Raw genomic sequence first — 55,859 nt, 5'->3', positions numbered from 1 at the left:
GAGCATCATCGCGGCGGAAAGGCCGAAAAAGCCGGCCACTGTCCAGAGGATGAGTGCATTAACAGACATGTCTTTCTGCTTGCATCGAAATGCGGCAGGAATCGGGCTGAATTGTTCAGCCTGCCCGAACAGTCTTTGCAAAGGTTTCGAAGATCGTTGCGTTCGCAGCGATCAGGTTGCGGGATTCGAGCGGGCTCCGGTCCGACTCGATCGCCTCGACGAAGCCCCCCGCCTCTTTGACGATCAGCACACCGGCGGCGATGTCCCAGATGTTCAGGCCACGCTCCCAGTACCCCTCGTAGCGGCCCGCGGCCACATAGGCGAGGTCAAGCGCAGCTGCACCCCAGCGGCGCACTCCGGCGGTAGCGGGCAGAAGCCGCGCGAGATCCTTCAGCGTCTCGGGGAGTTCCGCTCGGCCGCCGAACGGAAGGCCCGTTGCAAAGACCGACTCGATCATCCGGCCCCGGTCGCTGACGCGCATGCGGGTGTCGTTCAGCCAGGCGCCCTGCCCCTTTTCGGCGACGAACATCTCGTCCTTCGCCGGATCGAATATCACCGCGGACACGATCTCGCCCTTGTGTTCCAGCGCGATCGATACGCACCAGTGCGGCATGCCGTGGAGGAAGTTTGTTGTGCCGTCCAGCGGGTCGACGATCCAGCGTCGCGTCGGGTCCTTGCCTTCCTGCGCCTCCGACTCCTCGCCAACCCAGCCATAGTTGGGCCGCGCCTCCATCAGCATGTCGCGAACGATCTGTTCCGCGGCGATGTCGGCCCGGCTGACGAAATCGCCTGCGCCTTTGGATGAAACCTGAAGGTTCTCGACCTCGCGGAAATCCTTCACAAGGCTGCGGCCCGCCTTTCGCGCTGCCATGATCATCACGTTGAGGTTGGCGCTGCCCTGCATGGTGGTCTCCGTTTGCTCAGGCGGCGCGTATAGGACAGGCCCCGCGCCTTGCCAAGGCCGAAGCGCGAAGGAGCTTGACAGAAGGCGGTCTCGCCGACGAGGTTTGGCGCACTCAGAATGAGACGGTGGGGTAGCACCGCGCAACTTGGAACCAGGGTGGACCCACATGGAACAGATCATTGCACAACTCGTCGGCGGCGCTATCGGCGGCATGGGCGGAGGCAAAGCCGTCAAGGGCGCCGATATGGGGAGCATTGGCAACCTGATCGCAGGCGCCATCGGCGGTGTCGGCGGCGGGCAACTGCTGGGCGGGCTGATATCCGGCGGCGCAGACGCGGCAGCCGCCGCTGGCGGCATTGATATTGCCTCGATGGCCGGAAACCTTGTCGGTGGCGGGGTTGGCGGCCTTGTCGTTCAGGTCATCGTCGGCATGATCCTGAAAAAAATGCGCGGTTGACGCAAAAGCGGGCGATCTCAGGCCTTGAGATCGCCCCGTTGCAACTGCACGGGAATCTTTCGCGCCAGGCGCAAGAGATGCGACATAAAAGGCTTTGTCGTATCGTCTGAACGCGTTGCCGCATAGAGACGTTTCGTGACGCCCTTTTCGGTCAGCGGTCGCGTCACATAGTCAGAATGATAGCGCACTTCGCGCACGACCCAGTCGGGCAGGACCGCGACGCCGCGGTTCGAGGCGACGAGCAGAAGGATCACGGCGGTCAGTTCGACCTGTCGGATCGACCGAGGTTCGACCTTGGCTGGTGTCAGAAGCTCCGTGAAAACATCGAGGCGGGCGCGGTCTACGGGGTAGGTGATCAGAAGTTCATCCCGGAAATCCTCGGCGACAACATAGTCCTTCTGCGCCAACGGATGCTGAGCCGACGCGACGAACACCGGTTCGTAATCGAAGAGCGCGGTGAAATCGACGCAGGGCAAATCCTCGGGGTCTGACGAAACCACAAGATCAACTTCCTCGCGATCAAGCGCGGACATCGCACCGAAAGCCAGACCCGGACGAATATCGACATCGACCTCGGGCCAGGCCTTGCGGAATTCCTCCAGCACCGGAAACAGCCATTCGAAGCAGGCATGGCATTCTATCGCGATGTGTAGCCGGCCCGACTTGCCCGAACGAAGTGCCGCGAAATCGTCCTCCAGCGCCTCGATTTCCGGAAGGACTTTTTCCGCCAATTTCAGTAGCTTGTGCCCAGCAGCCGACAGTTTCAATGGCTTCGAGCGGCGCACGAACAGCTCGACCCCGGCCTGGTCTTCCAGTCCCTTCACTTGGTGGCTGAGCGCGGATTGCGTGATGTTCAGGATATCGGCCGCACGCGCCAGGCCACCGGCCTCATGGATGGCGCGGATCGTGCGAAGGTGGCGGAATTCGATATGCATTATGCGGTCAGACTCATTATGGTGATGAGAATTATGAATTTGTCTCACATATACCGATATGGGACAAGGGCTGAACGAAACGGAGTTCCGACATGCCCGCCCCAACGATTTCATTTGAGTTCTTTCCGCCCAAATCACTTGATGCCTCTTTCCAGCTTTGGGACACGATCAAGTCCCTGCAGCATCTGGACCCGTCGTTCGTGTCGGTCACCTATGGTGCGGGCGGAACGACGCGGCAACTGACTCACGAGGCGGTTGAGACTATCCGGGGGCGCACCGGAATCGAGGTGGCGGCCCATCTGACCTGCGTCGACGCCAGCCGCGAAGAAACGTTGGAAATCGCCGAGCGCTATGCCGCGGCGGGCGTGTCGAAGATCGTGGCACTTCGCGGTGACCCGCCGGCGGGTGCTGACGGGTTCCGGGCGCGCGAGGACGGGTTTGCCAACTCTGCCGAGCTGGTTGAGGCGCTGGCCGAAACCGGGAAGTTCGAAATCGCCGTCGGCGCCTATCCGGACCCGCATCCTGAAGCAGGCTATGACGGCGCGGATGTCGATTGGCTGAAGCGCAAGATCGACGCAGGCGCTACCAGCGCGATCACCCAGTTTTTCTTCGAGGCCGAGACTTTTTTCCGCTTCCGCGACCGCTGTGCGAAAGCCGGTATCGACGCTCAGATCCTGCCCGGAATTCTGCCGATCCAGTCGTGGAACGGCGTCAAGAAATTCGCCGCACGCTGTGGCGCGCGCATTCCCTCTGCCCTTGAGCGCGGGTTCGAGACCGCCGAGCGCGATGGGCGCAGCGATCTTCTGGCGCTGACCCATTGCACGACGCTGTGCACGCGACTTCTGGACGAGGGTGTGGAGCACCTGCATTTCTACACTTTGAACCGGCCGGACATGACGCGCGAAGTCGTCCATGCGCTTGGCCTCGTGCCGCCTGCGGTCCTCGAAAACGTCGCCTGACCCGGTCTTGCCGTTGCCCGGCGCGCGACGCATGGTGTCGCCGGATCAGCGGAGGAACACATGGAACGAAAATACGGCGTTGCCGGGCGCGCGACGATCGCCGCGATGCCGGGGGTGGAATTTTTGAATGGCATTCTCCGGGGCGAACTGCCCGCCGCGCCGATGGCGCGGCATATGGGAATCGTGATGACGGAGGTCGAGGAAGGCCGTGTGGTCTTCGAGGGTGAACCGACCGAAGACCACCTGAACCCCCTGGGAACAACCCACGGCGGCTGGTTCGGGACGATCCTGGACAGTGCCCTTGGGTGCGCCATAATGAGCCGCCTTCCCGCAGGGGCCGGCTATACGACGCTGGAATACAAGGTGAACCTGATAAGGGGCATTCCCGCCGGGATCCGGGTGCGCGCCATTGCGACAGCCGATCATGTGGGACGGTCCACCGGGGTCGCCAGGGCCGATCTGGTGGGTGTCGAGGACGGCAGACTCTATGGGCAGGCCTCGACAACCTGCCTCGTGATCAAGATCGCCCCTTAAGCCGGGCTGTTCACCGCCTGTTTTTCGAATTCGCGCGCCCGGGGCGAACGACCTGATGCCGTCGGATGCAGGCTTTCGGACGGGTCCCTGCCCATCACGCGGCGTCGGCGGGCCAGAAAATACTTGCCCCAACCTCGCGTTGTGCCGACGGATTTCGCGTCAGGATCAGTCGGAAATCGCTGCCGCCAGCCAGACGGCAAACGCAAGTCGCAACGCTCCATCCGGTCCAGCATCCAAACGAGGGGTATGTTCGAGAGAGGACGCGCGACGTTGTACCCGGACAGTTGCCCGCCAACATCTCCATGGCTGCCGCGGAACCAGACCTGTTCCATGCGGCCCGGATGATCGGGCGGGCAGTCCCAGAAGACGGGGGTAAAGGCCTCGCGGTTCTCGTCGAGCGCGAGAGCATGGAAGGCGTGACGGACGCTGGGTCCGATCTCGTGGTTATGGAACGCGTGCTTGACCTCTTCCCATTTCCAGACGAAGGGCGCGCGGAACCCGAGCGACTTCACGGTGTCGAAGACTCCGATCATCTCGATCGGGACATGCGGGTGACAATAGCTGGCAGCGAATTTCGCGGCCGTCGCGGGGGCGGTTTCGAAACGGTAGTGGCGGTAAGCCTCACGCACCATGCGTTCGGTGGCAAAGTCGGATTTGACCAGCCCGACCCTGTCGATCACGCCGGCCAGCGAACGGACCGCATAGGCGCCCCGTGAATATCCAATCAGGAAGATGCGGTCTCCGGGGCGGTAACGGCTGGCCAGCCAGCCGTAGGTGCGCTGGATCTGACGGTTGATGCCCCGGCCCTCGATGATGTCGAGGGTTTTGGACCAGTCTGACCATTGCGTCCCGGCTTCGTAGAGGATGCCGATATTCTGGGACGTCGAGGCCTCGGCCAGAAGCTTGTAGATCAGGCCGACGTTGGTTTCATCCCCCTCGTCGAGAGTGGACATGGTGCCGTCGAGCAGGATGACGTGATCCACACGGTCGCGCGTGTGCTGCTGGACGTGGCGTTCCGTCCGGCGGAAGAAGCCCATAAGGCCCTTGATGCGGTCTCCGATTCCCATGGCTCAGACTGCTACCAAACCCTAATCACCACACAGATAATGTGCGCATCGGCCGTCTGCGACGGTTGCGACAAAGGCTCGCGAAAAAGTCAGGCGCCAATGAGGCGGCAGAGGGGTTTTACTCTGCCGCCATTTTTGCTGTGTTGAGCGCCCGCCAGACCCGTTCCGCCGTGAACGGCATCTGGACATCGCCACCGCCAGCGGTGCTGACGGCATCTGTCACGGCGTTGGCAATCGCGGCAAGGGCTCCGACGGTTCCCGCCTCGCCACATCCCTTCATTCCCATGGGGTTGTAGAGCGACGGCACGGGCTCGGTCGTGAAGCGGATCATCGGCAAATCCACGGCGCGCGGCATCCCGTAATCCATGAAGGACGCGGTCAGAAGCTGGCCGTCCTGGTCGTAGACAGTGTGCTCGGTGATGGCCTGACCAATACCCTGCGCCACACCGCCATGAACCTGACCTTCGGCGAGCATTGGATTGATCAGATTACCGAAATCGTCCGTGACGGTATAGCGGTCGACGACCAGTTGGCCGGTCTCGGGATCGATCTCGACTTCTGCCACATGGCACCCGTTGGGGAAGGATCGCGCATCCAGCTTGATCCGTTCCTGCACGTCCAGCAGGTCGGTCCTGCCATCGTTCCGCGCCATCCCGGCCACTTCGAGCATGCTCGGCGTCTCGTTCGAGCCCGGAATCCGGAAACGCTCGTCGTCGAAATCGACGCTGTCAGCACCGGCCTTCTCGGCGAGGTACTCTGCGAACTGTCTGCGGATTGTTGTGACAGTCGCCAGCGTCGCAGTCGACTGCACGGTGACCGAACGCGAACCGCCCGTACCGCCGCCTTGCGGGATCAGGTCGGTGTCGCCTTGTATGACGCGGATCTTTTCGACCGGAATGCCAGTGTGATCGGCAAGGAAGGTTGCATAGACGGTCTCGTGACCCTGCCCGTTCGACTGCGTGCCGACATAGAGGCTGACAGAGCCGTCTTCTTCGAACACGACGCGAGCGTTTTCAGACGGATCGCCCAGGATCGACTCGATGTAGTAGCAGATGCCTTGTCCTCGGAGCCTGCCCCTGGCTTCGGACTCGCTCCGCCTTGCGGCAAAGCCCGCTACATCGGCTTCGGCCATGACGCGGTCCATCACGCGGTTGAAATCGCCGACGTCATAGGTGTCGGCGATCGCAGTCTTGTAGGGAAATTTCGACGTTGGGATGAAGCTCTTGCGGCGCAGTTCCCACGGATCGACGCCAAGCTGGCGGGCCGCATTGTCCATCGAGCGTTCCAGCACGAAAATCGCCTCGGGCCGGCCGGCACCGCGATAGGCATCGACCTGCGTGGTGTTGGTGAAGATGCCCCGGCACTGAAGATAGACGTTCTGCACGTCATACACGCCCATCGCGACCTTTGAGAAAAGGTCGGTCTGGATCGGTTGGGCGAATTGCGAATTGTAGGCACCGATGTTGCAGGTTGTGTTGGTGCGGTAGCCAATCAGCCGGTAATCGGCGTCAAACGCAAGTTCGGTTTCGGTGATCAGGTCGCGCCCTGCGTTGTCGGTCAGCATCGCCTCGGTCCGTTCGGACATCCAGCGCACCGGACGGCCAAGCGCCTTGGCGGCGGCGCACACGACGAAATACTCGGGGTAATCCATGCCCTTCATGCCGAAACCGCCACCGACATCGGGGTTGGTGACGCGCACCGCCTCTGCATCAAGCCCGAAACACTTGGCAAGTTTCGGCCTGATGCCCCAGACACCCTGACCGCCGAACGCGAGATGAAGGCGCGTTCCGTCCCATTCCGCGAAGCAACCGCGCGGCTCCATAGAGTTGACGATCACCCGGTTGTCGACGACCCGTGTCCTGACAACGTGAGTTGCCTGATCGAAGGCAGCCCTGGCGCCCTCTTCATCGCCCATGCCCCAGTCGAACGCCACGTTGTCCGGCGCAGTGTCGTGAAGGGTCTCGCCGCCCGGAGCAATATCAACCTTTGCAGGCAGATGATCGACCTCGACGAACACGGCCTCGGCGGCGTCCTTTGCCTGCTCGCGCGTCTCGGCCACGACCACCGCAATCGGCTCGCCTACGAAGCGCACCTTGCCTCTCGCAAGGACGTGCCGAGCCGTTTCGGCGCCCTTGGAGCCATCTCGGTTCGTTACGAGCGTGCCGCGCATGAGATAGTCGGCGCCCATCGCCTCCAGGTCCTCGGCCGCAAGTGCCAAGGCCACCCCCGGCATGCCGCGCACCTCGGACAAATCGAGAGGATGCAAAATGCCGTGGGCGACCTCGCTTCGCACGAACACGGCGTGCAGCGCGCCATTTGGCGCGATGTCGTCGACATACCCGCCATGACCGGTAATGAAACGCTGATCCTCGAACCGGCGAACCGGCTGAGACTTGCCGAACTTGTCCATGAGCGACTCCGTTGCCTGTTGCGCGGGAGCCTAGCGGGCGAGCGGCCAGTGTCCAGTCTCAGGCAAATTTTTCAACGGTCACGATACGTTCGGAACCATAACCATTGAAACGGGTTACGGTTGCGCGGGAATAGGCGCCCATGCCGTGGAACAGGATCCAGTCGCCTTCGGCAAGGTCGTGCGGCAAGAGCACCTGCCCCGGGAGACGATCCAGGCTGTCGCAGGTCGGCCCGAAGACCGTCCTCGGCACCTGTCGGGTGCCGGGCCGCCGACCGGATTGCGGGATCACCTCGATCCGGTCGACATTGCCGAGGATCGGAGCCTCGGCGAAACTGCCATAGATCCCGTCATTGAGGAAAACCGCACCGTCCTCGCGGATGGCCTTGATGCGGGTGGCGGCGGTGAAGGCCTCGGCAACCATCGCACGGCCAGGCTCGCAAACAAGTTCGGGTCTGGTGCGGCCAAAGGCGCGCGCAACGGCGGCATCTATCCCTGCGAAGATCGTATCCAGGTCCGGTGCAACGCCGGTGCGATGAGCGGCAAACCCACCGCCGACGTTCAGCCGGACCAGATGAACCCCCGCGCGTTGCGCGACACGGGCGCATTCGGCGATGTACGCCGCCCAGGCGGCCGGATCGGCACACTGAGTTCCGGGATGGAACGTCATTGACGGCACAAGCCCTCTCTCCGCGACCCGGCGCAACAGGATAGCCGCCGTCTCGGGCGAAGCGCCGAACTTGGCGCCGAAATCATAGGCGGCACCCGCCACCGGAAGATGCAGCCGAACAGAGATCTCGGTCGCCGCAGGCAACCCTGCGGCGATGAGTTTGTCCAGTTCGCCGGCGCAGTCGACGGAATAGGAAGATACGCCAAGCCCTACGGCCTCGGCTATTTCGGCGCGCGAGCGCACCGGATTATTGTAATGGAGCGCCGCAAGGGGAGCGAGCCGTCGGACGAGCCTCATCTCGGCAGGAGAGGCCACGTCGAAGGCCTGAAGCCCCGAGGCCGACAGGTTCTCCAGAACCTCGACCGCATCATTGGCCTTGACGGCATAGGTCACCAGTCCCGGAAAGCCGCGCTGGAACCGCTCTGCCGTCGCCCTCAGCTGATCCGGCGCGAAAAACAGGACCGCATCGTCGGGACGCTGGGTCAGGAGATGGGTGCGTGGATCGGACCAGATTGCCGGGACAAGACGCATGCGGAACTCCATTGATGCCGTACTCCAATGATCCGCGCCGGCTTGATCATTTTGAACGGAAAAGTTGTCGATTAGGGTTGTTTATTCGATCATAATGACGGACTTTTCGTCATATGGACGAAATCGATCACGCACTCATCTCTCTGCTGACGCAGGACGCCCGCCAACCTGTAGCCTCTCTTGCCCAAGCCTTGGGACTGGCGCGGTCGACGGTGCAATCGAGACTGGAACGACTGGAGCGCCGGGGGGTCATTGCGGGCTACACCATCCGGCTTGGAGAAAGTGCCGAGAGAACGACGATCCGCGCCACCGCACTGTTACAGATCGAACCACGCACCCTGCCAGCCGTTCTTGCGCGGCTGAAAGCGGTGAGGGAAGTCTCCAGCGCGCACACCACAAGCGGGCGGTTCGACCTGATCGTCGGTCTGGCCGCACCGTCGACCGAAGCGCTGGACCGCGCGCTTGACGCCATCGGAGCGGTGCCGGGCGTGCGTTCATCGGAGTCGCTGGTGCACCTTTCCACCCGGATTGACCGTGCCGTCTGATCCCTAGGGGTTTCACTCGCCTCGAAGGGCCGCTAAATGGTCCGCGACCGCAAGGGAAAGACCCATGGAAAAGACATTCGACGCATCCGAAGCCGAAGCGCGCATCTACCGCACCTGGGAAGAGGCCGGAGCCTTCAAGGCCGGCGCCAACGCTTCTTCGGACGAAACCTTCTCGATCATGATCCCGCCGCCGAACGTCACGGGCGTTCTGCACATGGGGCATGCATTCAACAACACCCTGCAGGACATCCTGATACGCTGGCACCGGATGCGGGGCCACGACACGCTCTGGCAGCCGGGCCAGGACCATGCCGGGATAGCCACGCAGATGGTCGTCGAGCGCGAACTCGCAAAGGCAGGTCTGCCCGGCCGCCGGGACATGGGACGCGACTCCTTCACCGCCAAGGTCTGGGAATGGAAAAAACAGTCGGGCGGCACGATCATTGAGCAGCTGAAGCGTCTGGGCGCGTCCTGCGACTGGTCCCGCAACGCCTTCACCATGTCGGGCGCCCCCGGCGCGCCCGAGGGCGAAGAAGGCAACTTCCACGACGCCGTGATCCGCGTCTTCGTGAAAATGTACGAGGATGGGCTGATCTATCGCGGCAAGCGGCTGGTCAACTGGGACCCGCATTTCGAGACTGCGATCTCGGACCTCGAAGTCGAGAACATCGAAATCGACGGCCATATGTGGCACTTCAAGTACCCGCTCGCGGACGGCGCCACCTATGAGTACGTCGAGAAGGACGCGGAAGGAAACGTCACGCTGCGCGAGACGCGCGACTACATCTCGATCGCCACGACCCGGCCCGAGACCATGCTGGGCGACGGCGCGGTCGCCGTTCACCCCTCGGACGAACGCTACGCTCCCATTGTCGGGAAACTCTGTGAAATTCCCGTCGGGCCCAAGGAGCATCGCCGCCTGATCCCTATCATAACCGACGAATATCCCGATCCCGACTTCGGTTCGGGCGCGGTCAAGATCACCGGCGCGCATGACTTCAACGACTACCAGGTGGCCAGGCGCGGCGGCATCCCGATGTACCGCCTGATGGATACCAAGGCGCATATGCGCGACGACGGCCTGCCCTATGCCGAAGCCGCGCAGGTCGCGATGGAGGTTGCCCGCGGCGAACGCGTTCTGAGCGAGAACGAGGCGGATGCGCTGAACCTTGTGCCGGACGACCTTCGCGGGCTCGACCGGTTCGTCGCGCGTGCCGCGGTGATCGAGCAGATCACGGAAGAAGACCTTGCGGTCATGACCCGTGCCGATGACCCGGTTCTGGGTGGCGCAGCGCTGAAGCCAGACGCCGAGGGCGCGGACGCGCTGGTGCCTCTGGTCGAAGCGAAGAAGATCATGGCGCCCTATGGCGACCGTTCGAAAGTGGTCATCGAGCCGATGCTGACGGACCAGTGGTTCGTCGACACCGCCAAGATCGTCGGCCCCGCGCTGGAGGCCGTCCGCGACGGCACCACCGAGATCCTGCCCGAGCAGCACAAGAAGGTGTACTTCAACTGGCTCGAAAACATCGAGCCATGGTGCATCTCGCGTCAGCTTTGGTGGGGGCATCAGATCCCGGTCTGGTACGGCTTTGACCTCAGTGGCGAGGGCTTCCACGACGATGAAGGTGACGGCGCGCTGGATCAGCCGGAGCTGATGCGGCTCCTGATCGAGCAATCCCTGTTGCGCGGCGATGAGCACCATCACTGCGCCGCAGCGTTCGACGAAGTGGCCTCGCAGTTCGAAGACGTTCTCGCCGATCTGCCGACGCCTCTGAACCATGCCAGGGTCGTCGAAGTCGGCAGCCGCGCCGAGGCGATGGACCTCATCTCGGCCAGCCTTGCCGACTATACCATCAGCCAGGACCCGACCCATCTGGTCTATCCGATCTGGCAGGATCCGGACGTCCTCGACACCTGGTTCTCCTCCGGCCTCTGGCCGATCGGCACTCTCGGCTGGCCCGATGAGACGCCGGAACTGGCGAAGTATTTTCCGACATCCGTCCTCGTCACCGGCTTCGATATCATCTTCTTCTGGGTCGCCCGGATGATGATGATGCAGTACGCCACCGTGGGCGACCGCCCGTTTGACACCGTCTACGTGCACGCCCTCGTTCGCGACGAGAAGGGCAAGAAGATGTCGAAGTCGCTGGGCAACGTCCTCGACCCGCTGGAGCTGGTCGACGAATACGGCGCGGATGCCGTCCGCTTCACCCTGACCTCGATGGCCGCGATGGGCCGTGACCTGAAGCTCTCGACCCAGCGGATCGCAGGATATCGGAATTTCACGACCAAGATCTGGAACGCCGCGCGGTTTGCCGAGATGAACGGCGTCTTCGGCCATGCCCGCTGGCAGCCGGGACAGCCGCTGAAAGAGACAGCGAACAAGTGGATCGTTGGTGAAGTGGCACGCGCACGGATCGAGACCGACGCCGCGCTCAATGCCTTCCGCTTCAACGACGCGGCAAACGGGCTTTACGCCTTCGCCTACACCTTCTTCGACTGGTACGTCGAATTCTCGAAGCCTCTGCTCGATGGCGACGCCGCCGAGGAAACGCGGGCGGTCTATGGATGGGCGCTCGATCAGCTGTTGATCATGCTACACCCGATCATGCCCTTCCTCACCGAAGAACTGTGGGGGCTATCGGCGGCGCGCGAGAAAATGCTGATCCACGCCGACTGGCCGTCCTATGGAGAGGAACTGATCGACGAAGCCGCAGTCGCGGAAATGCGCTGGGTCCGCGACCTGATCGAGAAGGTGCGCAGTGTTCGTGGCGAAATGAACGTGCCGAAATCGCTGAAAGCCCCGCTTCTGAAGCTGTCGCTGGACGCGGCAGGCGAAACCGCCTGGGCGCGGAACGAAGCGATCATCCTGCGGGATCGGGAGGCCGGCATCGAAGGACTGACGGCGGCAGACGCAGCGCCCAAGGGTGCGGCCACCATCGCGGTCGAGGGCGGCACGTTCGCCCTGCCTCTTGAAGGGCTGATCGACGTGGGTGCCGAAAAAGCGCGGCTGGAAAAAACGGTTGGCAAGCTGGAAAAAGAACTGGGCGGGCTTCAAGGCCGGCTGAACAACCCGAAGTTCCGCGAAAACGCGGCACCCGAGGTCATCGAGGAGACCGAGGACATGGCCGCGCAGAAGTCCGAGGAACTGGCACGTATCAGAACCGCCGTAGAGCGTCTGGCCGAACTGGGCTGATTATCGGCCGCCAAATATCCCAGGGGGTGTAGGGGACAGCGTCCCCCACCCGTCGCTACAGCGACGCGGACGCAACTTCCGGTCAGCGAACGACGCGGTCAATCGCCCGCATCATGCCCAGCGACTTGTCATAAACCAGTGTCAGAACGCGTTTTCCGCCTGCCGTCGTCGCGATCTTCGGCATCGCTTTCACTGCGCCAGAAGAGGCGACTGCGACGAGAAAAGTGCGCCTGGTGAGCTGTGTCATCCCGCGGGTCTCCTTTCGGCTCTTTCAGGTGGGTTCTAAAGAGAGCACGATCAAGATGACCGCCATCCAGGGCTTTGAAAATGCTGCCCATCTTCAGCCTCAACCCGGTCCGACAGGGCGGCAGGTGACATTCTGGGCCTCAAGCCGCCGGCACGCCAGATCGGCCTGTTCCTGGCTCATGCCGACGAAGTTCGCCTCCCAGCCGCGCGGGCTGCGCACGACCTTCCGCAAGGCATCGTCCAGCGTGGAGATTTCGACCAGTGCGGTCTGCAGTAGAACCTTCTCGGCTTCGTGCCGCGTCGTGAACCGGCCCACGTTAATTCCCCAATGGCGACCGCCCGAGGTGGAGAGCCGCATCACAACGGTGGGTTCGTCCGAGCCGATCTCCGGCGCCGACCCTTCTGCGATGACCGGGCGCGGCGCGGGGCGCAGGAGCGCGCCGGCAAGGCTGGCTGCCAGAATCTCCGGAGGAGCAGCCGGAGCCGTCTCGACCGAAATTTCCGGCGCGACGTCTGCCACGGAGGCATCGGCCACAGCGACTTCCGCAAGGGCGTCCGCGATCCCATCGGCCAGCGCGACCAGCACCTCCTCGGGAGGCTGAGGCGCCGGGCGCAGAAGCGGGCGCGGCGAGCGGGCGATCAGCCCGGTGGTCTGTACGGCCTGACCGGTTGCAGCACCGGATGGAGCCTCGGCGATGAGAACCGGGCGTGCCGGCTTCTTGACGGCCACGCGCGAGGGGGCACGCTTGAAGCCCAAATCGAGAAGTTCGGCCACCTCGGCATTCCGGGTCGCCACCGAGCGCCCGCCGAAGACCGTCGCGATGATCCGTTCGCTGCCACGCTCGGCCGAAGCCACGAGGTTGTAGCCGGCGGCGCGCGTGTAGCCGGTCTTGATCCCATCGGCGCCGCGATAGCTGCCGAGCAGGCGGCGATTGGTGTTGTAGATCGTCTTGCCACCCGCATCTGTCCGCTGGCGCGAGAACAAGTTGTAGTACTCGGGGAAATCGTAGAACAGGTGCCGCCCCAAAACCGTCATGTCCCGTGCGGTCGAGAGATGACCTGTTTCGGTCAGGCCGTGGGCGTTGCGGAACGTGGTCCGGGTCATACCCATGGCCTTGGCCATCCGGTTCATCCGGCGCGCAAACGCGGCTTCGCTTCCCGATACCGCCTCACCAAGCGCCGTGGCGGCGTCGTTGGCGGATTTCACGGCAGCAGCGCGGATCAGGTGCCGAATGGCGATCGACTGACCCGTTCGAAGTCCAAGTTTTGACGGCGGCTCTGCCGCGGCTTTCTGAGAGATCTTGACCTTGGTATCCAGCGATATTTCGCCACGCTCGATGGCGTCGAAAACCACATAGAGCGTCATCATCTTGGTCAGAGAGGCCGGATGTAGGCGCGTGTCGGCATTTCGAGAATGGAGAACCTCTCCGCTTCGCGCGTCCATCACCATTGCCGCGTAGGGCGCAGCAACCACTGCGACCGGCGCGAACAACATGAGGAACGCGAAAACGATTGCCTGAAAGACGCGAACGGCGGCCCGTAACGTCAAGATTCTGCCCCTTCTGCCTCTGAGGTCCGGTCTTTGATCGCCGGATCCTTCAATTTTCGGGTATGTTTCCCTGAACCGTAACACGTTCGAATCCATCGGAAAATGGTGAATTTTCCATGTTCGAATCATGGCAATTTTCCGCCACAAGATGGAGTGCTCCTATCCGCAGTATCCGCTAGATGTTGTGGCAAATTTCCCGCACAAGCTCTGGTAATTCCGAGAGATTCTCAATCTGGCGGAAGCGGGGGTGCCCTTCCGGTGGCTCGGCAGCCTCGAGCTCCCATGTCAGGCCGTGCGGAACATAGACCCCCCAACCTCCTGCCTCGATCACTGGATTGACGTCGGATTTCAGCGAATTTCCAGCCATCAGCGCCTGCGTCGGAGTGGTTCCGTGCCGCGAGAAAATCGAGCGATAAACCGTTGGCGATTTCTCAGAGACGATCTCCACCCCGTCGAACAGCTCTCCCAGACCGGATTGTGCAAGCTTGCGTTCCTGGTCCAGAAGATCGCCCTTGGTCACCAAGAGAAGAGTAAACTCGCCGGCCAGGGCGGTGACCGTCTCCTGAACGCCGGGCAATAGTTCGATCGGATGGCCCAACATGTCCTGCCCCGCCGCAATGATCTCGGCGATGACGGACCCCGGCACCCGGTTCTCGGTCACCTCGAGCGCGGTCTCGATCATCGACAGCATGAAACCCTTGATGCCGAATCCGTAGTGCCCGATGTTGCGCTTCTCCGCCTCGAGAAGTCGCTCGGCCAAATGATCCGATGAAGCGTGGTCACGCAGCAGGCTGGCGAAATGCTCCTGGGTCAGGCGGAAGAACCGTTCGTTGTGCCACAGGGTATCGTCGGCATCGAAACAGATGGTCGTCAGCATTCTTTGTGCGCTCTCCTGCGTGTCGGGCCTTTTCTCGGAGACCAGAACGCTTATATTGTGCGCCCGACCCAGTCGAACGGCGAAGGTGGTTTTGATCGCTGACAACCTGCATATGATGGCCGACAAGGACAAGCCGGAGGATGAGACCGGCGTCCTGACCGATACCAAGCCCAAAACCCAGCGTCCGCCGATGTACAAGGTGATGCTGCTGAACGACGATTATACTCCGATGGAATTCGTGGTTCATGTGCTGGAGCGGTTTTTCGGCATGAGCCACGCGCAGGCGTTCGAGTTGATGCTGACAGTTCACAAGAAGGGATTGGCCGTCGTCGGAGTATTCTCGTTCGAAGTCGCCGAGACGAAGGTCGCTCAGGTGATGGATTTCGCACGGCGTCATCAGCATCCCCTTCAATGCACCATGGAAAAGGAATAGGGCCGCGGCCCGCCTCCCATGTTTTCGGAGAGACTGAACCTCGCGCTTGAGACCGGTGCGCTGACATTGCCCGCTTCGGGCACGATCGCCGTCATCGGTGCGAGGGCCGGCGACGACCTCGGTCCCTTGCCTGCCGATCGGGTGCAGGTCATTGCGCGGCTCTACCCGGACAACGCAGCCTTCCGCAACGGGGGCTACGCGGTCTCGACCAAGGTCGAAGGCCCCTATTCCGCAGCCATCGTCTGCCTTCCGCGCTCAAAAGCGGAGGCCCGGCTTCTGATCCGGGACGCGCGTGCCGCCACGAGCGGGCCGGTCGCGATCGACGGGCAGAAGACCGACGGTGTGGATTCGATCCTCAAGGAGGTTCGGCAAAGGGCCGACATCGGCGAGGTTCTTTCAAAGGCGCATGGCAAGTTCTTCAGCTTTGACGGCGGAGATTTCGCGGACTGGGAGGTTGGATCGCCCTCCCTGGTCGAGGGCAGGTTTCGGACGTCACCCGGCGTGTTCTCGGCGGACCGGGTCGATCCCGGTTCCAGGGAACTCGCGGCTGCGCTGCCGAAGGTCATGAAAGGTCACGCCGTCGATCTGGGTGCGGGCTGGGGCTATCTGGCGGACGCGATCCTGACCCGTGACGGTGTGACCTCGCTGGATCTCGTCGAGGCCGATCACGTCGCGCTGGAGGATGCGCGGCATAACATCACCGATCCGCGCGCCCGGTTTCACTGGGCCGATGCGCGGACCTTCCGGCCCGACACCTCCGCGAACCATGTCGTGATGAACCCGCCGTTTCACGAAAGCAGGGCGGCCGATCCCGAGCTGGGACGCGCTTTCATTCGCGCCGCCGCGGCGATGCTGACCCTGAAAGGCCAGCTGTGGCTTGTCGCGAACCGGCATTTGCCGTATGAGACAACGCTGCAAGACGCGTTCAGAGACGTCAAAATCCTCGGCCAGACGCCCTCGTTCAAACTCTACGCGGCCTCGCATCCCCGCCCCCCCCGAAAAGGATAGATCACATGTCGTTCTCCATCGCTGGAAAGACCGCAGTCGTGACCGGTGCGGCCAATGGCGTGGGCCTGGCCGTGGCCCGGCATTTCGTCGAGAAAGGCGCCAATGTCATGTTCGCCGACATGGACGAAGCGAAACTTGCCGAGGAAGTGGGACAGGTTAGCGAGGACGAGAGCGGCACCATCGCCTATTTCGCTGGCGATTTGCGTGAAAAGCTGACGGTCGCGAATCTTCTCTCGGCCACGATCGACCGGTTCGATCGCGCCGACATCCTGGTCAACGCGTCGCGCCAGATGCTGTCCTCCGATCCGCTCAATCCGGATGATGACGCTGTCATCGACCTTCTGAACCAGAACCTCATGACCTCGCTGCGCGTAACGCAGGTTTTCGCGAAACGGATGATCAAGCAGGCGAAGGACATAGACAACGACGAGGCGCCGACGGGTTCGATCATCAATCTTTCGTCGATCGCCGCACGGCGCACACAGCCCGAACTGCTGGCCTATTCGGTCAGTTCCGCGGCACTGGACCAGATGACGCGCTCAATGGCCGTGGCGCTGGCACCGCACCGCATCCGCGTCAACGGGATTGCGCTGGGGTCGGTCATGAGCGCCTCGCTTCAGGGCGCGTTGAAGGAAAACGAGGATTTCCGCGACGCGATCATCGAATCGACACCCCTCCACCGGATCGCAAGTCCGACGGAACTGGCGGAAGTCGCGCAGTTTCTGGCCTCCGATGGCTCCGGCTTCATGACCGGTCAGATCCTGACGGTCGATGGCGGGCGCACGCTTGTCGATGCGGCCGAGGCACCCGCGCATTAGGCTGCGGCAACCGGTCGGCTGGCCACGCTGCCGGCGTCGGGCAGAGTGGCCACATGACGACTCTTGAGATCGCAATTGCAGGCGCCGGGATCGGCGGTCTGACTGCCGCAGCGCTGCTGTCGCGGCAGGGCCATCGCGTGCGGGTCTTCGACCGGTTCGAAGCGCCCCGGCCCGTGGGCTCGGGTCTGGTGATCCAGCCCGTCGGGCAGGCGGTTCTGGACGCCATCGGCGCAGGTGCCGAAGCCATGGCGCGTGGCGCGAGAATCTGGCGCATGCACGGCATCGAAGCCGATAGCGGGAGGACGGTTCTGAAGGTCGACTACGGCGCGCAGGGCGGCGCAAGGTTCGGGCTGGCGATCCAGCGTCCGGCGCTGTTCGACGCGGTTCTGGGCGCGGCAAGATCGGGCGGTGCGGAACTGGTGGCCGGGCACGAGGTGCTTGCGCGCGATGAACGGTTCCTGGTCTTCTCCGATGGAACCCGCGCTGGCCCGTTCGAACTGGTGATCGATGCGTCCGGCACGAATTCCCGCCTGTCCCCGCTTGTCTCGACACCGCTGCCCTTTGGCGCGATCTGGGCGACGGTGCCCCGGCCTGCAGGGCTGGAGCTGCCCGAGGGTCAGCTGTGCCAGCGATACCGCAGGGCGGACCGGATGGTCGGTGTTATGCCGTCGGGAACGCGAAATGGCGCGGACTGGGAGGCCACGACGATTTTCTGGTCGCTGCCTGCGCGGGGATATGACTCCTGGCGCCGCGCGGGCCTGTCGGCTTGGCGAGACGAGGTCGCATCGCTCTGGCCCGAGGCGCTGCCCGCCTTCGAGGAGGTGAATGACCCGGACCAGATGACCTTCGCGACCTATACCCACGGCACGCTGCGCGCCGTCGCTTCCCCCGGATTCGCGATCATCGGGGACGCAGCGCACCGGGCGTCACCGCAACTGGGACAGGGCGCGAACATGGCCATGCTGGACGCGATGGCCCTGGGACTGGCGCTGGAGCGGTTTCCGGTCGAGGAGGCGTTGAGACACTACCGGATGGCGCGGCGGTGGCATGTCTGGCTCTACCAGGCCATGAGCCGCGCCTTCACGCCCCAATACCAGTCCGACAGCCGGGTTCTTCCGGTGTTGCGGGACCGGGCTCTCTATCCCCTATCCGCCGTGCCGCCGATCCCGGCGATCCTGACCCGGCTGGTCTGCGGCGACCTCATCCCGCCGATGGCGAGCCTGACGGGCCGCTAGAGGGGGCTCTGCCCCCTTGCCCCCGAAGTATTTCCGCCAAGAGGAAGGACGTTCTCAGTCGAATTTTGCAGGTTGAGCGGCGCTGTCGGCCTTGTCGAAAAGGCCCGTCAGCGCGCGGCGGACGAGGCTGGTTACCCGGGGACGTTTGCCGGGAGCAAATGGCAGGGGGCGGCAGACCTCCATGGCGGCAACGCCGACGCGGGCGGTGAGAGCTCCGTTGACCAGGCCCTCGCCGAAGCGGCGGGAGAGTTTCGACAGGACATGGCCGCCGCCGATTGAGCCGATCAGGTCGTCGCCCACGGCGACCGCGCCGGTGGCGACGAGATGGGTCATCACAGCGCGCACCAACCGCCACGACCCCAGCGTGCCGGAACGGCCGCCATAGATCTCGGCGATGCGTCGGATCATGCGGATGTTTGCCGTGAGCGCGGCCACGACATCGGCGAAAGCGAGTGGCACAAGTGCTGTCACGGCTGCGACCTGGCGTGCCGCCGCCTCGACCTCGCGGCGCGCCTCGGCGTCGAGCGGGACAAGGAGCATATCCTCGGCAGTGGCCAGAAGCGTGTCCGCGTCGAAGGCCTCGGACCTGCGTTCGGCCAGTCGCTCCCGTCCCCAGCGGGTGTCCTCGCGCCCCGAGTACAGCGCCGCGAGCCGGTCGGTCAGCTTGCGAGCGCCGTCCAGATCGCCGGATGCGATTACGCGGTCCGCCTCGGCATGCAGGTGCTCGATCCGGGCAAGGCGCGCAAGCGCAGCCCATTCCCGCAGAACGATGGCAAGGCAGACGAGAAGAAAGAGGCCCAGAAGTCCGATCGCGGCCCAACCGAGATAGCTGTTCCGGGCGACCAGGGCGGTCACGAAATCCCAGGCCGCGACCGAGGCGAAGAAGACCACGACCGCGCCGAGAAGCCGCCAGAACCACGCCGCGAGCCGGGACGGCCGGCGCGCGGCAAGCGTCGCCATGGTCTGCATCGCCTGTCCGGTCGGCGGCTGGCCGGCATCGGCCACGGGCGGAGCGTCGGCGGGACTGGGGCCGGTATCGTCCAGTTCGATCAGGACGGGGCCGTTGCGGGTATCGCTCATCTCAGGCGGTCTCCGATCAGGAATTCGGCGGCGCGGTCGAGCCGGATATGCGGCGGGCCATCACCGGGTTTGAGCGTCACCGGCTGAGGCGCGAAGCTCATCACCTCGTAATCCGCGTCAAGCCATTTGTCGGCGCCCTGCCGGGCCGGGTTCAGAAGGCGGGACGGGTCCTCGGGCAGACGCCCCGGGTAGAAGGCGGCGCGCTTGCCGTCCATGAGCGTGCCACGCACCACGTCGAGCGTGCGGCCGCCCTGCTCCACCCGGTCCTCGGTCGTTGCGCGGAGCGCGGCGATGGACATGGCGGCGGTCTGGGCGCCGGCGAAATCGGCGCGCGTCTTCGCTTCGGCCAGCAGCGCTTCGGTGATCGCGGTCAGCTGGGCATGCTGTGCATTGTGGAGATGATCGGCCTTGGTCGCGGCGAAGAGGATCTTCTCGACGCGCTTGCCGAGGAGAAGCTGCGTCAGAAAGGCGTTCCGGCCCGGTCGGAAAGCACCGAGGATATCGGCCATGGCCTGGCGCAGATCCTCGACCGCCTTCGGCCCCGAATGTATGGCGCCAAGCACGTCGACCAGGACGATCTGACGGTCGATACGGGCAAAGTGGTCGCGGAAGAACGGTCTGACGATCTCGCGCTTGTAGGCCTCGAAGCGCCGGGCGAATTCACGCCCCAGCGAGCCGCGCGGATGGCTGGCGGGGGGAAGCGGCGCGAAGGTCAGGACGGGCGATCCGGCCATGTCGCCGGGCAGGAGAAAGCGCCCCGGCGTGCAGTCGGAGTAGCCCGACACGCGGGCCGCCTGGAGATAGCCGGTGAAGGCCTGGGCGAGCGCCTTGGCATCAGGTTCATCGAGTCGAGCCGCCGGGTCGGTTGCGGCCAGCGTTTCTCGGAACGCGGCAGCCTCGGGCCGCGGTTCGATGCGCTTGAGGACCTCTGCCGACCAGTCATCGTAGCCTTTGTCGAGAAGCCCGAGATCCAGAAGCCATTCGCCGGGATAGTCCACGATGTCGAGGTGGAGGGTCTTTGGCCCCGTGACCCCGGCGAGAAGGCCCGTCGGCTGGACCCGGAAGGACAGCCGCAATTCGCTGATGCCGCGCGTGCTTTCCGGCCAGACCGGTTCCGCCCCTGTCATGGCCGCGAGATGGGTCTCGTAGTCGAAGCGCGGGACGGTGTCATCGGGTTGCGGCTGAAGCCAGGCGGTGCGGATGCGGCCCTCGGCGGCGGCGCGCAGCGCGGGCATCCGGCCCCGGTTGATGAGGTTCGCCACGAGCGAAGTGATGAAGACCGTCTTGCCGGCGCGGCTGAGACCCGTCACACCGAGACGCAACACGGGTTCGAAGAACGCTTCGCTGACCGTATTGATCGTGGTCTCGACGCCGCGCGTCAGCCCGTCCGCTATGTCGCCGATAATCACCGCACACCCTCTTGTTCCGGTCCCATAGATAGGTAACCCGTCGCGCGCGCACCAGATTGCAGACGCACAACAACGCAGCGTCGTGGTGAAATGTCCTCTTTCCGCGCACCCTGCCCCTGCCTATAAGCCCCTTGCAACACGAGGAGATCGGCCCATGCGGCAGGCCAGGATCACGCGGACGACCGCGGAAACCGACATCACCGTCGAGATCGATCTCGACGGGACGGGCAGGTATGACAACCAGACCGGTGTGGGGTTCTTCGACCACATGCTGGATCAGCTTGCGCGACATTCGCTGATCGACATGACCGTTCGGGCCAAGGGTGATCTGCATATCGACGATCACCACACCGTCGAGGACACCGGCATCGCGCTGGGACAGGCTCTGAGCCAGGCCCTGGGCGACAAGAGGGGCATCCGGCGCTATGGCGCGTGCCTTCTGCCGATGGACGATGCGCTGGTGCGCGCGGCTCTGGATCTCTCGGGCCGGCCTTTCCTTGTCTGGAACGTGGACATGCCGACGGCCAAGATCGGAACGTTCGACACCGAACTGGTGCGCGAGTTCTTCCAGGCGTTCTCGACCCACGGCGGGATCACGCTGCATGTGGACACGCTGCACGGAATCAACAGCCACCACATCGCGGAAGCGGGGTTCAAGGCCGTCGCGCGCGCCTTGCGGGAGGCGGTCGAGACGGATCCGCGGAAGGCCGACGCCATTCCCTCGACCAAGGGCGCGCTTTGAGGTATCGGCGGGTGCGAGGGGCGCTGCCCCTCGCGCTCCCCGCCGTTTTTGAGCCAGGAAGAAAATGCTGACAGTTCTGATCGACTATGCGGCCGGCAACCTGCATTCGGCGGAAAAGGCCTTTCAGCGCATGGCTGCCGAGACGGGCGCCGGCGAGGTGCTGGTCTCGGACCGGGCCGAGGACGTCGCCCGGGCGGACCGGATCGTTCTGCCAGGCGACGGGGCGTTTCCGGCCTGCATGGCGGAACTGAAGGGCGAGAAGGCCGTGTTCGAGGCGCTTTGCGAGGCCGTGGAGGTCAAGGGACGGCCGTTCCTGGGGATCTGTGTCGGGATGCAGTTGATGGCGCGTCTCGGCCATGAATACGAGACCGTCGAGGGACTGGGATGGATCGATGGCGAGGTGCGCCGGATCGCGCCCTCGGACCCGTCGATGAAGGTGCCCCACATGGGCTGGAACGACCTTGTCATCGACCGGCCGCATCCCGTTCTGAATGGGATCGCCACCGGGGAGCATGCCTATTTCGTGCACTCCTATCAGATGGTTGTCGACGATCCGTCTCAGTTGATCGCGCATTGCGATTATGGCGGACCCGTTACTGCCATCGTCGGACGAGATACGATGGTTGGCACCCAGTTCCATCCCGAAAAGAGCCAGGCGACGGGTTTGAAGCTGATCGCCAACTGGCTGAAATGGCATCCGTGACACCGGCCTGCCTGTCCTGGTCCTCGGGCAAGGATTGCGCGTTTGCGCTCTATCGGGCGCGTCAGGCAGAAGAGATCGAGGTCACGCGGTTGCTGACGACGGTGAACGCCGAATTCCGGCGCGTGGCGATGCATGGGGTACGGGTGGAGATCCTGCGGCGACAAGCGGATGCAGTGGGGTTGCCACTTGTGGAAGTGCCCCTGCCCTGGCCTTGTTCCAACGAAGATTACGAACGGCTCATGGCGGAGGCGACCGAAGCGCTGAAGGCCGAGGGAATCAAGCATATGGTGTTCGGGGATCTGTTCCTGGAGGATATCCGGAACTATCGCGACACCCGGCTTGCCAGCGTCGGGATGGAGACGGCCTATCCGCTGTGGAAGGAACCCACGGACCGACTGGCTCGGGAGATGATGGAGGCCGGTGTCGAGGCCCGCGTGGCGACGGTGGACCTCTCGAAGCTGGATGCGTCCTTCGCAGGTCGGCCGTGGGATGCGTCTTTCCTCGCTGATCTGCCCGAATCCGTCGATCCCTGCGGCGAGAACGGGGAGTTTCATACCTGCGTTCTGGATGGTCCGGCCTTCCGGGAGAAGATCGAAGTCGAGACGGGCGAAACCGTCATCCGCGACGGTTTCGCCTATGCCGATCTGATCCCTATTTGACCCGGTTCCAGGTCTGCGATCGGCAGATGACCGCGACGCAACCGGAGACACTGAGCGTATCGCCGGAGAGTTGCATTTTCGACTTGTAGACCTTGTCGCGGTCGGGCGCCCAGATGCGTCCGCCCGAGTACGTGCCGTCACCTTTGGCGATCATGTCCCAGATCATGCGTTTGCCGAGATGTTCGGAGGCGGTTTCCGTCCCGGAGGCATCGAAGGTCTTGCGGATCACTCCGCAGATATTCGCGTCACATTCGTAGATCTCGACATGGGCGAAACTCCCCTCGTCGCCCGGCTGGGTCTTGAAGGTTCCCGTGACCGGGTCGGCGGCGAAGGCCGGGGTTGCAATGAGACCTGCGAACATCGCGGCCCTGAACATGCGGATCATGCTGTCCTCCCTGAAAGTCGGCACCGGATACCCGGATTGCCCTTGCGTCAGGCAAGCGTGACGTTGGGTCGGAACCAGCCAGCAAATGCCGTTTCATCCGCCATGAGCGGGAAACGGGGGCTTGTACCTCGGGGCCTCCGGGGGCATGAGAGCGCTGTTCGAAAAGGAGAACGGTCATGATCCTCTATCCAGCGATCGACCTGAAAGACGGGCAATGCGTGCGCCTTGTAAAGGGTGAAATGGGGCAAGCCACGGTGTTCAACGACGACCCGGCAGCGCAAGCGAAGGCGTTCGAGGACGCCGGTGCCGAATGGGTGCATCTTGTCGATCTGAACGGCGCTTTCGCGGGCCGGCCCGTGAATGCCGGTGCTGTCGAGGCGATCCTGGGCGCACTGAGCGTTCCTGCGCAGCTGGGCGGCGGGATTCGGGACATGGGCACGATCGAAGGATGGCTGGACAAGGGCCTGAGCCGGGTGATCCTGGGAACCGTCGCGGTCGAGAACCCTGAGCTTGTGCGGGAAGCGGCGAAGGCCTTTCCGGGCAAGGTGGCGGTGGGACTGGACGCGCGGAACGGGCGCGTGGCGACACGGGGCTGGGCGGAAGAGACCGACATGCAGGTCGTCGACCTTGCGAAGGCGTTCGAGGACGCCGGAATTGCCGCGATCATCTACACCGATATCGACCGGGACGGTGCGATGGGCGGGCCGAACGTGGCGGCGACCGAGGCGCTGGCTCGGGCGGTGAGCGTGCCGGTCATCGCGTCGGGTGGTGTCTCGTCGATGGCCGACCTGATCCGACTGCGAGACACCGGCGTGATTTCAGGGGCGATTTCAGGCCGCGCGCTTTATGACGGCGCAATCGATCTCGCCGAGGCGCTGGAAGCGTTAAGGGAAGGTTAATTCCCGGGGACATCAGGCGGATTTCGCGCTCTTGCCCGCCGGGAGCCTACCGTAAACACCTGTTTCGAATTGATTTTCGACGCCCACACATGTGTATGCAAAGCGTCGGCGCGAGGTCGGCAAAGCGTATGGCATCCGATGCGTTAAGGGACTCTTCAACCCCAGCATCTTGAGGTTGGCCTCCAAAGGTTAAGAAAGGGTTTTTCCCCCGACCTCCCACCCCGATCATTCTCCGCCTCAGCCTAAGATTCGGTAAATGGCAACGGGATCACGACTATCCTGAAGAAATCAGGACTGGGTTCACGGGATCAGGACTATCCTGAAGAAATCAGGACCGGGTTCACGAGATCGGAGCTGGATTAACGAGATCGGGACTGGATTTAATTTTCGGGACCGGGACCGGGACCGGGACAAACCTCTTGGGATCGACGCATCGTGGCAAGACCGAAAAACCCTTGCAAGATCGGCAAATCGCCGGCAACCCGCGCAACGCTTGCGGGTTCGAGATAGCCCAAGGTTTCACAGACCGGACCCAGCACCTCCGGGCCGTTCTGACAGGCTCCCTTTCCGGCGAGGCGGACACGAAAGTCCCACACAAACCAAGGATTGGCGATGCAGTCCGAGGGCCATCGGCAGGCGCCTGGAAACCGGACATGCGATCGATGCACGCGAACTCGAACACGCCGGAAGCCGCTCACCCCCCTCAGATCTGCCCTTTCTGCCATCCCGAAGCCAGATCGGCGCGTCTTCGGTTGCCGGCGGCACGCCGTCGGCGGCGGGTCGGATGCCGCAGCGCCTGAGAAGTCCCTTTCCGGCTCCGCCCTTCCCGGCCTCAGGCCCGCATCCGCTCGTGGCCCGGGTCGTACATCGGCTTCAACGAGGCTTTGGCGGAAACGCGTGTTCCCGCAACCTCGATTTCCCAGCCGTGATCGTCCGCGGCCATCGCGGCGGGCACATAGCCCATACCGACCGCACCGCCCAGCGCGTGGCCATAGGCCCCGGACGACGTGTAGCCCACGAATTCACCGTCCTTCAGGATCGGCTCGTTATGGTAAAGAAGCGGCTCGGAGTCGTTCAGCAGGAACTGCACCATGCGCAGACTCGGCCCCTCGTCCTTGCGCCTGAGAACCGCATCCCGGCCGATGAAGCGAGGCTTGGAGGTCTTGACCGCAAAGCCCAGCCCTGCGTCGATGACATGATCCTCGGGCGTTATGTCATGGCCGAAATGCCGGAAACCCTTTTCGATGCGCAGGCTGTCCATGGCGTGCATGCCCACTAGCGCCGGCCCGAAGATCGCGCATTCCTCCTGAATGACCTCGAAGACATGGCCGCACATGTCGGCGGAAATGTAGAGTTCCCAGCCAAGTTCGCCCACGTAGGACACGCGATGGGCACGGACCAATCCGAAGCCCACTTCGATGTCGCGGGCCGTGCCGAAGGGGTGGGTTTCGTTTGAAAAATCGTCAGGGCTGATGCAACGCATCAGGTCACGCGCCTTTGGGCCCATGACCGCCAAAACGCCTTCTGCCGCGGTCACGTCGGTGACCGTGACGCGCAGGTCGCCCGCGTGGCGCTGAAGCCGGGTCTGATCGGCCAGCCGCGTGGCGGCCGGTGTCACAACCAAATAGGCGGTCTCGGACAGGCGCGTCACGGTAACATCTGCCTCTATACCACCGTTTTCATTCAAAAATTGGGTATAAACGATGCGACCCACCGGGACCGACATGTCGTTGCCGCAGACATGGTTCAGAAGCGCCTCGGAATCCGGCCCTTCGACCCGGATCTTTCCAAAGGACGACATATCGTAGACGCCGAGAGTCTCGCGGATCGCAAGGTGCTCGCGCGCGGCGTTGGGAAACCAGTTCTGCCGGCCCCAGGAATAGACGTAATCCGGTTCCTGCCCAGGCGCGACGTACCAGTTGGCCCTTTCCCAGCCCGCGATTTCACCCATCACCGCGCCAAGCTCAAGAAGCTGCGCATGGAACGGCGTGCGGCGAACCCCCCGCGCGGTGGCCTTTTGCCGGTACGGGAAATGGTCGGCATAGAGAAGGCCCAGGGTTTCCTTTGATCTTTCATAGAGATAGCGGGCGTTGTTCTGGAACGGCTGCATGCGGGCGATATCCACCGAACCGACGTCGAACGGCTTTACGCCGTTCGTCATCCACTCGCTCAGCGCCATGCCCGCGCCGCCCGCGGACTGGATGCCGATGGAGTTGAACCCGGCGGCGACCCAGATGTTCTCGGCGCCCGGAGCGAGGCCGAGGTGGTAGGCGTCGTCGGGGGTGAAGCTTTCTGGGCCGTTGAAGAAGGTATGGATGCCGGTTTCGGCCAGGATCGGCATGCGGTTGATGGCCGCTTCGAGGATCGGCTCGAAGTGGTCCACGTCCTCGGGCAGCTGGTCGAATTCGAAGCTGTCGGGAATTCCGTTCATACCCCAGGGCTTGGCGACCGGTTCGAACGCGCCGAGAAGGAGCTTGCCCGCGTCCTCCTTGTAGTAGGCGCATTCATCGGGAACGCGAAGAACCGGCATATCCCGATATCCCTCAATGGGTTCGGTAACGATATAGAAGTGCTCGCAGGCCTGAAGCGGGATGTTGACACCCGCCATCTTGCCCACCTCGCGCGACCACATTCCCGCGGCGATGACAAGATGCTCGCAGGTAGTGGAACCGCTGTTTCCCGCCTCGTCCGTCCAGTCGACACGGGTCGCCTTTTCCCCGTCGCGGTGGATGGCGGTGACTTTGACTCCCTCGAGTGTGAGCGCACCGTTCTGCCGAGCGCCCTTGGCGAGCGCGAGTGCGATATTGGCCGGATCGCCCTGACCGTCTGTCGGGAGATAGACGCCGTGGGTGACGTCAGAGGTTTCCAGCAGCGGGTAGCGTGCCTTGACCTCGGCAGGAGAGATATCTTCGACCGGCACGCCGAAGGCGCGCGCCATCGAGGCGGAGCGCATGAGCTCCTCGCGTCTCTCGCCCGTCAGGGCGACCGAGATCGAACCGCACTGGCGAAGCCCGGTGGCGATCCCCGTCTCAGCTTCAAGGTTGCGGTACAAGTCCGCGGTATACTTGGCCAATTTCGTCATGGTCGACGAGGCCCGCAACTGGCCGATGAGGCCGGCCGCATGCCAGGTGGTGCCGGATGTCAGTCGTTTGCGTTCCAGAAGGACAACGTCGGTCCAGCCTTTCTTCGCCAGGTGATAGGCGATGGAGCAGCCGACGACGCCGCCTCCGATGATCAGTGCGCGGGCAGATGTGGGAACGGTCATGGTCGGGCCTCAGACAATGGTGTGGCCGTCTGCCCGAAGGCGGTCGGCAATGGCGCGGATATGGGCGGGGCCGGTTTCGCAGCAGCCACCGATGATGGTGGCGCCCTGGGCGACCCAGGACATGGCGAAATCGGCGTAACGGTCGGGTGTCATGTCGGGACGTGCTTCGAGCGCATCCACGGTGGGCTTGTCCTTGAGGAAGTCCTTGGTGATCTGCGTGAAGCCATTGGCGTAGGCTCCGAAGGGCTTGCCGAAGGTGGCGAGTGTCGCCAGCGCCGCTTCCATCGCTTCGGGGGCCGAGCAATTGGCGAGCCAGGCGTCGGGCTCGAGATGCGCAAGATTTGTCAGGGGTTCGCGCGAGCGCAGGCGCGCGCCGTCTTCGTCATCGACGGTGACCGAGAGCCAGACGGGTTTGCCCGCGGTCCGTGCACCTTCGAGAGCGGCGGCGGCATGGGCGACGGAGGCGACGCTTTCGGCGAGGATGAGATCGACGCCGGGGCCGAGAAGACGGGCCAGTCCGGCGTAGAGCGGAACGGCGATAGCGTGGGGCGGGTGCGTCTCGGGGCGGTAGCTGGCGACCAGCGGCCCGATCGATCCGGCGATACGGGTGCCCGGACGGCCCTGCCGGGCGGCGGCGGCCTCGGCCAGCGCCTGCGCGACAAGGTCGGCCTGCCTGCCGTCGAGCGGCGTGCCGTCAAGGCGGTCCTTGTGGAGCGCATAGGTATTCGTGGTGGCGATGGTTGCGCCCGCGTCGAAGTAGTCGCTGTGGATGGATTCGACCATCCCGGGATGGTCGACCATGACTTGCGTGCCCCAGAGGGGCGTCGGCGTGTCGCCGGAGCGGTTGACCAGTTCCTGGCCCATGCCGCCGTCGAGAAGGGTGATATCGGTCATGGGATCAGCACCAGTTTTCCGGGGTAGCGTTTGGACATGTAATCCTCTTGTGCAATGGCGATGTCCCTGAGGGGATAGGTTTTCGACACCAGCGGCCGGACGAGGCCCGCAACGATCAGCTCGACGAGGCGGGCGAAGACCTTTCGGGGCTGATAGGTGCAGCCGTAGAGCGTGATGTCGCGGAGATAGATCTCTCGGAGGTCGGCGGTGACGACAGGCCCCGCGATGGCGCCGGAGACGGCGTAGTGGCCGCCCGGCTTCACCGAGCGTATGAGTTCCGGCCAGGCGGGGCCGCCGACCACGTCGATCACGGCGTCGAAGCTGTCTTTCGGGGGCGTGTCCGAGCGGCCGAGCGTGGCGGTAGCCCCGGCTGCGCGCACGGCGTGGGCCTTGTCCGGGGCAGTCTGGCCAGTGACTTCTGCACCGAGGTGGGAGGCGAGCATGACGGCGGCGAGGCCGACGCCACCGGACGCGCCGGTCACCAGGACTTTCTGGCCGGCCTCAACGCCTGCGCGGTCAAGCAGGTTCCAGGCGGTGCCGCAGGCGCAGGGCATGGCGGCAATCTCGATGTCCGAGAGCGGTGAGGCGGTGACGTCGAAGAGGTCATCCGCCTGGCAGAGGCAGTATTCGGCGAAGGCCCCGTCGACTTCCGAGCCGAGCGCGATGAAGGCGGTCGGAGCCTCGGTCGTGGGGCGCGGCAGGTTGACCTGGCAGGTGACGCGGGCGCCTTCGGTCAGCGTTGTGCCCGGACCGGTGGCCGCCACGTGGCCGCAGAGGTCGCCGCCCTGGATGCGCGGGAAACTCAGAGCACCGGCCCAGCCGCCCGCCTCGGCCGGTTCGCTCACCGCGTCCGTGGCGGTGGTGACGGCGGAGGAGTACCAGCCGATGCGGGTGTTGATGTCTGTGTTGTTGATACCCGCGGCCGCCACGCGGACCAGCACCTGGCCCGGTCCCGGTTGCGGAACAGGGATCGTGTCGGACCAGACGAGCTTTTCCGGGCCGCCATGACCGGTCAGGAGCACGCCGGACATGGTGGCGGGAAGGCTCATGGGGTGGTCAGGGGGCTCTGCCCCCGTCCCGGACTCTGTCCGGTACTCCCCCGGAGTATTTCGGAAAAGAAGAAGCGCAGGTGCGGCACTGGGTTCAGGGTCATGCGCGGAGCCGTTCGTTGCCTGGATCCCAGAGCGGTTGGTCGGGCTGGACGGTCGCAGGGAACCTCTCTCCGTAGATCTCGACCTCGATCCTCGTGCCGGGCTCGGTCAGGTCCGCGCGGAGCATGCCGAGCGCGATGGATTTGCCGACTCGGTAGCCCCAGGCGCCCGAGGTGGTCTCGCCCACCACCTGGCCGTTGTGCCAGAGGGTCGACATGTAGGGCGCGTCGGCCTCGCCCGCCTCGACGGTGAGCGTGACGAAGCGTTTCTTCACGCCCTGCTGTTTCTCGGCGAGGAGCGCCGGTTTGCCGGGGAAATCCTGGGGCTTGTCGAAGCGGATGAATCGGTCAAGACCGCCCTCCAACAAGCTGTAATCCGTGGACAAATCGCCCTTCCAGGCGCGGTAGCCCTTTTCGATGCGCAAGCTGTTCAGCGCCCACATGCCGAAGGGTTTCGCGCCGGAGGCGAGGATGGCGTCGTAGATCGCGGGCATGTCGGCGTTCTCGGCATGCACCTCCCAGCCGAGCTCGCCGGCAAAGGAGACGCGCAGAAGCGCGCACCAGCCGCCCGCGATCTCGCTTTCCTGGAAACTGAGCCACGGCAGCGTGAGGTCGGCCGTGCACAGCCCGCCGAGGATGTCGCGCGAGGCGGGCCCCGTGACGATGAGCGTGGACATGCGCGTCGTCCAGTCTTCGAGCTTGAAGGCCGCGTCTGCGGGCATATGGCGTTCCAGCCATTCGCGGTCGTGCCACTGTGCGGCAGCGGCGGTGACGAGGACGAAGAGATCCTCGGCTTCGCGGGTGACGGACATCTCGGTGACGATGCGGCCCCGGTCGTCGGCGAAGTAGACGAGGCCGACGCGGCCGATCCTCGGAAGCGCTCCCGTGACGAGGCCACGGAGCCAGTCGTCGGCGCCCGGTCCCTTGACCTTGAACCGCGAGAAGCCCGGCAGGTCGAGCACGCCGCAGAGGTCGCGGACGGCCTCGCATTCGGCGCGGATGCGCGGCTCCCACGGGCCGGCGCGGTTCCAGGTCTCGGTCGCCTCGATCGAGGTGTCGTCGCCGGGTTGCGCGAACCAGTTGGCGCGCTCCCAGCCGCCATAAGCACCCATCTGGCCGCCCAGCGCCTTCACCTTGTCATGGACCGGCGAGAGCTTGCGGTCGCGGCCTGCGGGCCAGGATTTCCACGGGAAATGCATCCCGTATTCGTGGCCGTAGATCTCCATGCCCTTGGCGACGCAGTGGTCGTGATCAGTGTAATCGGTGAAGCGGCGCGGATCGCAGGACCACATGTCCCATTCGGTCTGGCCTTCGGTCACCCATTCGGCCAGAACCTTGCCCGCGCCACCGCCCTGGGCGATGCCGAAGGTGAAGACGCAGGCCTCGAAGGCGTTGGGAACGCCCGGCATGGGGCCGATCAGCGGGTTGCCGTCGGGCGCATAGGGGATCGGCCCGTTAATGACCTTGGAGATGCCGGCGGTGCCCAGAAGCGGCACGCGGGCCATCGCGTCCTCGATGTAGAATTCCAGCCGGTCGAGATCGTCGGGATAGAGCTGGAACGAGAAATCCTCGGGCATCGGGTCGTCGGGGCTGACCCAGTGCGCCTTGCAGTTCCGCTCGTAGGGGCCGAGGTTGAAGCCGTGCTTCTCCTGCCGGAGATAGTAGGAGATGTCGACGTCGCGGAGAAGCGGCAGCTTGTGGCCCTGCTCTTTCGTCCAGGCCTCGATCTCGGGGATTTCCTCGGAGAGGAGGTACTGGTGGCTCATCACCATCATCGGCACGGTGCGCCCGCCATAGGGTTTGAACCATTCGCCGACCCGCTGGGCATAATAGCCGGCGGCGTTCACGACGATCTCGCAGCGGATGTCACCCTTGTCGGTGTGGACGATCCATTCGCCGTTTTCGCGGCTGATGCCGGTGGCGGGCGTGAAGCGGAGTATCTTGGCTCCGAGATCGCGCGCGCCCTTGGCCAGCGCCTGGGTCAGCTGGGCGGGGTCGATGTCGCCGTCGTTGGGATCGTAGAGACTGCCTCTGAGATCGTGGGTTTCGAGGAAAGGATAGCGGTTCTTCGTCTCGGCGGGATCGAGAATCTCGATCGGCATGCCCTGGTAGCGGCCCATCCCGGCGGCGCGTTCGAATTCCTGCATCCGCTCCTTCGAATGCGCCAGACGGATCGAGCCGGTGACATGGTAGTTCATCGGATAGTCGACCGCGGCGCCGAGGCCCCGGTAAAGCTCGGTCGAATAGCGCTGCATGTTCATGATCGACCAGGAGGTCGAGAAGGTCGGCACGTTGCCGGCGGCGTGCCATGTGGAGCCCGCGGTCAACTCGTTCTTTTCCAGAAGCACGCAGTCCGTCCAGCCCGCCTTGGCCAGGTGATAGAGCGACGAAGCGCCCACGGCGCCGCCGCCGATGATGACGACACGGGCGGTGGTGGGGAAATCAGCCATTGTGGGCCTCCTCAGTAGACGGGCGGCGCGATCACCCAGATCGCGACGCAGGGTTCAGAGCCGGGGTTGGCCCAGCGGAAGGGCTCGCCGCGCAGGCGGAAGCTGTCGCCCTCGGTGAGCCGGTGCGTGGTGCCGGCGACGGTGATGTCGAGCGTGCCGGAGACGATATACCCGACTTCCTGCGTCGGACGGGTCACGGGCGTCTTGCGCGCGGCACCGGGCTGGAAGGTGGAGTGGACGACCTCGAACTCGTCGGTCAGATCGGGGGAGAGCAGCTCTTCCACGAGGCCTGCGGCCCGGTGACCGATGGCGCGGCGGGCACCCTTACGGACGATCACACCTTCTTCGTCCGCGGTGACGGGCCCGGCCTGCCGGAGCGTCGCCAGCGCGACCCCCAGTTCGGATGCGAGGGACTTCAGTTCGGCTTGCGAGGGGACCGAGATGTCGCGTTCGACCTGGCTCATCCAGCCGACGGACCGATCCAGACGCGCGGCCAGGTCGGCCAGCGTCAGGCCCCGCGCCTTCCTGAGCGCGCGCAGATCGCGACCAAAGGTCTTTCCGTCGAGCATGACGCCTCGTGCGTGAAAAATTTGTACGGAATTTCACGGTCCGCGCATGAAAAAGTCAATGAAAATTTCATGCAGCTTCTTCTTTTCCGAAATACTCCGGGGTCCGGGGCGGAGCCCCGGCTTGCAAACAATGTCCAAGGCAAAAGGCCGCGAGCGGGCTCGCTCAGTTTTCGGCGTCGGGATCGGCCTTGCCGACACCCCGGAAAATCGCGCGGAAGGGCAAGGCCCAGACGATGCCCAGGACGACGTAAACCAGGAACTCAAGCCAGATAGGCGGACGATCCAACATGTTCACGACTGTCACGGCCGCCACGATGTAAAGCGGCAGTCCGATAAGAAGGATCACGAGGGACCAGCGGCGGCGGGCTTTGTACGAGAGGGCCATGCGGGCAGTTATGGGACGACGCGCGGGCGGGTCAAGGGTCATGGCCGAAAGTGCCGCAGTCGCTTGAGACCGGGCCGCGGGAATTGTATGCCGGACTTGTCGGAAGGAGATCGCGGTGTCGGAAACGCTGAAGCTGGCTGCGGGCAGCCTACTGGTCGGCATCGCGGTGCTGGGCCTGAAGGTCCTGGCATGGTGGATGACCGGCTCGGTCGCGCTGTTGTCGGACGCGCTGGAAAGCACGGTGAACCTCGCCACCGCATTCGCGGCGCTGGTCGCGATCCGCGTTGCGGCGCGGCCTGCGGATTCGACGCATAACTTCGGCCACCATAAGGCAGAGTACTTCAGCGCTGTCCTCGAAGGTGTGATGATCATCGTGGCAGCCCTGTTCATCATGCGCGAGGCCTACGAGGGGTTCCTTGCCCCCAGGGCCCTCGATGCACCGGTGGAGGGGCTACTCGTGAACCTCGTCGCGACCGCGGTGAACGCGGGATGGGCCTGGATGCTGGTGCGGCGCGGTACGGCGCTGAAATCCCCTGCCCTCGTGGCGGATGGCAAGCATCTCTGGACCGATGTCCTGACTTCGGCCGGCGTGGCGATTGGCGTGCTTCTGGCGCTGGTCACCGGCTGGTGGATATTGGACCCGCTGATGGCCGCTATGGTGGCCGTGAACATCCTCTGGTCCGGTTCGCGGGTGGTCAAGGCCTCGCTGAGCGGTCTGATGGATGAATCCGTGCCAGAAGAGACGCTTCAGAAGATCCGCGACATCATCGCGTCAGAGGCCGATGGCGCCGTCGAGGCCCACGACCTGAAGACGCGTCACGCGGGCAGAGCGACCTTCGTGGAGTTTCACCTGGTCGTGCCTGCTGAGATGACCGTCTTCGACGCGCACGAGATCTGCGACCGGGTTGAAGCGGCCGTCGCAAGGGCGGTGCCGAACACGCGCGTCACCATCCATGTGGAGCCCGAGCACAAGTCCAAGCACACGGGCATCATCGTTCTGGACTGAGGGCCGATCAGTCGGCGAATGGGTCGGTCACGAGGATCGTGTCGTCGCGTTCCGGTGAGGTGGAAAGCAGTGCGACGGGGCACTGGATCAGTTCCTCAATGCGGCGGACGTACTTGATCGCCTCACCCGGCAGATCGGCCCAGGAGCGCGCGCCGGCGGTGGACTCGGACCAGCCGGGCATGGTCTCGTAGACCGGGGTGCAGCGGGCCTGCTGGTCGGCAGCGGTTGGGAGATAGTCGAGCACCTCGCCATCAAGTTCGTAACCGGTGCAGATCTTGAGTTCGGCGAACCCGTCCAGCACGTCGAGCTTCGTCAGCGCGATCCCGTTGACGCCCGACGTGGCGCAGGTCTGGCGGACAAGCACGGCGTCGAACCAGCCGCAACGGCGTTTCCGGCCGGTGGTGGTGCCGAACTCGTGGCCGCGCTCGCCCAGACGGTCGCCGTCGGCGTCGAAGAGTTCCGTCGGGAACGGGCCTTCACCGACGCGGGTGGTGTAGGCCTTGACGATGCCGAGAACGAAATCCACGGACCCCGGGCCGATGCCGGTGCCGGTCGCCGCCTGCCCGGCGATGACGTTCGACGAGGTGACGAAGGGATAGGTGCCGAAATCGATGTCGAGAAGCGCCCCCTGCGCGCCTTCGAACAGAATGCGCTGACCCATCCGCTTGCGTTCGTTGAGGACTTTCCAGACCGGGGCGGCATACTTGAGGATTTCCGGCGCGATTTCGCGGAGTTGCGCGACGAGGCTGTCACGATCCACCTTCTCCATCCCAAGGCCGCGGCGCAAGGGATCGTGGTGCTGGAGCGCACGGTCGACGCGGGCTTCGAGCGTGGCGGCGTCGGCGAGATCGGCGACACGGATCGCCCGGCGACCGACCTTGTCCTCGTAGGCGGGGCCGATGCCCCTGCCCGTGGTCCCGATCTTGGTGCCCTTGGAGGCGGCTTCTTCGCGCGCACGGTCCAGTTCGCCGTGCAAGGGCAGGATCAGGGGCGTGTTCTCGGCAATCATCAGCGTTTCGGGCGTGATCTCGACACCCTGGCCGCGTACGGTTTCGATCTCCTTGACCAGATGCCAGGGGTCGAGCACGACGCCGTTGCCGATCACCGAAAGCTTGCCGCCGCGGACGACGCCTGAGGGCAGCGCGTGGAGTTTGAAGACGGTGTTACCGATAACCAGCGTGTGGCCCGCGTTATGACCACCCTGAAAGCGGCAGATCACGTCCGCACGCTCCGAAAGCCAGTCGACGATCTTGCCCTTGCCCTCGTCGCCCCACTGGGCGCCGACAACCACCACGTTGGCCATGTCCGGTGTTCTCCGATTGAGTTTCCGCGGGCCCGTATAGCCTCTGGCCCGAACGGGTTAAACCGGAAATCGAACAACAGGGGCGCGACACGAAGCGCGCGCCGCCGACCTTGTCCTGACGGGATTCCCATGCATAGGAATGGCTCGTGACGAGAAGCCGGGCCGCGCCGGGTGGTTTCGATATCGATGGGAGGATACATGGCGGACTTTATCGCACTTCTCGGGGTGAAGGGCGGACCGGCGATCCGGCCGGGCTCCAACCGGCCGACCTCGACGCTCTTGTCGCTGGGCGGCAGGACGATCCTGGTCGATGCGGGTCTTGGGGCGGCTCTTGGCGTGTGCGGCCAGTCTGTCGCTCTGACCGATCTGGACGCGATCTTCGTCACGCATCTTCATTCGGACCACTACCTGGAGCTCGGCCCCCTGATCCATACCGCGTGGACTGCCGGGCTTCGGCGAAAGCTGCCCGTCTTCGGTCCGCCCGGTCTCGATCGATATTGGACGGCGTTCCTGGCGTCGATGGAGTACGACATCCGGCTGCGAATTGCCGATGAAGGCCGGATCGATCTGGCTTCCCTTGTCGAGATTCACGTCCTGGACGAGGACGAGGCAACTGATATCCATGGGATTACCGTCAGCGCAATGCTGAACGTCCACCCTCCCATCGAACAGAGTTTCGCGTTGCGTTTCGAGACGGACGAGACAGTGATCGTGCTGTCAGGAGACACGGCCTACATGCCGGAGATGGCGGTCTTCGCGCAGGGCGCCGACGTTCTGGTTCACGAGGCGATGCTGATCGAGGGCGTCGAGAGAGTCGTCGAGATGACGAGGAATGGCGACGATCGGTTGAGACAGCACATTCTGCGCAGCCATACCGCCGCGCACGATGTCGGGCGCGTGGCGAAAGATGCGGCCGTGAGACGGCTGGTCCTGAACCATTTCGTGCCGGACGGCCTGCCCGAATTCACCGAGGCCGACTGGCGGGAGGCCACGCGGGAGACCTATGGCGGCGATCTTGTGATCGGGCGCGACGGCATGCGGCTGGAGCTTGGGTAAACCCGGCGTGATGAACCGGGACGGCATGGCAAAGCGCTGATTTGGTGTTTCGTTTTGGGTGTTTGATGCCCTAGGCTGACTTACATCCAGTTCATGAGCCAGGAAAAGCCGACATGAAATTTCGGGGGATGGAACGACTTTTCGGCCTCGATCGCGGACCGGCCCTGACTGTCACCGCTCTTGTATCGGCGACGGTGCTGGCCGCGAGCCCTCTTTCAGCCCAAGCGTTGACAGCCTGCGCGGGCGAATTGGGAACGCCCGCTGCGGTCGAGGATGCTCTGGACGAGGTACTTCGGCTGGTGCTGAACGCCGATGGCATGGGTGCACCGGGGGCGGTTCTTTCGGTGCGCGGGCCCGGCTGGCATTATGCAAAGGCCGCGGGGACAGCCGATCCTGACAGCGGCGCGCTGCTGGCCTGCGACATGCCGTTTCAGATCGGCAGCAACACGAAGATGATCACGGCGGCCGTACTCCTTCAATTGCAGGAAGAAGGGAAGCTTTCAGTCGATGATCTGCTGGCAGCGCACCTGCCCGAGCTTGCCGCCGGCCTGCCCAACGGAGATGCCATGACGCTGCGGCACCTGGCCCAGCACACGTCCGGCGTCTTCAGCTATACCGACAACGCCCCGGACGGGACGGCCGGACTGATGGAAGGGGATATCAACGACCCTGAAGCGCTGCGGCGACACCTGGAGCCTGACGAGATGATGGCGTTCACGCTGGAGCACGGCCAGCCGAATTTCGCCCCCGGCGCGGAGGGTGCCTGGAGCTACAGCAATACCGGTTTTGCCATTCTCGGGATGGTGATCGAGAAGATCGAAGGCCTGCCGATAGACAAGTCGTTCGAAACGCGCATCTTCGGCCCCCTGGAAATGAAGCGGACCTACATGTGGAATGGTGTCCCGAGGCCCGCTTTCGGGTTGCCGCGTTCGTATCTGGCGGCACCCTTCGATTATGAAACGACCGACTGGAACATGTCGCAGGGTTGGGCGGCGGGCGCCGTGGTCTCGACCGTGGAGGACATGCATGTCTTCATAGAAGCCCTCGTCGGGGGCCGGCTTTTTCAATCCGAAGACACGCTCTCGGAGATGATGACCACGGTGAAGACGACGCATCCGGCGCTTTTCGGCTACGGTCTGGGGCTGGCGCTGAAAGGCGACAACCTCTGGGGCCACGGCGGCCAGACGCTGGGCTTCGAATCCGAGGTGGCGGCCATTACGGACCGAGACATGTCCTTCGTCGCCTGGGGAACGTCTTCGAGCAACGCGCTGGGATTCGGCGCATTCCTGATCGCGGAGGCCTTGAGGAAGAGCGGCGTTCTGCCCGACTAGAACCGGACCATGGCACCAGGTGTTCGGCGTGGCGGATCGGCGACGGAATCCGGATTTTGAAGCCACTCTTGTCGCTAACATTCCCGCGCTGGCTTGTTCGCGGCAGGCGCCAGAGCTAGGAGGGCGGGAAAGGTGACTGGAAGGAGTTTCCCCCATGGCCGACGCGCCCGAGTTCTACGATCGCATGCTATCCCTGGGCCTGGCCCGCGTCAGCGAAGCCGCGGCGCTTGCTTCGGCCCGGCTGATCGGCCGGGGTGACGAGAAAGCCGCAGACCAAGCCGCCGTCGATGCGATGCGCACGCAGCTGAACAAGCTGGACATCAAGGGCGTGGTCGTCATCGGCGAAGGCGAGCGCGACGAGGCGCCGATGCTGTATATCGGCGAGGAAGTCGGAACCGGACAAGGTCCAGAGGTGGACATCGCGCTGGACCCGCTGGAGGGAACGACGCTGACCGCCAAGGACATGCCGAACGCGCTGGCGGTGATCGCGATGGGTCCGAGGGGCTCGATGCTGCATGCGCCGGACGTCTACATGGAAAAGCTGGCGATCGGCCCCGGCTTCCGCCGCGGCGTCGTGACCATGGACATGAGCCCGGCCGAGCGCGTGAGCGCGCTGGCGGCCGCCAAGGGCTGTTCGACCGAGGACATCACCGTCTGCGTTCTGGAACGCCCGCGCCATGAGGATCTGATCGCCGAATTGCGTACCACCGGCTGCGCGATCCGGCTGATCACCGACGGCGATGTGGCTGGTGTCATTCACTGTGCCGAGCCCTCGACCGGTATCGACATGTACATGGGATCGGGCGGCGCACCCGAGGGCGTACTTGCGGCAGCCGCGCTGAAGTGCATGGGCGGCCAGATTTTCGGCAAGCTGTTGTTCCGGAATGACGACGAGAAGGCCCGCGCCAGGAAAGCCGGGATCACCAACCTGAACCGCGTGTATACCCGCGACGACATGGTGACCGGCGACGTGATCTTTGCGGCGACCGGCGTGACCGATGGTTCGATTTTGCCGGGCATCAAGCGCGAGCCGGGCATGCTGACCGCCGAGACCATCCTGATGCGCTCGAAGACCGGATCGGTCCGTCGGATGACCTACAGGAACCCCGTCGGAAAGTGACAGGGGCCGTCAGGGCGGAGGCAAAAGGTACCTCTGTCCGGCGTAGACCTTGTCGGCATCGACCCCGGGATTGAGCGTCTCGAACTCGGCGACATACACCGGCACGTCCTCGGCCCCGGCCTCAACCCCGATGCGCCAGACCCAGTCGCCCTCGGCGAACACGCGCGCTTCGGGCTCCGGCGCGGGATCCGGCGCAGGTTGGGCGCGCTCGACCAGCCATGCGATATAAGCCGGGCCCGCCACTTCCGGCAACCAGTCGGGCATCGATCCGTCGGGCCCGACCGCGGCCTCGAGAACGTCCCGGTACTCGACGTGACATAGATCCTCGATGCGGTCTTCGTCCACGACACTCGAATTGATCGCCAGACGACAATCGCAATCCAGGATCGGGGCTCCGTCTCCCGGCAACTGCGCTGACCGGCACGAGCCGAACTTGGTGTCAGGGTAGCGGACCTTCAGGCCCAAGATCAGCCCCGAGATGAACCCATCTGCTACCTCGATGGCGTTGTTTTCCTGAACGGTGGTCGGGCGCACGGTCTCAAGGCAATCCAACATCCCCTCCCAGTTCTGCCACCCCCCCAGGACGGCGGCGTCGGGCTTTAAAACAGTGATCTCCTGGAACGCCGTCGGGGGCCTAATCTGGAAGTCCTCTTCGTTGGCGGCGTCCTCGCTGGCCCAGTACCACCGGTCATGTGCCAGCGCGCAGCGGTCAGCAGAATATCGGTCGCCAAGGTCCAGCACCTTGTCGCCGCCCCCTTGGGTACCGGAAAAGCCAGGCACCCGATCAAGTTTGTCGATCTCGGTCCCAAACCGGAAGCCGTATTTTCCCTCGTCCCCGGCATTGATGAAACACGTGGTCTCGTTCTGGTTTTGCTTTGCGCAATCAGCATAGTCGCGAAACCTGTGTACCTCTGGAAGATCGACATTCGGATGGTCCTTAATGAAATCGCCCAGATCGAAATTCGTCACCTTGCCTACATTGGTCAGGTCGAAACGCTGCCGCTTGGAATCGCGGTCGCAGTTGCGAACAAAGCCCTTGCTTTCCGCAACCGAAACGCACTTCCCGTTCGTTCCTATCCTGCGGCGAAAGCTTTTGGGTTCCCAAAGCTGCCTGCTTGTCAGCCCGTCGTCGAAGCAGGAGCGAAGCACCATAACCCGGCCCTGATCCAGCCCCAGGTCGACATCTGTCATACACCTGTTGGGCCACATGACGGACCGGATCGTCTCGTCTGTCTTGAGCGTTCCATCCGACGGATAGGCCCGGGTGACGAACCACCATTGCTGCGCCTTGGTCGCGTCGCAGTCTCTCAGGCGGATGATCCAGTCCCCTGTCGCGTCGGCTTCGAGGCATTTGCCCTGGTACCGGGTATGTTTGCTGGCGATCTGGCCAAAGCTTTTGGCCCAGCCGCTGTCGGCCGAGACCAGTGTTGCGAGAGAGAAGACGAGAACAGAGAAAACGAGTCGGAGCATAATGCGCATGTCTGAAATCCTGACTTACTTAAATTAGGTCCATCCTGCTCAATCTAAACGGCAACGCGCAACCGTTGATTGCCCTCTGGCGGAGCACTTTCGACCCGCATCGCACCACACCATCCCTTCATTTGCGCGGGACACGGCGACTTGACCAACACTTTTTGAGGATCTCCGCATACGCTCAAAGACCAGCGAGGCCTCGGCTCCCCCAGCCGATTTTTCACCATAAACTGCAATGTGAGCCGGATGATTTCCTCATAGGGTAGCCGCTTGACGCAAGGCGATCTCTCCCCGCATGCGGTTCTCGGCGTCGAAACTTCGCTGACCGGGCGGCGGTCGATTGGCCTCGATGCAACTGAACTGCGCCTCTCGGAGACGATGGATCAGAAAACGGGCGTGCCCGCGGCGAACTGCGGCGCCGTCATGCGCGCCCGAGGGATGCGGACGCGACAGGGGCCGTCCTTCCAGGGGCTGACGACAGCGCAGGACGCCGGCGCATCTTCACGGCGAATTTGCAGGGGTGGTGGGTGCGGAGGTGCATCTGGCAGGCGGCACCTAGGCCGTCGCTAGATGCCGGCCAGGATGGCGTAATAGATGCCGAGTGTCCCGACGAAACCGAGCGGGATCCCGATCAGCGGCGCGGCCCATCGGCGGAACCGCCCCCCTGCCGCGAAAACCGCCAACACGCCTGCCGCCACGCCCGCGAGGCCGAGCGCGTAGACCGTCCAATAGGCTGGCCCCGAGCCGAACACGTATTCCGGTGTCAGGTCGGTGTAGAAGAGGACATAGCCCACGACCGCGGCCGGAACGAATATCAGCCAGTCCGGCCTGCCGAGCAGATCGACCTCGACGGGGGTGATCAGGATGGAGGCGACGATTCCAAGGAGATAGAAGCCAAGAAAACGGAGTGCGGCGAAGAGAATGCGTTTCATGTCGGGTCGCTTCTGCGCGGGGCTTCGCCTGCGACACTAAACGGAACTGCGCAAGGGCGCAGCCCCGACGTAGCGGCTGTCGGGGAGCATCGCGCGCGCCGCTTTCCAATGGTGGTCGGCTTGGATACGGTAGTACCAGAGCAGATCAACGACAGAACAGAACGCGGGTTTCGTGCCGGACAGCATCGCATCAGAGGCATTTCTAGGGGTCACCGCCTCGCTGACCGGGCGACGCTGGGTCGGACCGGACGCGGCCGCGATCCGGCTGGCCGAAGCGATGGAGCAGATCACAGGCCTGCCCGATGCGCTTTGCCGGGTCCTGGTCTCGCGCGGGGTTGCTCCGGACGAGGCCGAGCGCTACCTCGCCCCTGCCCTGCGCGATCTGCTGCCCGATCCGATGGAGTTGCGCGACATGGAACCGGCGGCGGAGCGCCTGATCCGGGCGGTCGAGCGCCGTGAAAGGGTCGCGGTCTTTGCCGACTACGACGTCGACGGGGGCGCGTCGGCCGCGCTGGTCATCGACTGGCTGCGCCAGCTGGGTGTGGGGGCGACGCTTTATGTGCCCGACCGGATCGATGAAGGTTATGGTCCGAACCCGCCCGCGATGCGCGAGCTTGCCGCCGCCCATGACCTGATCGTCTGCGTCGATTGCGGCACGCTGTCTTTCGAGGCCATTGCGGCGGCGGATGGCGCGGATGTCGTGATCCTCGATCACCACCTTGGCGGCGAGACGCTGCCCGCGGCGTTGGCCGTGGTCAATCCCAACCGGCAGGACGAGACGGGCGATCTTGGCCATCTCTGCGCGGCGGCGGTTGTTTTCCTTGTTCTGGTCGATGCGAACCGGCGGTTGCGCGCGAAGGGCATGGCCGGTCCCGACCTGATGGCGATGCTGGATCTTGTCGCGCTGGCCACGGTTGCCGATGTCGCGCCGCTGACAGGCGTGAACCGCGCGCTGGTCCGCCAGGGGCTGAAGATCATGGCCGGGCGCAAGCGACCCGGCCTTGCCGCTCTGGCCGACGTGGCCGGACTTGATGCGCCGCCGTCGGCCTATCACCTGGGCTACGTCCTTGGACCGAGGGTGAACGCCGGCGGACGCGTGGGGCGCGCCGACCTGGGCGCACGTTGCCTCTCCACGACCGATCCGCACGAAGCGCGCGCCATGGCGGAGCGGCTGGATCAGTTGAACAAGGAGCGCCGCGAGATCGAGAACGCGGTGCGCGACGCGGCTCTTGCCCAAGCCGAAGGCCGCGGCCTGGAGGGGCCGCTCGTCTGGGCCGCCGGCGAGGGCTGGCACCCCGGCGTGGTGGGCATCGTCGCCGCGCGCTTGAAAGAGGCGACGGGCCGGCCCGCTGTGGTGATCGGCCTCGATGGCGGCGAAGGCAAGGGGTCGGGCCGCTCGGTGAGGGGCGTCGACCTTGGACATGCGGTGCAGAGAATCGCCGCGGAAGGTCTTCTGATCAAGGGGGGCGGACACCGGATGGCGGCGGGTCTGACCGTGGCCGCCGACCGGATCGAGGCGGCGATGGCCCGGCTGGGAGAGATGCTGGCGAAAGAGGGGGCGGGTGCGGATGGCCCGCGGGATCACCGGATCGACGCAGTGCTGATGCCGGGCGCGGCGACCGTGGAGCTGATCGAACAGATCGAGGCGGCGGGCCCCTTCGGTCAAAGCGCCCCTGCCCCGCGTTTCGCCTTCCCGGACGTCCAGGTCCTGCATGCCCGCGAGGTGGGCAGCGGCCATCTGAAACTGACGCTGGGGGACGGGCTGGGAACCCGGCTGGACGCCATTGCCTTCGGCGCGTTCGACGGGCCGATGGGCCCGGAACTGGCCAACCATGGCGGGCGGCGTTTCCACTTGGCGGGGCGGCTGGAGATCAATCACTGGGGCGGGCGGCAGACCGTGCAACTGCGCCTCGACGACGCCGCAGCGGTCTCGGACTGAGACTTGAAAAAATCGGTAAGAATCCTCTTGCCCTTGCCCGGGCTTTTGCCTAATTAGCCCCCCACGGCGCTGGCCCGTTCGTCTATCGGTTAGGACGCCAGGTTTTCAACCTGGAAAGAGGGGTTCGATTCCCCTACGGGCTGCCAGTTCTCCGACCTTATCAATCGCTTGCGAGGCTTTAGGACGCCTTGGTTTCCGGTTCTTCGCTGTGTTGCACCTCATTCGTTGCGGTGTGCGCAAACGTCATCTGCTGACTGCAGGATCTGATCTCGTCACATGTTTCCGCTGCGTGTCCCGCTGGCATCTGGTTGGCGTCCGCACATCTTCTGCACGAATTAGTTCCCCGATCGCACAAAAGAACGGCTTGACGGCGAGACTACTCGGTCTAGAATTCGTACAGGGTAGAGAAAGCAAATCAAAACAATGCATTGTATAGTGGCATCCCTTCAAGGGAGACCGAGCCATACCAAGTCGATTGGCGCGTTCCGCGTTCCTTTCGCGATCCTGTCGCTCATCCTGCTCCTGATATTCCATCCGAGCGCGTCGCAGGCGCAGTCCTTCTTCGCGTCCCTTGTGGTCGATCCAACGGTCGGAGCTGATCGGGGGTCTGCTTCGCAGCTCCAGAAAGTCGAGGAGACGACCAGCTTTCTGACCTTCTCCACCACGGGTTCGGAGGAAGCCGGACCAGTCATCCTGGGCTACGGTATCGGGGTTCCGGATCTGGTGATGCCGGGCGACCAGCTCGATGGCGTCGCTGTCTGGGGTGGGCCATCTGAGGATGGCTGGCGCGAGTTGCTGGCCGGTGGCGTAGCCTATCGGTTTCCGGTATCCGGGCTGGAGTCCGTCGGGTTCATTAACGTCGACTATGGCGACCTGGTTCTCGGCACGACCGAAACCCTTGCACTGGACGTGCGCGGCGACCGACTGCAGGTCGCGGCGGGGCTGATCCATGAAAGAGAGCTTGGGAATGAGGCAGAGCTCAAGTTCGGCGTCGAACTGATTGCGCGTGATCTTGGTTCTGAGTTGCTGGGCGTCCCCGTGATCGATGAGAAGCTGCGCATGCTGCGCGCCTCGGTGCTTTATACGAAGGGAATCCCGCTCCTGTTCCAGCAGCGGCTCGCCGCATCGCTGACGAAAGGCTTTTCCGCCTTTGGCGCCTCGTCCGAGAGCAACCCGTTCGCCTCGGTGCCCGGTGCGACGACCGACTTCCTTCGCGTCTCAGTGGCCGCGGAAGCCTCGGTGCCGCTGTCCCGCGAGTGGGTCGTCAATGCCGGGGTTATCGGACAGTGGACCGACCAAAGACTTCCGGCGTCCCAGCGCTGCGGATTCGAGACGAACGCCTATGCACGCGGGTTCGACTATGCCACTGTAATCGGAGATAGATGCATCGGGACAAGGGTGGAATTGGCGTACAACTTCGAGTTGCCCGCCCCGGAGAGGTCAAGGACGGTATTTACACAGGGCTTTGTGGGCATCGATGGGGGTCGGATAGACACTGTCGCCACTCCGCTGTTTCCGGGGAACAAGGACAGTTGGTCGAGTATGTCGGTTGGGGTTCGCAGCCTGCGCGGCAATTTTCTGGGCGAGGTCGCGGCTACCCGCATCCTGGATCGGCCAAGTGGCACCGAAGCGCAGGACGATAATCGGATCTGGATTCGGGCGGCGTTGAAATTCTGAGCCGTGTTTGTAGGGGCTTGAAGTGCGATAGTCAGACCGGCGCGCGGGATTTGGCCGTGCCGGACGAATTAGAGGATCCGGGGACCTAAGTCGTGAGTGAACTCAAAAGACCTCCCAAGTTCAATTTTGCGCCGGACTTCACGTCTGCACAAAGTGAAACCGGAGAAATGCTGCACTTCACCAGGTCCGAGACCCGCGCCCTTGCAACTTTGACCCAGGCCTCCAATCGCCTTGTGACGCGCGAGAGGCTGCTGGACGCGCTGAGCGGCGAAGGCTCGGACAAGAACGATCGCACGGTCGACTTCCTGATCAACAGGTTGCGGCGGAAGCTCTCCGACAGCGCACGAAATCCGCGTTATATCGCAACGAGGTATGGTGAAGGCTATATCTGGATCGCCGATATCGCGCCTTCGGCTGCCGACTTCAAAGAAGCGCACACGATCGTCGGGCCGGTCAACGGGCTTCATCTTCTGGGAGACAAGCGAAGCCAAGGAGAGCTTCTGGCCCGGGACATCCTTCGAGCGGTCAGGTCCGAACTTTCGCCCGAGTACAGTGTCGTTTATGCGGCCGACTGCCCCCCTGCTCATTCCTTCGTCGCTGGTGGTCCCAAGCAATCGGTCGAACTGACCTTCTTCCTTGATGGAGATGTGGTGAACTGCATCGCCGCAGCCAAGGAGTTTCGTTCAGGGTTCATCCTCGCCATGCAGCGGGTGACCCTTACCGACACCGACAAGCCGATTTCGGAGATACATTCAGTCACCGAGCGATTGGTCTCCTCGCTCCTGAATGAGGCATGGCGCACTCTTGCGACCCGGCCGGAAGCGGATGGTCCACTGCCTGTGGCCATGGCGGCAGCGACCACGCGGGAAAATACCGACCCGTCGCGGCATACGGACAGCGACCGAGAGCTGCTGAACATGATCGAGCAGAGTCAGCGTCGGAATCTCGACGTGTGGTCGCAAACGGACCGTCGCATCACGGACCTGCGCAACGCGGAGCCAGACAACCCGCAACTGAAGATTATCCACGGAATTCATATTCATACGAAATACGTCACGCTGGGCATGAAGCTTTTCGCGGACGGAATCGACAATCGCGTTAGAGATGAAGCCACGATTGAAACGCTGACCCTGGAGGCCCTGCCCTATGTTCAGGCCGACCCGGAATATGCCATCATGGCCGCAAAGCTGTTGCATTTCGTCGACCACGGATATGCCGATCTGGCCAGTGTTCTGGCCGAGGAAGCCTACAGATCGAGTGTTTCCGTCGCGCGTTCCCTTGTCGTCATCGGACAACTTCGGGCGTTTGCCGGGGACACCGATGGCGCACTGCAATGTATCGAGCCGTCGCTGAACCTCGTCAAACCGGGGTCGCAGGCGTATCTCTATGCCATGATCATCAAATGCCAGGCGCTTTTGGCCGCCGGGCGGTGCGAGGAATTGCTCAGCGCGAAGAAGGAACTGTATGGGGTGTCTCCGGCGCTGGGCTTGTTCCTCGAACCGCTTTTCACCGACCCCGACAAACCGTCGTTCCGCGCCAAGGCCGCGCTTCTGGCCCTGAACCGCACCCGGGCCACCGCGCTTCTGCTACACAAGCATTATGTCTCGTCACGGCTGTTTGCAGCCCAGGAACACCGGGAGAATTCGATTCGCGCGCCGCTCACCCTGATCGCACGCCGTTTCGGAACCGAGGCGCTTCCCGGGGAGGTCGTGAACGCATACCCGGGTCTTGTCAGGGATATTGGCTGAAAAAACGTCGATATACGCCCCCCATCGAACGGAAAATCGTTGGGTCGCAACAATTCTGCGACAATTGTATTGAATGATGATTTTCGCGGGCGACTCCCATTGCCCGCATTCGGCGAACCGAGCGATGCCTGCGACGATCCGCATCAACCGGGAACCCTTGGACCTGTTCGTGAAGCTAAATCCTCTTCCTTAAAGAATTACTTCACGAACAGGTCGTTTTCCCTGACGAGCTGGCGCGACCAAAGATCAGTGCTCGAAATCGAAGACGATTTCGCGAACGGTTTTCAATTTCACACTGCATCCATAGCTCCGCGAGATGTTACGTGCCTCGCGGTCTATCGCGCCATTCAGCGAGTCGTTCGCATCGATGGGTATCGAGGCGCCTGCCTCTGGCCGCGAATGGTGGCCGTCATCCGGTCGCTGCAGGCTTGAAGCACGATGATGACGGGAAATTCCAGTCACAGGAGCGCCAAAAACGCATGCTTTATCAAAAGTACCAGCGAGATCCCGGTTCAGACCATCGACTTCGATCACGGCCGCATGGACCACCATAACTTTGAGCACCTGAAGATCGCTGGCGTTGAAGTGCCCCGGCAATGTCCGCTTGACCAAACACGGTCGCCTTCAGGCGCAGGAGATTGCCGCGCGCCTGGGAGGAAAACCGATCAGTTTGATTGCCACAAGTGCTCTCTCCCGGTCGGTGCGAACTGCTGTTCCTCTGGCGAAGGCGCTGGGTCTTGAGCCGCAACAAGGGTCGGAGAGTCCCTTTTCGAAGTCTGGGATAGAGCCGGACGCCTGCTGTCGCGCGTGGAGAAGGAACGGTTGCCAAGGGGGGCCGACGTCGCACTCATTGGACATTTTTGGGTCAACCGCATGATTTACGGCCGTGCTGCGGGAATGACTTTCGAAGAGGCATGCCGCTCGAAGGTCTGCCGGCCAAAGACCGGGTCGATAGAAACGCTGGTTCTGGGGGCGCACTCGATGGACGAAAGTGACCGCCGCTTGCTTGATCTGTCATCCGAACCGGTTAGCATCGCGGCGAGATCGGGTCTGGCGGCAAAGTGACCGCGGTTCCGGGTAGCAACGGATCACGTGATGGGCACGGAAACAGACGCACGAAAAGATATCATCGCCGCCTGCATTGAAATGAATGCAAGCGGCCTGAACCAGGGAACGTCAGGCAACATATCGGTCCGGTACGAGGACCGAATGCTGATCACGCCTTCGGCTACACCGTATCGCAGGATGACACCTGATCTGATTGCCTCGATGGACCTTTCGGGCGACATGACGGGAGGATGGGATGGGCCGTTGAAGCCTTCAACAGAGTGGGGCTTCCATTGGAGACTTCTCAAGGATCGCAGCGACATATCCGCTGTTGTTCACGCCCATCCGACCTATTGCACGGCGCTGGCCATTCTTCGGAGACCGATCCCGGCCTGTCACTACATGGTCGCGGCATTTGGCGGCGTCGACGTACGATGCGCTGAGTACGCGACCTTCGGAACGCATGAACTGGCCGATGCGGTCATCACGGCGATGGAGGGGCGTACCGCGTGCCTGATGGCCAACCACGGGATGGTTGCCGGCGGAGCAGGTCTGGAAAAGGCCATGTGGCGCGCCGAGGAACTCGAGACGCTGGCGAGACAGTACTATCTTGCCGCTCAACTTGGAGAACCCGTTCTCCTCTCGACCGAAGAGATCGAGAGGAATCTGAAACTGTTCGCCGGGTACGGCGTGAAGGACAGCTGAACAAAGGCCGGCCGTGATTGGCCGGCCCTCGGCCCTCAGCTTTCCCGGAATGCCCGTCCGAAATAGTCTGTGAGCGGTTTGGTCAGATAGGACAACGGCGTCCGGTTTTCCGTCTTCAGGTAAGCTTCGACGGGCATGCCGGGCAGCAGACTCTGATCCGCGAGTTTCGGCAGCTCTTCCTCGAGCGGAATGAGGTCTACGCGATAGTAGGTCAATCCCGTCACCTCGTCCTGGAACACGTCCGCTGAAACCGAGGTGACTTGTCCGGTGACCTCGGGCGTGAGCCGTTGATTGAAGGCACTGAAGCGAAGCGTCGCAGCCTGGCCGACATGGACCTGGTCGATGTGTATCGCCTCGACCCGGCTGTTTACGATCAGCGGCTGGTCTTGCGGAATGATGTAGAGCAGAGGCTCGGCCGACCGGACCACCGAATTCTGCGCGAACACCGTTGAGCCGTACACAATGCCAGCAACTGGTGCGCGGATGTCGAGGCGGTCAAGGCGTTTGAGCAGGCTGCCGCGTTGTTCCGTCAGTTCGAGTTCCCGGAACTGGATATCGCGCAACTCGCTTATGGCCGCTTCGCGCCGTGCGTTCTGCAACCTGACCGCTTCGATCTCGAAGCTGGCGATTTCTCCCCTGAACCGTGCGATATCGGAGCGAAGCTGCCCGATCTGACCCTGCAACTGGGCGGCCTCACGTCGGAGGGTCGACACCCTTCCCGACTGCGTCAGACCACGCGACAGGGCATCTTCCTGCACGACGAGTTCCTCGGAAGCCAGTTCTTCCTGAGTGTTGAGCGCGGCAAGCTGAGCTTCGGCCCCTTCGATCTGGTTCCGGGTCTGAAGCGTGCGCTCGACAAGCTGGCTCAATTCCTTTTCGAGAGTTTCCTTGCGAGCGACGAAAAGCACGCGCTGGCCCTCTATCTGCGCCCTCGCCTGCTCGCTATCCAGAGCCAGAAGTTCATCCGGGAACCGTATGTCATCCGCCTGATCGCGTTCCGCCTCGAGACGGCCACGGCGCGCGCGCAGTTCGATCAGCTGCAACTCGGCAACCGCGAGTTCCGAACGAAGAAGTGTATCGTCGAGTTGGATCAGAAGGTCGCCGGCTTTGACCTGATCGCCGTCGCGGGCCTCGATACGTTCCACGATTCCGCCTTCCGGATGCTGAACAACCTGCCGGTTGTTTTCCAGAACGATCATGCCCGGAGCGATGATGGCTCCAGAAATCTCGGTTCTCACGCTCCAGACGCCGACGCCGCCCACAAGTAGAGCCAGCGCCAAGAACCCGATCGTGAGCGGCATCGTACCGCTATAGGACGGCTGCTTACTCATCTCGAGTCGCTCCCGCCAATCGCGCGCTGGATATCCGGTGCGTTTTTCATCATCGACTTGATGATCTCGTCACGGGGTCCAAGCGCTTTTACGCGACCGTTCTCGACAACCATCAAGTTATCGCACTCGGCAATCGCGACAGGACGATGGGTCATGATAACGACCGAGCGCCCCTCTCCCTTCATCATGCGGATTGCCGCGTTCAATGCCTCGCTTCCTTCCTGATCAAGCGCAGAGTTCGGTTCGTCGAGAACAAGCAAGACCGGCTCTCCGTAGAGAGCGCGGGCGAGTGCTATTCTTTGTCGCTGACCACCGGACAATCCAATCTGGTTGTCCTCGATACGAGTCTCGTAACCGTTGGGAAGCGACAAGATGAGCTCGTGTGCCTTGGCTTTCTTCGCGGCTTCCACGACCTTTTCGCTGTCAGGTTCAAGCGACATGCGCGCGATGTTCTCGGCAATCGTACCGGTGATCAACATGGGATCCTGCGGCAGATATCCGACATGGGCACCGAGGTCTTCCGGAGAGTAATGCGATATCAAGGCACCGTCGAGACGGACCTCCCCGATATTGGGTTCGATGAGGCCAAGGATAGTCTTTGCAATGGTGGTCTTTCCTGCGCCGCTTCGCCCGATGACACCAAGAGCCTCGCCGGGCGCGATGGCACAGGTGATGTTGTAGAGAACAGGAGGGCTACCCGGAGCGGTGGTCACGGTAACGCCTTTCAGGTCCAGCTGCCCCTTGGGTCGCGGAAGCCGCGTGCGAGGCTGTGGCACCGGACTTTCGGTCAGGAACTTTTCAAGCGACGCCCTTGCCTGCCTTGCCCGTGCGATTTGCGGCCAACGTCCAATGATTTGCTCAATCGGCGCAAGCGCCCGCCCAAGCAGGATGGACGCAGCGATCATTGCACCGGCCGTGATCTCTCCGCGCAGCACCAGCCAGGCACCAAGCGCAAGAACCAGAGACTGCAATGAAAGGCGAAAGGCCTTGGTGAAGGTCGAGAAGGCGCCGGTCCAGTCAACAGCGCCCATATTCTTCTGAAGGGCTGTCGAACGCCGTTCCAAAAACCGTTCCGCGATCGGTCCGAGCATGCCCTGACTACGGATGAGTTCCGACGCGCGTCGCGCGTTGTCAGCGAAACGGTGCGCAGCCTCGACTGTGCTCTGCGCTTCGGCAACACGACTTGACGTAAGAACCTGGCTCAGCGTCGTGATCGCGATCAGGATCAGCCCACCAATGACGGCGAACCAGCCAAGCCACGGGTGGAAAACGAAGATTACGCCAACAAACAACGGTGTGAATGGGGCATCCATGAGCGCCGTAAGTGCGGGAGAAGCATAGAAACTCTGAACCGCCTCCAGATCTCGACTGGCTGACTGACTTTCGGGCGTGCGGCGATCCTGGGTCAGTTGCGCCTTGAAAACCCGGTCGTCCAGGCGGCTTTGAAAGCGCGCCCCGTATCGTGCGATGAGCCGTGTCCGCGCAAAATCGAGGAGCCACATCAGTGCGTAGAGTCCAACCACAAGGATCAGCAACGCCACCAGAGTCTCCTCGGAACGAGAGCCCAAGACGCGGTCATAGACCTGAAGCATGAACAGCGGCCCCGTGAGCATCAGGAGGTTCACGAATATGCTGAAGGCGAATGCGAAAAGGAGAAAATGGCGCGAACCACGCAGCGCATCGGATAATGCCGAATTTTTCGTTGTCCCGGCCGGAGAATGCTTTGACATAGATAAACCCATGAATTTCGGTAAGAACAGTGGGTCAATCCAAAGCGTGCGTCAACTCATGCCATGATGGCACCGCAAAAGGGTGACCTGACTACACTCTGCCATGTTCAAAAGCGCGAAACGGCCCAGCATCGCAAAATCATTCGACATGCGCGGATTTCATCGCCTCCATGAGCTCGACGATCCGAACTTTTTCCATCCTGTTGGGAATGTGCACGAACGCGTCCACCAACCGGTTCAGCATCTCGAGGTCAAGGTTTGAAAGACGGGACAAATCAATGTCGTCCCCCAGGCGGTTCTCGAGCGATAGAGCGAGATCAGATGGACCAGCACCCTCCGGGTTTACAATAGACTCGACCGTGACACCGTAATACCCGGCCAGCGCCAATACGGCGGCAAGGCTGCACTTGGTCTGGGCATCTTCGTATTTTTGATACTGCTGCGGGCTCACATCAATGAGCTTTGCGACTTGGGCCTGCGTCAATCCGTGCGAAGTCCGCAACGAACGCAAGCGCTGCCCTACCAGTCGATAGACTGCGAAATCGGAAGCTTGCGCCATGATGGCTTCTACCCCTTGCCCACGATTCATATGCCCCTCGAAACCATCTTAGGTAGAGCAACCAACAATGTTAACAACCGAATCTTATTCGTTTTGAAAGATGTGGCCACAAGGCACAGGTCGCATGCCAAACTAGGTTCGGATGCAGGTTTGAGACGCCAACTCATTCAGAAAACTGCGAAAAGCGTGTCCCATTCGGCTTATTGAACAGAAAACCGCACCAATTACCGGCTTTGTGCCCTAATTTGGTCCCAATTGCTCGCGCAATAAGCTCTCGGCGTCCCGAGACCGAAAGAGATAATTCGCCGTCGATGCAAGATGTGACCGAAAATGCAGCCTATTTGGAGCGACCCGCACAGGTGCTTGCACCTGGTGTTCAACTGCTGCGCGGGCAGTATTCGATTGATCGCTACCTCGGCATGGGCGGATTTGGCATCACCTACCTCGCCACGAACAGCCTGGATCGAAAGGTCGTTCTGAAAGAATGCTTTCCCGGTGTGCTGTCCATCCGTGACGGTCTCACGGTTCGCCCCCGAAAGACGGGATTTGAACATGATTACCGCACGATCGTGAGCATGTTCGTACGCGAGGCGCGCCACCTTGCCAGACTGAGCCATCCGAACATCGTTGCCGTGCACCAGGTATTCGAGGAAAACGACACAGCCTACATTGCGCTGGACCTAATCGAGGGACGGGAGCTTCTCGACTATGCTAACGCCAAGGACGAGCATTGCAGCCCCCAGTCCGTCGTCCGCCTTCTGTCGCGGCTTCTGACGACGCTGGATTATATGCACGGTGAAGGCATGCTGCACCGTGATATCGCCCCGGACAACATCATCGTGGACTCCCAAGACAATCCTGTTCTCATCGATTTCGGAGCCGCGGTCCTTCGTGAAAAAGTTTCGGAGCGCACACGGACATCGCTCCTGGCCGTCAAGGACGGTTACTCCCCGCCAGAGAACTACCTCAAGGGCGCCGAGCAGACCGTGGCCAGCGACCTCTACTCGTTGGGTGCCACGATGTACCACTTGATCAGCGGCAACGCACCTGCCCCCAGCAACGAGCGAATGGCTGCAGTGGCACAGGGACAATCTGATCCCTACGTGCCGCTTTCGGGTCAATATCCCGGGTATCAGGAGATGGTGCTGGGTTCGATCGACAACGCTCTCAGGCTGGATGCGAACAAACGCTATCAGTCCGCAAGAGCCTGGAGCCAAGCGCTGCCTGCCCAGATATCGAATTCATCTTCGGTTCTGCAACTTCTGAGAAAACGACGTGAAACAACCGCCGCGAATGCTGGCCGTTGAGACATGTGCCCCAAAAACATTCTGCCACGGTTGGACGACTGGAGGGGGACCCCGCGAACGACTAGTTCCTCGCTTGCGACGCCCGCCACTGGGAGAGCCTGTAGCCAAGACTGTAGCTATGCCCTCCCCGTCCCCTCTATATCGGAGCCCTACTCGGCGAGCGCGCAGAGGGAGCACGGGATGTTTCCGGCGCGAAATCTCGGCATCCTTATAGAGGGGAGTTTCATCGCGAAGACCAACTGCGCCGTACGCTGGCCACAGCCTCGGAGAGCCGCGATAGCGAAAGCGACAATCAGATCGGGCCACGAACTTCCTGTCAGCACAACAAAAGCCGCTGCAGCAACAACGGCAGCATTTCCAATTGCGTCATTGCGCGAGAACAGCCAAACCGCCCGAACGTTTGCGTCACCCGCTCGGTGCGGAACCAGAACCATCGCCGCCGCGACATTAACTGCCAATGCGACTAATGCGAGCGGGACCTTGGTCAGACCCGACTTCATCATCGAGAGGACGTTAGGCTTGGGAAAGCCTGCGCGGCGCGCGATTTCAGCCTGGGTGAGCGACGAGTTCGCAATTGCCTCTTCGAGCATGCGGGCGGTAGGTGAGTATGTCATTTGGGCCATCCAGTACGTGAGTTGCTTCTACTCACGTGATAGACGGCGCTTCGAAATCCGCTCGGGAACCAAGGGCTTTAAGCGGGGGGGCAATCCTGAGCCGCGATTGCCGGGTTGATGTGCTGGTTGCAGCATGTCCTAGGGAAAGTCGGGCGCCTTATGAGGGGGCTCGGCATAGTTTCGACGCGGAATCTTAGCATCCTTATAGAGAGGAAATTCACCGGAAACACGAAAGGAACGGCTTCGTCATTGAAGTTCGTTTTGGGCCGGAGAACGCACCTCAGTCTGCCCGCTACGTTTTCATGCTCTCGATAAAATTTGCGCGCTTTTCCACGACTTCGCTCCGATCGCTGACTGTCGGCACGGCGACATCTCACCAGGTGCCACGGTGGGGCGTCGAGAGATATCGGTCGGTGTCAATGACGACGACATAAGGCTCTTTCATTTCTCATCGCTTAGCCAGCGCCTCTTCCCGATGCTTAATAGACTCGAACTTGATGCTCGCGGCACTCAACAGCGTATGGGAATGTAAACCGAACGACGTTTGATGGATTACGTGAGTCCGCACCTTAGACAGATTCTAGATAAGAACGCCAACCTCCGAAGCTGGTGATGTCCGTTGCACCTTCCGTTCCGGCCGCCTCCACAAGGAAACCCTTAACCTTTTTGCCGTCCGAGAGCTCTATTGTTCCGATCGAGAGCGGCGACGGAATGGACGAAACAAAGTCCGCGAACCCCTTGGCCGGCATCGCCCAGACTTCCAGAGAGATTGCTGCGCCAGGTTCCGAGCGAAGCATGCCGGGACGCTGCGGCGGCCCGCCTGCCAACGCGTATAGCCGATATGAGCCTGACGTCTCCGCAGCGGACAGGAACCGCCCACCACGGGATGTCAGTTCATGGTTCAGCGGAAGTCCCGACATATGGGCCCCGACAACAGCCAGAGCAAACTCACCCGGAACCGGTCCCGCAACGGAAGGCGTCGCCGGCGGCAGCCGATGGGTCGTAGCTCCAAGGCATGGATCGGCCGAACGGTGAATCTCTTCTGCAAGCGCAGCCGCGACGACGTCCTCGCCGGCGCGCGCAAGCAGCGTGACACTTCCCGGCCTCCCGTCTGGTCGCGGACCAGACGGCACCGCGATCCCGCAGAGATCCATCAGATTGACGAAATTGGTGTAGGTGCCGAGGCGGGAATTCGGTCCGATCGGATCCGCGTCCAGATCAGCAACAGAGTAGAACGTCGGAATCGTCGGAACGCAAAGCGCATCAATCTGCTCTAGCAGCGGCTCGGTCCGTCTTTTCAGATCTGTCAGCCGATAGATGCCGCGGAAGGCATCGACGGCCGACAGGCTTTCGCCGCCCCCGATGATCTGTCGCGTGACGGGGTGGAGCGCCTCGGGATCCCGGCGGAACAGGTCTTCGACCACGCTCAGGCGTTCCGCCACCCAGGCGCCCTCGTAGAGCATTTTCGCCACTTCGAAGAACGGGGTGAAATCGAGTTCGATGATGGTTGCGCCAAGATCGGACAGTCGCTTCAGCACGGCGTCGAAACTGGCGGCTTGATCCCTATCGCCAAAAAACTCCCGCGTGGCGGCGTCAGGCACGCCGACCCGCAAACTTCGCGGTGGGGTCGTCAGAGACGGCACCGCTATCCTGCGGGAGAACGAGTCGGCATCATCGTAACCCGCCGCCACCTGATAAGCCGCCCAGGCATCCGAAACCGTTGAAGCGAAGATCGAGATCGTATCCAGCGTCCGGCATGCAGGCACCACGCCGGTACTTGAGATCGCGCCAAGTGTCGGCTTGAGCCCGACAATATTGTTCAGGGCGGCCGGCACCCTGCCCGACCCGGCGGTATCGGTCCCCAGTGCAAAGGTTACGATTCTGTCCTTCCCCCCTAGAACTGGGCCATTACTTTGGCCGCGAGAGGGGGATTGGGCATGGCGAGGAAGCGACATTCAGACGAAGACATCTTGAAGCTGCTGCGTGAGATTGAGCTGAAGCTGACGGCTGGTGGTGATGT

General features: G+C 62.9%; 51 protein-coding genes and 1 tRNA gene (1 of these 52 running past the window's edge). 25 read left to right on the top strand and 27 right to left on the bottom strand.

The window, feature by feature from the left end:
• Both ACKLNI_RS08200 and ACKLNI_RS08195 read right to left on the bottom strand, forming a co-directional pair.
• Positions 1-69, bottom strand: the 5' portion of a protein-coding gene (locus ACKLNI_RS08200; RefSeq protein WP_413718575.1) for a hypothetical protein. 72 nt of this gene lie to the left of the window's left edge; the window shows 69 of its 141 coding nt (coding positions 1-69); it begins with the start codon at positions 67-69; its stop codon lies beyond the left edge, outside the window.
• Positions 70-115: 46 nt separating this feature from the next.
• The gene (locus ACKLNI_RS08195) at positions 116-904 is read right to left on the bottom strand and encodes an inositol monophosphatase family protein (RefSeq protein ID WP_413718574.1); all 789 of its coding nucleotides are present in this window, start codon (positions 902-904) and stop codon (positions 116-118) included.
• Positions 905-1,070: 166 nt separating this feature from the next.
• Here ACKLNI_RS08195 and ACKLNI_RS08190 point away from each other — a divergent pair, with 166 nt between their 5' ends.
• Positions 1,071-1,361, top strand: coding sequence for a hypothetical protein (locus ACKLNI_RS08190; protein ID WP_413718573.1), 291 nt, complete (start codon positions 1,071-1,073; stop codon positions 1,359-1,361).
• Between the two features lie 17 nt (positions 1,362-1,378).
• Here the strand turns inward: ACKLNI_RS08190 and ACKLNI_RS08185 are convergent, their stop codons facing one another.
• Positions 1,379-2,296, bottom strand: a complete 918-nt coding sequence (locus ACKLNI_RS08185; RefSeq protein WP_413718572.1) for a LysR family transcriptional regulator — start codon at positions 2,294-2,296, stop codon at positions 1,379-1,381.
• 92 nt (positions 2,297-2,388) lie between these two features.
• Between ACKLNI_RS08185 and metF the strand changes: the two genes are divergently transcribed.
• Positions 2,389-3,255 (top strand): methylenetetrahydrofolate reductase [NAD(P)H], encoded by an 867-nt coding sequence (metF, locus tag ACKLNI_RS08180; protein ID WP_413718571.1) that lies wholly within the window; start codon positions 2,389-2,391, stop codon positions 3,253-3,255.
• Between the two features lie 60 nt (positions 3,256-3,315).
• Positions 3,316-3,789: a PaaI family thioesterase gene (locus ACKLNI_RS08175; RefSeq protein ID WP_413718570.1), complete on the top strand. Its 474-nt coding sequence runs from the start codon at positions 3,316-3,318 to the stop codon at positions 3,787-3,789.
• Here the strand turns inward: ACKLNI_RS08175 and ACKLNI_RS08170 are convergent.
• From ACKLNI_RS08170 to ACKLNI_RS08160, 3 genes are all read right to left on the bottom strand, one after another.
• Positions 3,786-4,856, bottom strand: a complete 1,071-nt coding sequence (locus tag ACKLNI_RS08170) for a T6SS phospholipase effector Tle1-like catalytic domain-containing protein (protein ID WP_413718569.1) — start codon at positions 4,854-4,856, stop codon at positions 3,786-3,788. The genes ACKLNI_RS08175 and ACKLNI_RS08170 overlap by 4 nt on opposite strands.
• 118 nt (positions 4,857-4,974) lie before the next feature.
• Positions 4,975-7,266, bottom strand: coding sequence for a xanthine dehydrogenase family protein molybdopterin-binding subunit (locus tag ACKLNI_RS08165; RefSeq protein WP_413718568.1), 2,292 nt, complete (start codon positions 7,264-7,266; stop codon positions 4,975-4,977).
• 58 nt (positions 7,267-7,324) lie between these two features.
• On the bottom strand, positions 7,325-8,464 hold the full coding sequence (locus ACKLNI_RS08160) for a type III PLP-dependent enzyme (RefSeq protein WP_413718567.1): 1,140 nt from the start codon (positions 8,462-8,464) through the stop codon (positions 7,325-7,327).
• Positions 8,465-8,577: 113 nt separating this feature from the next.
• Here ACKLNI_RS08160 and ACKLNI_RS08155 point away from each other — a divergent pair, with 113 nt between their 5' ends.
• Both ACKLNI_RS08155 and ACKLNI_RS08150 read left to right on the top strand, forming a co-directional pair.
• On the top strand, positions 8,578-9,009 hold the full coding sequence (locus ACKLNI_RS08155) for an Lrp/AsnC family transcriptional regulator (protein WP_413718566.1): 432 nt from the start codon (positions 8,578-8,580) through the stop codon (positions 9,007-9,009).
• 64 nt (positions 9,010-9,073) lie between these two features.
• Positions 9,074-12,205, top strand: a complete 3,132-nt coding sequence (locus ACKLNI_RS08150; protein ID WP_413718565.1) for a valine--tRNA ligase — start codon at positions 9,074-9,076, stop codon at positions 12,203-12,205.
• Between the two features lie 82 nt (positions 12,206-12,287).
• Here ACKLNI_RS08150 and ACKLNI_RS08145 read toward each other — a convergent pair whose 3' ends face one another.
• The 3 genes from ACKLNI_RS08145 to ACKLNI_RS08135 form a co-directional block, all read right to left on the bottom strand.
• On the bottom strand, positions 12,288-12,452 hold the full coding sequence (locus ACKLNI_RS08145; protein ID WP_413718564.1) for a Tat pathway signal protein: 165 nt from the start codon (positions 12,450-12,452) through the stop codon (positions 12,288-12,290).
• Positions 12,453-12,551: 99 nt separating this feature from the next.
• Positions 12,552-13,946, bottom strand: coding sequence for a D-alanyl-D-alanine carboxypeptidase family protein (locus ACKLNI_RS08140; protein WP_413718594.1), 1,395 nt, complete (start codon positions 13,944-13,946; stop codon positions 12,552-12,554).
• Positions 13,947-14,175: 229 nt separating this feature from the next.
• Positions 14,176-14,877 (bottom strand): HAD family hydrolase, encoded by a 702-nt coding sequence (locus ACKLNI_RS08135; RefSeq protein ID WP_413718563.1) that lies wholly within the window; start codon positions 14,875-14,877, stop codon positions 14,176-14,178.
• A gap of 115 nt (positions 14,878-14,992) precedes the next feature.
• Between ACKLNI_RS08135 and clpS the strand changes: the two genes are divergently transcribed.
• Genes clpS through ACKLNI_RS08115 form a run of 4 tightly spaced genes read left to right on the top strand, consistent with a single transcriptional unit; the run spans position 14,993 to position 18,371 of the window.
• A complete protein-coding gene (gene clpS / locus ACKLNI_RS08130; RefSeq protein ID WP_413718593.1) occupies positions 14,993-15,310 on the top strand; it encodes an ATP-dependent Clp protease adapter ClpS in 318 nt (105 codons plus the stop codon).
• A gap of 18 nt (positions 15,311-15,328) precedes the next feature.
• Positions 15,329-16,318 (top strand): class I SAM-dependent methyltransferase, encoded by a 990-nt coding sequence (locus ACKLNI_RS08125; protein WP_413718562.1) that lies wholly within the window; start codon positions 15,329-15,331, stop codon positions 16,316-16,318.
• A 5-nt stretch (positions 16,319-16,323) separates the two neighbouring features.
• Complete coding sequence (locus ACKLNI_RS08120) at positions 16,324-17,136, top strand: SDR family NAD(P)-dependent oxidoreductase (protein WP_413718561.1); 813 nt, start codon at positions 16,324-16,326, stop codon at positions 17,134-17,136.
• 53 nt (positions 17,137-17,189) lie between these two features.
• A complete protein-coding gene (locus ACKLNI_RS08115) occupies positions 17,190-18,371 on the top strand; it encodes an FAD-dependent oxidoreductase (RefSeq protein ID WP_413718560.1) in 1,182 nt (393 codons plus the stop codon).
• Positions 18,372-18,425: 54 nt separating this feature from the next.
• Here the strand turns inward: ACKLNI_RS08115 and ACKLNI_RS08110 are convergent, their stop codons facing one another.
• Positions 18,426-19,451, bottom strand: a complete 1,026-nt coding sequence (locus ACKLNI_RS08110) for a YcjF family protein (protein ID WP_413718559.1) — start codon at positions 19,449-19,451, stop codon at positions 18,426-18,428.
• Positions 19,448-20,860 (bottom strand): YcjX family GTP-binding protein, encoded by a 1,413-nt coding sequence (locus tag ACKLNI_RS08105; RefSeq protein WP_413718558.1) that lies wholly within the window; start codon positions 20,858-20,860, stop codon positions 19,448-19,450. The genes ACKLNI_RS08110 and ACKLNI_RS08105 overlap by 4 nt, the downstream gene beginning before the upstream one ends.
• 154 nt (positions 20,861-21,014) lie before the next feature.
• On the opposite strand from ACKLNI_RS08105, the gene hisB reads away from it, so the two are divergent.
• From hisB to ACKLNI_RS08090, 3 genes are all read left to right on the top strand, one after another.
• Positions 21,015-21,602, top strand: coding sequence for an imidazoleglycerol-phosphate dehydratase HisB (gene hisB / locus ACKLNI_RS08100; protein WP_413718557.1), 588 nt, complete (start codon positions 21,015-21,017; stop codon positions 21,600-21,602).
• Positions 21,603-21,666: 64 nt separating this feature from the next.
• The gene (hisH, locus tag ACKLNI_RS08095; protein ID WP_413718556.1) at positions 21,667-22,305 is read left to right on the top strand and encodes an imidazole glycerol phosphate synthase subunit HisH; all 639 of its coding nucleotides are present in this window, start codon (positions 21,667-21,669) and stop codon (positions 22,303-22,305) included.
• Entirely contained in the window at positions 22,293-22,964 is a 672-nt protein-coding gene (locus ACKLNI_RS08090; RefSeq protein WP_413718555.1) for a Dph6-related ATP pyrophosphatase, read from the top strand. Before hisH ends, ACKLNI_RS08090 begins: the two co-directional genes overlap by 13 nt.
• Here ACKLNI_RS08090 and ACKLNI_RS08085 read toward each other — a convergent pair.
• Complete coding sequence (locus ACKLNI_RS08085; RefSeq protein ID WP_413718554.1) at positions 22,957-23,349, bottom strand: DUF2147 domain-containing protein; 393 nt, start codon at positions 23,347-23,349, stop codon at positions 22,957-22,959. The genes ACKLNI_RS08090 and ACKLNI_RS08085 overlap by 8 nt on opposite strands.
• A 176-nt stretch (positions 23,350-23,525) precedes the next feature.
• Here ACKLNI_RS08085 and hisA point away from each other — a divergent pair, with 176 nt between their 5' ends.
• Complete coding sequence (hisA, locus tag ACKLNI_RS08080; protein ID WP_413718553.1) at positions 23,526-24,248, top strand: 1-(5-phosphoribosyl)-5-[(5-phosphoribosylamino)methylideneamino]imidazole-4-carboxamide isomerase; 723 nt, start codon at positions 23,526-23,528, stop codon at positions 24,246-24,248.
• An 832-nt stretch (positions 24,249-25,080) separates the two neighbouring features.
• On the opposite strand, the gene ACKLNI_RS08075 is transcribed toward hisA, so the two are convergent.
• The 6 genes from ACKLNI_RS08075 to ACKLNI_RS08050 form a co-directional block, all read right to left on the bottom strand.
• Entirely contained in the window at positions 25,081-27,513 is a 2,433-nt protein-coding gene (locus ACKLNI_RS08075) for a GcvT family protein (protein ID WP_413718552.1), read from the bottom strand.
• 9 nt (positions 27,514-27,522) lie between these two features.
• Positions 27,523-28,407 carry a homocysteine S-methyltransferase family protein gene (locus ACKLNI_RS08070; protein ID WP_413718551.1) on the bottom strand — a complete coding sequence of 295 codons (885 nt, stop codon included), beginning with the start codon at positions 28,405-28,407 and terminating at the stop codon, positions 27,523-27,525.
• On the bottom strand, positions 28,404-29,456 hold the full coding sequence (locus ACKLNI_RS08065) for a zinc-binding dehydrogenase (protein WP_413718550.1): 1,053 nt from the start codon (positions 29,454-29,456) through the stop codon (positions 28,404-28,406). The genes ACKLNI_RS08070 and ACKLNI_RS08065 overlap by 4 nt, the downstream gene beginning before the upstream one ends.
• A 100-nt stretch (positions 29,457-29,556) precedes the next feature.
• Positions 29,557-32,007 carry a GcvT family protein gene (locus ACKLNI_RS08060; protein WP_413718549.1) on the bottom strand — a complete coding sequence of 817 codons (2,451 nt, stop codon included), beginning with the start codon at positions 32,005-32,007 and terminating at the stop codon, positions 29,557-29,559.
• 11 nt (positions 32,008-32,018) lie between these two features.
• Entirely contained in the window at positions 32,019-32,576 is a 558-nt protein-coding gene (locus tag ACKLNI_RS08055; RefSeq protein WP_413718548.1) for a helix-turn-helix domain-containing protein, read from the bottom strand.
• A gap of 163 nt (positions 32,577-32,739) precedes the next feature.
• Positions 32,740-32,961, bottom strand: coding sequence for a DUF2842 domain-containing protein (locus tag ACKLNI_RS08050; RefSeq protein WP_413718547.1), 222 nt, complete (start codon positions 32,959-32,961; stop codon positions 32,740-32,742).
• 115 nt (positions 32,962-33,076) lie between these two features.
• Between ACKLNI_RS08050 and ACKLNI_RS08045 the strand changes: the two genes are divergently transcribed.
• Positions 33,077-33,967: a cation diffusion facilitator family transporter gene (locus ACKLNI_RS08045; protein ID WP_413718546.1), complete on the top strand. Its 891-nt coding sequence runs from the start codon at positions 33,077-33,079 to the stop codon at positions 33,965-33,967.
• A 7-nt stretch (positions 33,968-33,974) separates the two neighbouring features.
• On the opposite strand, the gene ACKLNI_RS08040 is transcribed toward ACKLNI_RS08045, so the two are convergent.
• The gene (locus ACKLNI_RS08040; RefSeq protein WP_413718545.1) at positions 33,975-35,270 is read right to left on the bottom strand and encodes an adenylosuccinate synthase; all 1,296 of its coding nucleotides are present in this window, start codon (positions 35,268-35,270) and stop codon (positions 33,975-33,977) included.
• 198 nt (positions 35,271-35,468) lie between these two features.
• Between ACKLNI_RS08040 and ACKLNI_RS08035 the strand changes: the two genes are divergently transcribed.
• The 3 genes from ACKLNI_RS08035 to glpX all read left to right on the top strand — a co-directional run bounded on the left by ACKLNI_RS08035 (position 35,469) and on the right by glpX (position 38,777).
• A complete protein-coding gene (locus tag ACKLNI_RS08035; RefSeq protein ID WP_413718544.1) occupies positions 35,469-36,326 on the top strand; it encodes an MBL fold metallo-hydrolase in 858 nt (285 codons plus the stop codon).
• A gap of 113 nt (positions 36,327-36,439) precedes the next feature.
• Positions 36,440-37,657, top strand: coding sequence for a serine hydrolase domain-containing protein (locus ACKLNI_RS08030; RefSeq protein ID WP_413718543.1), 1,218 nt, complete (start codon positions 36,440-36,442; stop codon positions 37,655-37,657).
• 154 nt (positions 37,658-37,811) lie between these two features.
• On the top strand, positions 37,812-38,777 hold the full coding sequence (gene glpX, locus ACKLNI_RS08025; protein WP_413718542.1) for a class II fructose-bisphosphatase: 966 nt from the start codon (positions 37,812-37,814) through the stop codon (positions 38,775-38,777).
• 9 nt (positions 38,778-38,786) lie between these two features.
• Here glpX and ACKLNI_RS08020 read toward each other — a convergent pair whose 3' ends face one another.
• Both ACKLNI_RS08020 and ACKLNI_RS08015 read right to left on the bottom strand, forming a co-directional pair.
• Complete coding sequence (locus tag ACKLNI_RS08020) at positions 38,787-40,256, bottom strand: RICIN domain-containing protein (protein ID WP_413718541.1); 1,470 nt, start codon at positions 40,254-40,256, stop codon at positions 38,787-38,789.
• A gap of 560 nt (positions 40,257-40,816) precedes the next feature.
• Positions 40,817-41,182 carry a hypothetical protein gene (locus ACKLNI_RS08015; RefSeq protein WP_413718540.1) on the bottom strand — a complete coding sequence of 122 codons (366 nt, stop codon included), beginning with the start codon at positions 41,180-41,182 and terminating at the stop codon, positions 40,817-40,819.
• Positions 41,183-41,354: 172 nt separating this feature from the next.
• On the opposite strand from ACKLNI_RS08015, the gene recJ reads away from it, so the two are divergent.
• The 4 genes from recJ (at position 41,355) to ACKLNI_RS07995 (ending at position 46,546) form a co-directional block, all read left to right on the top strand.
• On the top strand, positions 41,355-43,121 hold the full coding sequence (gene recJ / locus ACKLNI_RS08010) for a single-stranded-DNA-specific exonuclease RecJ (RefSeq protein ID WP_413718539.1): 1,767 nt from the start codon (positions 41,355-41,357) through the stop codon (positions 43,119-43,121).
• A 71-nt stretch (positions 43,122-43,192) separates the two neighbouring features.
• A tRNA-Glu gene (locus ACKLNI_RS08005) sits at positions 43,193-43,267 on the top strand.
• Positions 43,268-43,556: 289 nt separating this feature from the next.
• A complete protein-coding gene (locus ACKLNI_RS08000; RefSeq protein WP_413718538.1) occupies positions 43,557-44,798 on the top strand; it encodes a ShlB/FhaC/HecB family hemolysin secretion/activation protein in 1,242 nt (413 codons plus the stop codon).
• A gap of 167 nt (positions 44,799-44,965) precedes the next feature.
• Positions 44,966-46,546, top strand: a complete 1,581-nt coding sequence (locus tag ACKLNI_RS07995) for a winged helix-turn-helix domain-containing protein (protein WP_413718537.1) — start codon at positions 44,966-44,968, stop codon at positions 46,544-46,546.
• Between the two features lie 246 nt (positions 46,547-46,792).
• Here the strand turns inward: ACKLNI_RS07995 and ACKLNI_RS07990 are convergent, their stop codons facing one another.
• The gene (locus tag ACKLNI_RS07990; protein WP_413718595.1) at positions 46,793-47,158 is read right to left on the bottom strand and encodes a hypothetical protein; all 366 of its coding nucleotides are present in this window, start codon (positions 47,156-47,158) and stop codon (positions 46,793-46,795) included.
• Between ACKLNI_RS07990 and ACKLNI_RS07985 the strand changes: the two genes are divergently transcribed.
• The 3 genes from ACKLNI_RS07985 to ACKLNI_RS07975 are packed head-to-tail and all read left to right on the top strand — an operon-like array spanning position 47,127 to position 48,298.
• A complete protein-coding gene (locus ACKLNI_RS07985) occupies positions 47,127-47,423 on the top strand; it encodes a histidine phosphatase family protein (RefSeq protein ID WP_413718536.1) in 297 nt (98 codons plus the stop codon). The genes ACKLNI_RS07990 and ACKLNI_RS07985 overlap by 32 nt on opposite strands.
• A complete protein-coding gene (locus ACKLNI_RS07980; RefSeq protein ID WP_413718535.1) occupies positions 47,420-47,611 on the top strand; it encodes a hypothetical protein in 192 nt (63 codons plus the stop codon). The genes ACKLNI_RS07985 and ACKLNI_RS07980 overlap by 4 nt, the downstream gene beginning before the upstream one ends.
• Before the next feature lie 30 nt (positions 47,612-47,641).
• The gene (locus tag ACKLNI_RS07975; protein WP_413718534.1) at positions 47,642-48,298 is read left to right on the top strand and encodes a class II aldolase/adducin family protein; all 657 of its coding nucleotides are present in this window, start codon (positions 47,642-47,644) and stop codon (positions 48,296-48,298) included.
• A gap of 35 nt (positions 48,299-48,333) precedes the next feature.
• Here the strand turns inward: ACKLNI_RS07975 and ACKLNI_RS07970 are convergent, their stop codons facing one another.
• The 3 genes from ACKLNI_RS07970 to ACKLNI_RS07960 form a co-directional block, all read right to left on the bottom strand.
• Positions 48,334-49,629 carry an HlyD family type I secretion periplasmic adaptor subunit gene (locus ACKLNI_RS07970; RefSeq protein ID WP_413718533.1) on the bottom strand — a complete coding sequence of 432 codons (1,296 nt, stop codon included), beginning with the start codon at positions 49,627-49,629 and terminating at the stop codon, positions 48,334-48,336.
• Positions 49,626-51,359, bottom strand: coding sequence for a type I secretion system permease/ATPase (locus ACKLNI_RS07965; RefSeq protein WP_413718532.1), 1,734 nt, complete (start codon positions 51,357-51,359; stop codon positions 49,626-49,628). Before ACKLNI_RS07965 ends, ACKLNI_RS07970 begins: the two co-directional genes overlap by 4 nt.
• A 139-nt stretch (positions 51,360-51,498) precedes the next feature.
• Positions 51,499-51,948 (bottom strand): helix-turn-helix transcriptional regulator, encoded by a 450-nt coding sequence (locus tag ACKLNI_RS07960; protein ID WP_413718531.1) that lies wholly within the window; start codon positions 51,946-51,948, stop codon positions 51,499-51,501.
• Between the two features lie 281 nt (positions 51,949-52,229).
• Here ACKLNI_RS07960 and ACKLNI_RS07955 point away from each other — a divergent pair, with 281 nt between their 5' ends.
• On the top strand, positions 52,230-53,225 hold the full coding sequence (locus ACKLNI_RS07955; RefSeq protein WP_413718530.1) for a serine/threonine-protein kinase: 996 nt from the start codon (positions 52,230-52,232) through the stop codon (positions 53,223-53,225).
• 149 nt (positions 53,226-53,374) lie between these two features.
• Here the strand turns inward: ACKLNI_RS07955 and ACKLNI_RS07950 are convergent, their stop codons facing one another.
• Complete coding sequence (locus ACKLNI_RS07950; RefSeq protein ID WP_488199640.1) at positions 53,375-53,839, bottom strand: cation efflux transmembrane domain-containing protein; 465 nt, start codon at positions 53,837-53,839, stop codon at positions 53,375-53,377.
• Positions 53,840-54,408: 569 nt separating this feature from the next.
• The gene (atzF, locus tag ACKLNI_RS07945; RefSeq protein ID WP_413718529.1) at positions 54,409-55,794 is read right to left on the bottom strand and encodes an allophanate hydrolase; all 1,386 of its coding nucleotides are present in this window, start codon (positions 55,792-55,794) and stop codon (positions 54,409-54,411) included.
• Between the last annotated feature and the right edge of the window lie 65 nt (positions 55,795-55,859).

Source organism: Silicimonas lutimaris (genome assembly GCF_047314965.1).
GTDB lineage: Bacteria > Pseudomonadota > Alphaproteobacteria > Rhodobacterales > Rhodobacteraceae > JAVJUV01.
This window is presented reverse-complemented; position numbering and strand designations above follow the sequence as displayed.

Bases quoted from the DNA above. Each gene is read 5' to 3' on its own strand.
- ACKLNI_RS08145 (WP_413718564.1), bottom strand. From the start codon at position 12,452: ATGACACAGCTCACCAGGCGCACTTTTCTCGTCGCAGTCGCCTCTTCT.
- ACKLNI_RS07965 (WP_413718532.1), bottom strand. From the start codon at position 51,359: ATGTCAAAGCATTCTCCGGCCGGGACAACGAAAAATTCGGCATTATCC.
- ACKLNI_RS07995 (WP_413718537.1), top strand. From the start codon at position 44,966: ATGCTGCACTTCACCAGGTCCGAGACCCGCGCCCTTGCAACTTTGACC.
- ACKLNI_RS07950 (WP_488199640.1), bottom strand. From the start codon at position 53,839: ATGACATACTCACCTACCGCCCGCATGCTCGAAGAGGCAATTGCGAAC.
- ACKLNI_RS08020 (WP_413718541.1), bottom strand. From the start codon at position 40,256: ATGCGCATTATGCTCCGACTCGTTTTCTCTGTTCTCGTCTTCTCTCTC.
- ACKLNI_RS08115 (WP_413718560.1), top strand. From the start codon at position 17,190: ATGACGACTCTTGAGATCGCAATTGCAGGCGCCGGGATCGGCGGTCTG.
- ACKLNI_RS08185 (WP_413718572.1), bottom strand. From the start codon at position 2,296: ATGCATATCGAATTCCGCCACCTTCGCACGATCCGCGCCATCCATGAG.
- ACKLNI_RS08065 (WP_413718550.1), bottom strand. From the start codon at position 29,456: ATGAGCCTTCCCGCCACCATGTCCGGCGTGCTCCTGACCGGTCATGGC.
- ACKLNI_RS08070 (WP_413718551.1), bottom strand. From the start codon at position 28,407: ATGACCGATATCACCCTTCTCGACGGCGGCATGGGCCAGGAACTGGTC.
- ACKLNI_RS08015 (WP_413718540.1), bottom strand. From the start codon at position 41,182: ATGAAACGCATTCTCTTCGCCGCACTCCGTTTTCTTGGCTTCTATCTC.
- ACKLNI_RS08150 (WP_413718565.1), top strand. From the start codon at position 9,074: ATGGAAAAGACATTCGACGCATCCGAAGCCGAAGCGCGCATCTACCGC.
- ACKLNI_RS07970 (WP_413718533.1), bottom strand. From the start codon at position 49,629: ATGAGTAAGCAGCCGTCCTATAGCGGTACGATGCCGCTCACGATCGGG.
- ACKLNI_RS08160 (WP_413718567.1), bottom strand. From the start codon at position 8,464: ATGCGTCTTGTCCCGGCAATCTGGTCCGATCCACGCACCCATCTCCTG.
- ACKLNI_RS07960 (WP_413718531.1), bottom strand. From the start codon at position 51,948: ATGAATCGTGGGCAAGGGGTAGAAGCCATCATGGCGCAAGCTTCCGAT.
- hisB (WP_413718557.1), top strand. From the start codon at position 21,015: ATGCGGCAGGCCAGGATCACGCGGACGACCGCGGAAACCGACATCACC.
- ACKLNI_RS08190 (WP_413718573.1), top strand. From the start codon at position 1,071: ATGGAACAGATCATTGCACAACTCGTCGGCGGCGCTATCGGCGGCATG.
- ACKLNI_RS08110 (WP_413718559.1), bottom strand. From the start codon at position 19,451: ATGAGCGATACCCGCAACGGCCCCGTCCTGATCGAACTGGACGATACC.
- ACKLNI_RS08060 (WP_413718549.1), bottom strand. From the start codon at position 32,007: ATGGCTGATTTCCCCACCACCGCCCGTGTCGTCATCATCGGCGGCGGC.
- ACKLNI_RS08085 (WP_413718554.1), bottom strand. From the start codon at position 23,349: ATGATCCGCATGTTCAGGGCCGCGATGTTCGCAGGTCTCATTGCAACC.
- ACKLNI_RS08165 (WP_413718568.1), bottom strand. From the start codon at position 7,266: ATGGACAAGTTCGGCAAGTCTCAGCCGGTTCGCCGGTTCGAGGATCAG.
- ACKLNI_RS08125 (WP_413718562.1), top strand. From the start codon at position 15,329: ATGTTTTCGGAGAGACTGAACCTCGCGCTTGAGACCGGTGCGCTGACA.
- ACKLNI_RS08055 (WP_413718548.1), bottom strand. From the start codon at position 32,576: ATGCTCGACGGAAAGACCTTTGGTCGCGATCTGCGCGCGCTCAGGAAG.
- ACKLNI_RS08140 (WP_413718594.1), bottom strand. From the start codon at position 13,946: ATGTTGTTCGCGCCGGTCGCAGTGGTTGCTGCGCCCTACGCGGCAATG.
- ACKLNI_RS08090 (WP_413718555.1), top strand. From the start codon at position 22,293: ATGGCATCCGTGACACCGGCCTGCCTGTCCTGGTCCTCGGGCAAGGAT.
- metF (WP_413718571.1), top strand. From the start codon at position 2,389: ATGCCCGCCCCAACGATTTCATTTGAGTTCTTTCCGCCCAAATCACTT.
- ACKLNI_RS08170 (WP_413718569.1), bottom strand. From the start codon at position 4,856: ATGGGAATCGGAGACCGCATCAAGGGCCTTATGGGCTTCTTCCGCCGG.
- atzF (WP_413718529.1), bottom strand. From the start codon at position 55,794: ATGTCGCTTCCTCGCCATGCCCAATCCCCCTCTCGCGGCCAAAGTAAT.
- ACKLNI_RS07955 (WP_413718530.1), top strand. From the start codon at position 52,230: ATGCAAGATGTGACCGAAAATGCAGCCTATTTGGAGCGACCCGCACAG.
- ACKLNI_RS07975 (WP_413718534.1), top strand. From the start codon at position 47,642: ATGGGCACGGAAACAGACGCACGAAAAGATATCATCGCCGCCTGCATT.
- ACKLNI_RS08040 (WP_413718545.1), bottom strand. From the start codon at position 35,270: ATGGCCAACGTGGTGGTTGTCGGCGCCCAGTGGGGCGACGAGGGCAAG.
- ACKLNI_RS08035 (WP_413718544.1), top strand. From the start codon at position 35,469: ATGGCGGACTTTATCGCACTTCTCGGGGTGAAGGGCGGACCGGCGATC.
- hisA (WP_413718553.1), top strand. From the start codon at position 23,526: ATGATCCTCTATCCAGCGATCGACCTGAAAGACGGGCAATGCGTGCGC.
- ACKLNI_RS08030 (WP_413718543.1), top strand. From the start codon at position 36,440: ATGAAATTTCGGGGGATGGAACGACTTTTCGGCCTCGATCGCGGACCG.
- clpS (WP_413718593.1), top strand. From the start codon at position 14,993: ATGGCCGACAAGGACAAGCCGGAGGATGAGACCGGCGTCCTGACCGAT.
- hisH (WP_413718556.1), top strand. From the start codon at position 21,667: ATGCTGACAGTTCTGATCGACTATGCGGCCGGCAACCTGCATTCGGCG.
- ACKLNI_RS08195 (WP_413718574.1), bottom strand. From the start codon at position 904: ATGCAGGGCAGCGCCAACCTCAACGTGATGATCATGGCAGCGCGAAAG.
- ACKLNI_RS07980 (WP_413718535.1), top strand. From the start codon at position 47,420: ATGATTTACGGCCGTGCTGCGGGAATGACTTTCGAAGAGGCATGCCGC.
- ACKLNI_RS08075 (WP_413718552.1), bottom strand. From the start codon at position 27,513: ATGACCGTTCCCACATCTGCCCGCGCACTGATCATCGGAGGCGGCGTC.
- ACKLNI_RS08135 (WP_413718563.1), bottom strand. From the start codon at position 14,877: ATGCTGACGACCATCTGTTTCGATGCCGACGATACCCTGTGGCACAAC.
- ACKLNI_RS08155 (WP_413718566.1), top strand. From the start codon at position 8,578: ATGGACGAAATCGATCACGCACTCATCTCTCTGCTGACGCAGGACGCC.
- glpX (WP_413718542.1), top strand. From the start codon at position 37,812: ATGGCCGACGCGCCCGAGTTCTACGATCGCATGCTATCCCTGGGCCTG.
- ACKLNI_RS08120 (WP_413718561.1), top strand. From the start codon at position 16,324: ATGTCGTTCTCCATCGCTGGAAAGACCGCAGTCGTGACCGGTGCGGCC.
- ACKLNI_RS08175 (WP_413718570.1), top strand. From the start codon at position 3,316: ATGGAACGAAAATACGGCGTTGCCGGGCGCGCGACGATCGCCGCGATG.
- ACKLNI_RS08050 (WP_413718547.1), bottom strand. From the start codon at position 32,961: ATGGCCCTCTCGTACAAAGCCCGCCGCCGCTGGTCCCTCGTGATCCTT.